Source organism: Chryseobacterium sp. 14P4.3.2 (genome assembly GCF_057799275.1).
This window is the reverse complement of the sequence record NZ_JBYOKO010000012.1, coordinates 1-57,671: the sequence shown is the minus strand read 5'-3', so window position 1 is coordinate 57,671 and position 57,671 is coordinate 1. Positions and strand designations below refer to the sequence as shown.

Genomic DNA, 57,671 nt, shown 5'->3' with positions numbered 1-57,671 from the left:
CACCTATGAAGTCACCGATTTGGGGAGCCTTTATTCAGGATCAGTGGGAGATTAATGATAAAAACACCTTATTGATCGGATACAGATATGACTATGATAAAATCCATCATTCTGTACATTCACCAAGGTTTGCATGGAAATTTTCCCCAAACCCTTATCATACAATGCGCTTCAATTTTGGAACAGGCTTTAGGGTAGTCAATTTGTTTACGGAAGATCATGCTGCACTTACGGGTTCCCGTGAAGTGGTTGTGAAATCAGATTTACAGCCGGAAAGATCAGTTAACGGTAATTTGAACTATATCTGGAAGATTCCCGTAGGAAACCGTATGCTGAGTCTTGATGCTTCTGCATTTTATACCTATTTCAGTAATAAAATCGTTGGTGATTTTGATTCTGATCCCAATAGAATCATTTATGATAATCTTCATGGATATGGAATTTCCAGGGGAGCTTCCCTGAATGCAGATTTCACTTTTCAGTTTCCTCTCAGTGTTAATCTGGGAGTCACTTACCTTGATGTATATCAGAAATTCGATAATGAAAATCAAAAGACTCAGCAGCTGCATGCCCCCAGATGGAGTGGAACTTATAGCATGAGTTACAGGTTTCCAAATAATCTGACTGTAGATTTCACCGGACAGTTTTACGGACCAATGAGACTTCCGGTTTTACCTAACGACTACCGTCCTGAATATTCGCCATTCTATTCTCTTGCTAATATTCAGGTTTCAAAAAGTTTCAAATCCGGATTCGAAGTGTATTGCGGGTTGAAAAATTTGTTCAATTTTACGCCTAAAGATCCTCTTATGAGGCCATTTGATCCCTTTGATAAACATGTTGATGATCCAGTAGGCAATCCCAATCATTATACCTTTGATACAGCTTATGGCTATGCGCCCATGCAGGGTATCCGGGGATTCCTGGGAGTGAAATACACTTTAAAATGAAAAAATTAGCTTTATTTTTAATGTTAGTGCCCTGTTTTTATCTGTCTCAGATGAAGACAGGCACTTTTTCTGAACTTGAAAATTGGCAGAAAAAAGATCTGAAACCAATTGTTATCCATATTTATACAGATTGGTGCATGATCTGTAAAATTGAATCTTTTAATCTAAATAAAGATAAAGAATTGGTTGACATGATGAATGAACATTTTTATTTTATCAACTTTGAGGCAGAGAAGACAAAAGAAAAGATCCGGTTTCAGGATCATGAGTTTAATTATTTGTCCAATGGAAGTTCAGGAATTCATGAGCTGGTATTAGCACTTTCTAAAAATAAAAACCAGCCTGTTTATCCGTTGTGGATATTTCTTGATAAGCATCAGAGTTTAGTATGTTATCATGAGGGGCAGATGACGTCTGAAAAAATGAAGCAGAAACTGTTGGAAATTTCGGCTTTGTAATTGAATGTTATTTATATATTATTTCTCACAGATTACACAGATGTTTATGTAAAATCTGCGTGAGTTTTTTTAATGTTTCTGGGGTTTGTTGGAAAATGCAAAGGCGCAAAGCTTTTCTGTTTTTAAGTCGCAAGGATTTATAATTTATAGATCATTTCTTGCGTCTTAAAAATAACATATAATTTATTCTTCTTTACGCCTTTGCGTTTTCCAACAAAATAAATTTTAATTTAAATCCCCGCATCGATCAACACCGCCAGTTGAATGCACGGTTCATCAGAACGGTTGCTCCATGCATGGTTGGTTCCCCTTTGAATAACGATGTCACCCGGTTTCAGCAGAGTCTCTCCTTCATCCATGATCAGATATAATTCTCCTGAAAGAATGATGATGTAATCCAGGGTTGGAGTTTTGTGCATCATTGGATGAGGTTCTCCACTTTTCCATTCCATTCCTAAGTCTTCATCAGGAGGAACAACAACATAACGGAGATAGGTTCCGTTTTTGGGGGTGTGCGGAAATCCGGTATTGGGAATTGTTGTTTCAAAATCTAAGCTTGCCGGCATCTTTTGGGTATTCCATACATCAGAAATGATCAACCCCGGAAAATGTTCCACAGCGTTTTCTGTTTGCTGGTCTTCCATGATAATGGATTTTCCGTCTTTAATTCCTGTTACAATACGTCTTGGTATTTTGTTCATAGATTAATGTTTCATGATAAGTTTATGACCTTGTGTCTGATTGTTTTTTAAAATAGTATGAGCCCGCAAAACCGTTTCCAGAGAAAGGCTTCCAATGATTTTATACAGAGGGGGAGTAATAACATGGGTTTCAATGAGTTTTTTTATTTCCATTAAACTGGCTTGGTAATAATCATAGTTTCTGATCATACTGTAAGCATAATTGGATATGTTCATAATCAAAGTTCCTTTATTGAAAAGGAGTTCATGAGCATATTTAGTAACCAGAGCAGTTACATCTACGTAGGTTCCATTTATTTTTAAAACTTCTGCAGTGACTTCTGCCATATAATTTCCTACCAGATCAATTCCGTAATCGAAAGGCTTGCTATTATTGGATTTTAAAATGTTTTCGGTAATATTTTCTTCTTTATAATTGATGATCTGATCATCTTGTAAACCCATATTGAGCAGAATCTGTCTGTTTTTTTCACTTCCAACAGTAGCTGTGATCTGCCGGATGTCATGAGCTAATAACAGTTTGATTAAAAATGAACCTACCCCTCCGGCAGCACCTGTTATAAGAATAGAATCCTCCGGATGCAGTTCCAGGCGGTTAAAGATCTGTAAAGAAGTCATTCCTGCTGAAGGAATGGAAGCTGCCTGTTCAAAAGAAATATTTTTTGGTTTGAGTGAAACAATAGCATCAGGAACTGCAATAAATTCTGCATAGCTTCCGTTGCTTCCCATAGAGCCGCTGCCACAATATACTTCATCTCCGATGTTGAACTGAGTAACTGCACTTCCTTTTTCTACAATAATTCCGGATAATTCCCGTCCTAATATGGGGGAACTGATTAATTTACGTTCCAATTCATTTTCCAGCATCTGATAATCGATAGGATTAAAACCGCTTGCTTTAATCTGAATTAAAACTTCATTGTTTTTGGGGTGAGGCTTCTCAGAATGACCATCTTCAAGCTGAAAATTTTTATTTAAAATGACTGTTTTCATAGGTAGATATTTATTATTTCAAAGGGTATGTGCCATCATAGTTTCTTCATCAGTATTGATGTTTGAGAAATTATGAAGATTTGATATTGCTAATTGGAAAGACAAATGTAAATACGGAATAGTTTATATTTGCTACTAGTTAACTAATGGTTACTAGTTACCTTCATGAAACTATTATGGCAAAAATTATTGAAAACGGGATCGAAAGAGAAGCAAACTGTACAGAAGAGTTGTTTGCTATGCGTGACAGTCTGGATGTGTTGGGTGGAAAGTGGAAGCTGATGATTTTAAGATATCTTACCAACAGGCCGGATCAAAAGATTCATTTTAAAAAACTGGAACGGAGTATTGAAGGAATTTCTGCTAAAATGTTGAGTAAAGAATTAAAAGAATTGGAAATCAATTTATTGGTTACAAGAACTATACAGGATACCAAACCAATCACTGTAACTTATGCAGTAACTGAATATGGAAAATCCGTATTTCCTGTTACTGAAACATTAGTAAATTGGGGACTGCTTCATAGAGAGAAGATCAAAGAGTCGATGAAGTAGTTTTGATTGTTTGAGAGTGCAAAGACACAATTTTTCCCCCTTTTATTAATTCCTTGCTATAATAAATTATTAAATTTCTTAGCGCCTTACAGATTACCAACAGATATTGTTTTATAGAGAGAAGATCAAAGAGATAATGATGTAGTTTCAATAGGTTGGAAAACGCAAAGACGGAAAGTTTCCCATTAAAGATGCTTTAAGGCAAGGATTTTATCTTCGATAAAATTGTATACTGTTGAATACGAGTTTAACCAACCTTGCTGATTATAAGATGATATTATTAAATTCACTTTTGACTTTTTTATTGTCAAAAAGTATTGTTTTAAAGTGTGTTATAAAAACGGAGAGTACTTCCGAAGTATAATTTAATCAATAAAAAAAATCCTCAGTCTAACCCGAAAAGTAGAGTTGAGGATTTTTAGTAATACGAAATTGTATCGTTATATTAATTTTTATCTAACCATGATTTTACCAGTTCAGAATGATCTTTTGCCCATTCTTTAGCAGTGGCTTCTTTATTTTTACTCTGTTCCATTTTTATTAAAAGATCAGACATATTTTCATCATCCAAATGGAATTTGGAAAAGAACTTTGCCAGTTCCGGATGATCTTTATCAAAGCTTTTTCGGGCATATGTTTTAATCTGCTCTGCTTCACCGAAGATCTTTTTTGGATCATCAAGAAACTTAAGCTTCATTTTACCAAACATCCAATGGGGCTGCCATCCTGTGACCACAATCCACTGTTTACGTTGTATGGCATTCTGAAGCTCGGTGATCATCGCAATGGTAGAGGAGTTGATCTGTTTATAATCCAGTTTATAATCAATAATCGCTTTATCTGTTCCAGATGCTAATCCCGCTCCTTTTTCAATTCCAATGATTCTATGACTGAATTGATCCTGATATTGTTTTAGTTGTTCAATTGAATGAATAGGAACATAGTCCGGAACTACCAATCCTATACGACCGTTGTCGTAGCTTGTTCCGAGATGAGTTAATTCTGGAAATTTAGCTAATTTTTTAGCATGTGTATGTGGGAGCCAGACTCCCATGAAAAGGTCTGTATCTTCATTATTCATCGAGGCCAGAATCATATCTGTAGAGGCTTTTTGAATAATGACATGATACCCCTGCTGGTCCAAGATAGCCTTTGCAAGGTGTGTCATCGCAACATCTTCTGCCCAGCCATCTACCATTCCTATGGTTATATACTTAGAGTTTTTTATATTTTCGCACGAATTTAATGTTGCAAAAATCATCATTAACACGGGAAAAAATAGATATTTTAACTTTTTCATTTTATTGTTTTTTCTTTACAAATCCCTGGGTAATCCGGTCGAGGATAATGGCTAAAATCACTACGGATAAACCACTTTCAAATCCTAATCCGATATCCAGATTATTAATTCCTTCCAGTACTTTTTCCCCTAAACCGCCTGCAGCAATCATCCCTGCAATAACCACCATGGATAAGGATAATAGTATCGTTTGGTTGATCCCTGTTAAAATAGTTTTCATAGCTAAAGGAAGCTCTACTTTAAATAGAATCTGACGGCTGGTCGCTCCAAAGGCCCTTGCCGCTTCTACAATATCTTTCGGAACCGCTTCAATACCCAATGTTGTTAGTCGCACGGCAGGCGGCATTGCAAAAATAATCGTTGCAAAAGCACCGGGTACTTTCCCGATACTGAAAAATAATACTGCAGGAATCAGGTAGACAAATGCAGGCATTGTCTGCATCAAATCCAGTAAAGGGCGTATGATTTTTGCGGCTACTTTGCTTTTTGCCGCAAAAATTCCCAGAGGAATAGAAAAAATCAGGGCTGTAAGAGTTGATACAAAAATAAGCGCCAGGGTTTCCATGGTTTCTTTCCATAATCCCATTAAAAATATTAAACTCAGTCCGGCTGCGGTTACCACAGCAACACCTTTTCCGGCTTTCCATAATGCCAGTAGTGTAAAGAAGAGAATAATAACATAAAAGGGAGTGTTTACAAGAACCCATTCGATCCCCATGATGGAGGAGTTTCCTATATGTTTTATGACATCAAATACAGGTTTTCCATTTTCTGTGAGCCAATTGATTGCAGTTTCTACATATTGACCTATATCTATAGTTTTATTCATCTTATTGATTGTTTGCGATTTCTTTTAATTCAATGATTTCTTCTTCGTTAAATTTCGTAGCCTCTATAATGAGAGATAATTGGGTAACAAGACCTAGAAATTTATTGTTTTCATCTACCACAGCGATGGCTGATTTACTTCCGGAAATTAATGGTAACATTTCTTCAACGGTAGCTTCAGGGTAGACAGAAGGCACATTGCCGTTTATAATTGATTCTACGGTTGGTTCTTTCTTTTTTGCAATTTGAACCACGTCCTTAAGCGTTACAAAACCAAGAAATTTATTTTGAAAATCTACGACAGGTAAGTTTTCTAAGCCTGTTGCTCTCATTTTTCTTAGGGCCCCTTCAGGGCCGTCTTTTCTAAAACGCACTACAGTCGCTTTATCGAACATCAAAGATCTGGCGGTGATAATTGTTTTGCGGTCCACTTTCTCTACAAATGCTTTTACATAGTCACTTGCAGGATTGGTTAAAATATCTTCAGCTGTTCCTATCTGTTCTATGACACCATCTTTCATGATGACAATACGGTCTCCGATTTTAATGGCCTCGTCCAGGTCATGCGTAATGAAGACAATGGTTTTTTGTAATGTATTTTGCAATTCAAGCAACTGATCCTGCATTTCAGATTTTATCAAAGGATCCAGTGCCGAGAAAGCCTCATCCATAAGCAATACTTCAGGATCATTAGCCAAAGCTCTTGCTAATCCTACTCTCTGTTGCATTCCTCCTGAAAGTTGGGCAGGATATTGGTTTTCGAAACCATTTAATCCCACAATATCCAGTGCTTTCTGTGCTTTTTCATCACGGGAAGCTTTATCTTCTCCTCTGATTTCCAGTCCGAACCCTGCATTATCCAGAATCGTATGATGGGGCAGCAGTCCAAACTTCTGAAATACCATACTCATCTCCGTTCTTCTTACTTCCAGAAGCTCTTTATTGTTTTTGCTGGTGATATCATCATCATTGATATATACTTTTCCTGAAGTGGGTTCGTTCAGCCTGTTAAGGCAGCGAAGTAAAGTAGATTTTCCGCTTCCTGACAACCCCATGATCACAAAGAATTCACCTTCATAGATTTCAAAACTTGCTTTGTTGATTCCTATGGTGCATCCTGTTTTTTCAAGAATTTCCTTTTTGGAAAAACCTTTGTCTAAAAGTTCCTGAGCTTTTTCTTTGTTTTTACCAAAGATAATGGTCAGATCTTCAACTTTAAGTTTTACTTTTCTAGTGTTTTCATTTTTTTCCATATTCAGATTTTTTTGATTAATAAATGATATAATAAATTGTATACCAATTTATTATATACGATAAATTTAGTTATTCTGCTGCTGGTCATGTAAAATAAATTACTGAGCTTATAATGACAAAAGCTTTTAACAAAAAAATATTACCATAAGGACCCAATGGCCTTATGTTTATTTTAAATATTTCAATAGATTATACTCTAGAAAAAGAGTGTATTATGTAAAAATAGGTTAATATCTTACATAAATTTTACAATTAAATTACTGATGAAGTAATTAAAGATATGTGTACAGAACAACTTGAATTTCTACATTTCATCAAAATGCAGGCCAATAGAAAAAACCTGTGTATCAGTTTTTTATGACGGTGCAAAGGTACAAATTTTATATTAAATGGATTTTTGAGACGTAAGGAGCTGGTTTAAAGACTGGTTATGGAAGGGTGAATTCACAACAGTTTTTCTCATGATCATTGAAGATAGGAGTATATTGAGGATCCTAATATTTAAAAAAAATTCTTTAGAAATATGACTAATTAAATTACCTCAGTAAAACAACAATAATGGCCAGAATAGCAGGTAAAGCCTGAACGAAAAATATTTTCTTCGTTGCAGAAATTGCTCCATAGATTCCAGCAACCGCTACGCATCCCAAAAAGAATAGGGCCACGTTAGTCTGCCATTGCGGATCTTTAATCAAAAACGACCATATCAGTCCGGCAGCCAGAAAACCATTATAAAGTCCCTGATTAGCCGCAAGTCCTTTGGTAGGCTTAAACATTTCGGCGGGCAGAGCAGCTTTGAAAACTTCCTTTCCTTTGGTTTCCCATGCAAACATTTCCATCCAGAGAATATAAAGATGTTCCAGAGCAACAACAGCGATAAGAATTTTGGCTACGATTTCCATGATTAAATATTTTGTCATTGTAAAACTAAAAAAATAAAGTTAAGTTTGGTTACTAAATTTTAAAATGGAAACTTTCAAAGCGCATTTAGATAAATTCATTACGATCAATGATGAGGAATTTGCTTCCATCATTTCTTTTTTTCAGGTTTTAAAAGTAAAAAAGAAAGAAAACCTGATGCTTGAGGGTGATGTTTGTAAGTTTAAATATTTTGTTTTGGAGGGATGTCTGAGAAAATTTTTTGTCAATGAAAAGGGAGTAGAGCAAACCACGGAGTTTGCCATAGAAAACTGGTGGATGTCAGATACTTTTGCTTTTGAAAAACAGATGAAGTCAAGTTTCAATATTCAGTCTGTAGAAAATTCTAAAATCTTAACCCTTGATTTTCAGTCTCAGGAACTTCTATTGGAAAAGCATCCCATTATGGAACGTTATTTCAGAATGGTATACCAAACAGCTTATGCCGCTGCCGAAAAAAGAATCCGTTATATTTATGAGATGACAAAAGAAGAATATTATGTGCATTTCAGTACATTGTACCCTTGGTTTATCCAAAGAATTCCGCAATACTTAATTGCTTCCTTTTTAGGTTTTACACCAGAATATCTTAGTGAGATCAGAGCCAAATTACGTTCTTAAACCAGTTTAAGATTTTTACGGATCAGAAACCGGAAATTTGTCATGTTATTAAAAGAGAATACAATGACAGCTACAAAAAACCAATTTCCACAGTTATTTTTAAGACTTGCTCTTTCTGTGACCATGCTGTCTGCTGTAGCAGACCGGTTCGGATGGTGGAGTAAAGAAAATTCCTCATGGGGAAACATGGACAGTTTTAAAATGTATACAAGAGAACTGACTTTTTTTCTTCCGGAAACTCTAAGTACTTTTTCAGCTTATGCAGCAACCTTTTTGGAAATTCTTTTTCCATTGATGCTGATTGCAGGGTTTAAAACCAGAATTGCAGCCTACGGAAGCAGTATATTATTGTTGATTTTTGCCCTGTCAATGACTGTTGCAATGGGACCCAAAGCACCACTTAATTATTCTGTATGGGTAGGGAGCGCTGCTGCTCTTTTATTGGCGGTCCAGCAATACTATTCTTTGAGTATCGATCAATTAACCAAAAAATAATATAATAATGAGCGCAAGATTAAATATTGCAACAGTAGATTCAGCAGCTTATAAAGCTATGTTGGGATTGGAAGGATATCTTCAGACCACTTCTTTAAGTCATATTCAGAAAGAACTGATAAAAATAAGAGCTTCCCAGATTAATGGATGTGCTTTCTGCCTTGATATGCATACGAAAGATGCCATAAAATACGGAGAAACTCCACAAAGAATTTTTATTCTGAGCGCATGGAGAGAAGCAAAAGAATTATTTACAGAAGAAGAACAGGCACTTTTAGCGATGACTGAAGAAATTACTCTGATCAGCCAAAATGGATTAACAGAAGAAACGTATCAGAAAGCCATTGCTATTTTTGACGAAGCTCAGATTGCACAGATTATCATGGCTATTATTACAATCAATGCCTGGAACAGGATTGCAGTTAGTACTCATCTTCCGATTGCAAAATAATATCTGTTTCAGACTATTTACTTATTTATTTTAAAAAAAGAGTTTTTCAATTTTGAAGAACTCTTTTATATGATAAGTTATAGGGTAATAGAATTAAAGACTTGATTTTCGTGGTTTATCGTTCTGATTGATAATGATCCAAGCCTGGAGCTATTCAGAAAATTTATTAATTCAAACGTTTTTGATTGATTGTTTTTCATTGTTTATAATTTATGAAATAAGAGGAAAAAAAACAGGTAAATCATCTCCTAGAAAAAGACAGTTTACCGGGGTTTCCATATTATATTTCATTCAGAGCAGAATTGATGGAGTTCAATTCTTCCTGAGACAGGTCAATAGACATTGCTTTTGCATTTTCAATCGCCTGCTGTGCATTTCTTGCTCCTGCTAGTACTACCGTGATTGCCGGCTGCAGGGCCGTCCATCTAAGGACCAGCTGTGAAAGGGTTGCTCCTTTGTCCTGAGCGATAGGTTCAATTTTTTCTAAGAAAGTTTTTACTTTATTTAAATCAAACTGTGAAAAATAACCATTTCTGTGATCGTTTTCCTTTAATTGAGTTTCTTTGAAATATTTACCTGTTAAAAGACCTCTTTCCATCGGGCTGTATACAATGATTCCTGAATTGTTTTCCAGAGAATAAGGAACCAGATCATTTTCAATAGCACGGTTCAGCATGCTGTAAGAAACCTGATTACTGGCTAGCGTAAGTGTTCTGGCGGCTTCTTCCATTTGTGCTATGCTGTAGTTACTTACCCCTGCTGCAAGGATTTTTCCTTGTTGGATCAATAGTTCCATCGCTTCCATTGTTTCACTGATTGCTGTTGTATTGTCTGGCCAGTGGAGTTGTAAAAGATCAATATAATCTGTACCTAGTCTTTTTAAACTTTCTTCAACTTCTTTGATGATGTTTTCCTTAGAAGCCAATTTGTAGACGGGGACTATTTTTCCTTCGTCCTGAGCATCAAAGAAAAATTCTCCTTTTCCGTTATTGCTTCCGTCCCATACCAAACCGAATTTTGTCAATAGTTGGATTTTTGAACGGTCTTTTCCTTTAATGGCCTCACCAATCATTTCTTCACTCAATCCGAAGCCATAGAATGGAGCCGTGTCAATAGAAGTTACTCCATGATCCAGTGATGCGTGAATAGAATTGATAGAATCCTGTTTTTCATTACCGCCCCACATATTTCCCCCAATGGCAAAGGCTCCGTGTGTAATTGTAGATAATTCTAAGTCTGTATTTCCTAATTTTCTGTATTCCATTTTTTTATTTTAAATAATAAGCCGCAAAAGTCACAAAAGATTATTTTTCTATACATAGAGTTTACTTTATGAAGTTTAAATGTTCTGTACATGAAAGTTCATATAAGAAGAAAATCTTTTATTCTCATGATCATTTAAATTTCAGAACTTTTGTGACTTTTGTACTTAAAAATTATATGTTATTTGTTTAACTCTTTTAATATTGCTTCTCCAACACTCTTTGCAGACTGCGGATTTTGCCCTGTGATCAGCCTTTGATCAGTCACCACATGATTTTGCCATAGTCCCGATTTTTCAAATTTGGCCCCTCTTTCTTTCAACTTGTTTTCCAGTAAGAAAGGAACTACATCTGTTAATTTTACTTCAGCTTCCTCTTCATTGGTAAAGGCATTGATCTTTTTACCATCCACGAGGTATTTTCCGGTATTCAGTTTGATATTCACCAAGCCTGCCGGGCCATGACATACACCTGCCACAATACCTCCGTCTTCATAGATTTTTGAAGCAATAGCCGCCAGTTCTGTATTATCAGCAAAATCCCACATCGCACCATGCCCTCCTGCATAGAAAATAGTTGAATACTCTTTCGGGTTGACTTCAGCTGGGGTTAAAGAATGGTCGATTTTGTCTTTGTATTCTTTGTTTTCCCAGAACTCCTTATTCACAGGATCTTTCAAATCGAACCCATCTACAGGAGGAGTTCCGCCTTTTGGACTTACAAAATCAATTTCATAGCCCGCTTTGTGAAGAACTTCCCACGGGTGAGAAACTTCGCCAAGGTAATATCCTGTGTTTTCGCCTGTATTTCCTTTTTTATCATGACTGGTTACGACGAACAAAATTTTCTTTTTCATATGATTAGATTTTTGGTGTTGCGCATTGATAAATCCTACGGTGAGAAGGATAAAACATACAAGTGACAGTTTTTTCATAGTTAAATGATATGAGTGGTATAAATCTGAGGTTTTTCCTGAAGTTTTTCATCTACCAAAGTTCCGAAAGCCTGAATATAAGGCTGCTGATTATGCTGTTCCAATCCTTCTTTACTTTTCCAGATTTCGTAGAATACAAATTGGTTTTTGTCCTCAATTCCCTGGTGAAGGCTGTAGAGTTCACACGCTTCTTCTTTTCTGGTTTCTTTCACCATATTCTGAAGAACTTCCAAAACTTCTTTCTGATGTTCTTCTTTTGCTTTTATTACTGCTGTAAGGTGGATTTTCATGATACTAATTCTTGTTTTAATTCTTTTTCAAATACGTTTTTTACATGTTCTCTGTAAAGTTTCATGTCACGTTCTATATTGGCATTTTTCTCTACATCATGGAAATGGAAGCTTTCCATCTTTTCCAGAGAAACAAAAGCATTCATTCTATGGAATCCAAATAATGGTCCATCATCTACACTTCTTTCGCTAAAAAATTCTCCGGGAAGCGTGAAAGCTGTTGCAGGAGCATTCCAGCTTGTAGTCAGCATATATTTTCTGCCGCCCAGCATTCCTCCTGTACCATAATTAATCTCGGGATTTTCAGCATTTCTTCCATCACTCATATAAATTCCTTTTGCATGACCTGCTGTGAAAACTTCATCGATATATTTTTTAAATCCGTTTGGAAGCTGAAACCACCAGATCGGGGTATGATAAATGATATAATCAGCCCATACAAATTTCTGGACTTCTTCATTTTTGTCATAGTATTCACTTACATTCGTTATCTTTACCTCTACATTTTCAAATTCTTTAAGAACTGCTAAAGTGTTCTCTGCTATAGTTTGATTATATTTTCCTCCGGAATGTCCGAAATTCTGTCCTCCGTTGATAATTAATACTTTTTTCATTTTTTGATGATTGTTTAAATTTTACTCTGCAAAGTTAGGAGGGATTATTGTATAATAAAAATAGTATAAGTTATACATATCTATTATAAAAATAATAGATTAAATTTTGCTATTTGTGTAAAATATCATATTGCTCGCTGGTCACGATTTCATTGTTCTCTTGTAAATTTGTTATAATAATAGAATGAATATGATACAGATTGCAGTTTTTAGTGATGTGCACGGAAATCTTCCCGCACTGGATTCGGTGCTTAAGGATATAGAAGAAAGAGGAATTCATCAGAAATTCTGTTTAGGTGATCTGGTAGATTTTGCACCGTGGGGTAATGAAGTCACTGAAAAAATAAAAAAAATGAATATTCCTTGTCTCCTTGGAAATCATGACGAAAGAATTGCTTTTGATATTCCTGTAGTTCCTTTATCTAAGCATTCTGAAGAGGAAACGAATGCCAGATTTGTAGCGATTGATCATTCTAAAAAACATATTACAGAAGAGAACAAAAAATTTTTATCAGAGTTACCTTTTCATTTAAAATTAAACTATAAAGTAGGGAAGAAGCACTGGAATATTCAGCTTGTTCATTCCAGTTTATCAAGTAATGATACCTATCTTTATGAATCGGAAGATGATGAGGTTTTTGAAAATATGCTGAAAGACTCACAGTCTGATATTATTGTGATGGGGCATACTCATTTATCCTTTAAAAAAAAGTTTGAAAATGGCAAATGGGCAGTCAATTGTGGTTCTGTAGGTAGATCCAAAGAAGAAAACCGCCTGGCTTCTTACCTTATTCTTACCATAGAAGAAGACAGAATTTCTCCTGAAATTGTACAGATAGCGTATCCTCTTGCAGAAACTGTCCGTGGAATTGAAGAAAGTGATATTCCTGATTATTATGCCTTTTTTTTAAAAAATCAAAAAGTGTCGGAGATCTAACGATCGTTTTGGGTCTTTCAGAGACAATTTATTCAAAATTTTCTTATCATCCATTATTTTAAAAACAGACGATTTATATTCTTTTTTAGGAGTGTAATCTTTTGATATGTAGCACTTTGTGATTATTCGAACTTTGATTTGTATGCATTCGGACTGATTTTATCATTAAAATCAGTCCGAATTTTTTTATCCGGACTTCTATGAACATTATCCATGGCATCTTTGTATCAGATTATTCAAGTCAACTTAAAATTTAGAAATCATGAAAAAAACAAGCCTTCTTCTTTTTGTGCTATTATCAGTATTTTGTTTCGCACAATTACATAAGGGAAAAATAGATACCCTGCTTACTCCGGAAATAGGAGGAATAAAACAAGCCATCGATATTAAAACAGATGATTCCCGAAAACCCATCCTTCTCTTTTTATCAGGCGGACCGGGAAGTTCAATGAGGAAAAATGCGGATTCTTTTACAAATATTTTAAAGGATAAATTTACTATTGTTCAATGGGATCAGAGAGATGCCGGAAAAACGCTGGAACTAAATCCTTCACCCGTTCAGCCTTCAGTGGAGCTTATGGGACAAGATACTTATCAGGTGATTAATTTTTTGAAAAAAGAATTAAAACAGGAAAAAATATATCTGTTAGGGAGTTCCTGGGGAAATGCTTTAGGTTTTTATATTGTTAGAAATCATCCTGAACTTTTACATGCCTATTTTGCGGTAAATCCAGTTGTCAGCCAATTAGAAAGTGAGAAAGAATTGCTTATTATTTTAAAAGATTATTTTAAGGAAGATCCGGTTGCCAGTAAAGAACTGGCAGATGTACATATTCCTTTTACAGTAGATGAAGACCTGTTTTATTTAAGAAAATGGCTTTTTTATAAAGATGGAAAACAGTATGTAAAAAGTGAAGATTTCAAGAAAGGCTTTCTGCAATGGTCAAAAACATGGTCACCAGCATGGAACGAAGTTATGAATATTGATCTTCCAGAAACTTTAAAGAAAATAAAGTGTCCTATTTATTTCTTTGTCGGAAAAAATGACATCCAAACCTCCACCAGAATTACAACTGGATATTTTGAAAAAGTAAAAGCCCCTAAGAAAGACTTGTTTTTATTTGAAAATTCCGGACATCAGATTCATAAAGATGAACCGGAAAAGTTCCAGAATACAATTATACAGGTCGTAAAATAAGAGCTGGACTGAAAATTTACAGGCAATAGATGATGTGTTAAAATTTGTATCAGTATTATAATTATTTTGTAATTTTGCATCAGAATATTAATAATATAAGTTGTGGTCAATTTAGAATGGTATCGTACTTTTAAAGCCATATATAAAACAGGAACCCTGACAGGAGCAGCCGATGCATTGTTTATTTCACAGCCAGGAGTAAGTCTGCATTTAAGTTCCCTGGAAGCTTATGTCGGCTATAAACTGTTTGACAGAACAGGGCGGAAAATGATCCCGACAGAAAGAGGAAAAGTCCTGTTTAATGCAGTTGCAGAACCTATTACCAAACTGGAAGATGTAGAGAAAAACTTTCAAAAATCTACTGAAAAACATACCCCAACAATCAGCGTAGGAATGTGTTTTGAAACTTTTCAGACGACTTTAGAACAATATGTTTCTTCGCTGTCTTTCAATCTGATTATCAGTTTCGGAGAATATCCGGAAATGCTGGATCAGCTGGATAAAGGAATCCTTGACCTCATCATCACGCCCAAAAAAGGATCTTCACCTAACATAGAACATGAAGCATTTTCTTCGGAGCAGATTATTCTTGTAGGCGGGAAAGATGTGGATACAGCTGCATTCAGTAAAGTACTTAAGACTAAAGATGCTGAGCAGATAGAAGAATGGCTGAAGAAAGAAAAATGGTATGGAACTACAGGAGATATGGAGCATCTTTTCCAATTTTGGACGTTGAATTTCGGGCATAAACCGAATTTTCGCCCCAATTATATTGTACCCAACCTGAACTCAATCATCCGTTGCCTGAAAGGAGGGACCGGGCTGGCTGTTATTCCCGACTTTTTATGTAAAAATGAAATTGAAAGCGGGGAAGTCAAGCTGGTTTGGGAAGGGAAGAAGAAGCTGGAAAATACACTGTATTTCGGATGCCGAAAAAAGACGAATTATCAAACGGAAATAGACCATATCAAAGGATTATTCCGAAAGGTGATGAGTAAGTAGAACCATATCACACATTTGTAAACCGTTTTCATAGATAGGTTCAGGATAATTTTCAATAAAGAAATTCTTCCTTACTCCCGTTTTTAGAAATCCGTTTTTCTCATAAAATCTGATCTGTTGGAACCCAGTGTCTGAAGTTCCAACGGTTAGTTTTTGATAAAGTTTTTCAAGGGCAATCCTTTTTGCTTTATTGATCAGAATTCTCCCTATCCCTTTATTTCTGTAACTTTCAATGACCGCAATATTTTTGATTTCCAATTCACTATTACTGTTTCTGTAAAGTGCCATTACAGCAATATTGTGCTCTCCATCATAAAGCAGATAAATATCACAATTGAAAATATACTGATCTATGGCTTCGGTAGTTTCATCAGCCAGCAGCAAAAGTTCATAAGGAATTTTCTCTCCAGGTTTAACGATATTGAAAGTGAAATTTTCCATTAAAGGCTCATATGAATAAGCGGATAATTTTTTCCGGAACCATCTTTCTCGGATCTTCCGGTTTTTTTGAACCCCATTTTTTCATAAAACCCGATTGCCTGCGGATTTTGTTCATTCACATCCACTTTACTAAGGTCGGTTTTTTCTTTCATAAATTTGTAAAGTGCTTTTCCATAACCTTTTCCACGGTCGTTATTATGAATGAAAAGCATTTCCAGATTTCCTTCTGCTACAGAGGCAAACCCTTTAGCATCACCGTTTTCTGTAATTAAATAGACTTCCAGATTCGGAAGATAATCTCTTGGAATGGCTTCTTTGAAATAATTAAAATCTTCTTCCGCAAGAAAGTAGTGGGTAGCCTGTACCGCTGATTCCCAGATTTCCATAATTCTTGGATAATCTTCAGCATTGGCAAGCCTTATTGAATGTGACATGATTTGAAATTTGTACAAAAATAATAAAATTGGGGGAAGTGAGGGGAAAGGGAAAAGGGGAGAATGAAAAATTGAAAATGGGAAAAAAGGGAATTAGGAATTTTGAAATTCATAGATTGATGATGAAATTCTTGTACTCGAAGCTATTATAAGACCAGCTTTATCGGAAATAAAATTAAAATCCTTGTCTTCTTACTTTTTCGATATCATTTTTATCCTTATAATTCGAAAAGACAATAAGTTAAAAAGCTTATTAAATAACAATTTTTTAACAGGAACAGTAAAATTGGTAGGTAGAAGTTCCGATTTTTTGTTGCAAATTTGTTTAATCACTTTATATTAAAATCAAAAATAAACGATTATGCAAAAGAAAACCTATACAGGGCAGCCTGTGGTAACCTTAAATAACGGAGTGGATATTCCGGCTTTAGGCTTTGGAGTATGGCAGATGGAGAACTTGAAAGAATGTGAGAATGCAGTAATCAAAGCTATTCAGACAGGATACAGAATGATAGATACTGCGGCTATTTATCAAAATGAAACAGCGGTAGGTATTGCGGTAAAAAATAATGGAGTAGACAGAGATGAACTGTTTATCACTTCAAAAGTATGGGTTCAGGACCATGGCTATGAAAAAGCAAAAGCTGCTTTCCAGAGAACATTGAACAGATTGCAGATGGATTATCTTGATATGTATCTTATTCATTGGCCTTATGGAGACTTTCTGGGAACATGGAAGGCTTTGGAGGAACTGTATAAGGAAGGAAAAATCAGAGCAATTGGGGTATGTAATTTTACCGTTGAAAAACTGGAGGAATTAAAAGCTAATGCTACTGTTTTACCGGTAATTAACCAGATTGAGCTGCACCCGGTATTCCAACAGAAGGAGCTGCAGGTGTACGACAGAGAGAACAATATTGTAACACAGCCTTGGAGCCCTCTGGGAAATGGAAACGCCAATCTTTTAAGTAATACTGATTTAAAAGCTATTGCAGATAAATATGGTAAAACTGTTGCTCAGGTAATCTTAAGATGGCATTTACAGGAAGGATTTGTTGTAATTCCAAAATCTGTTACTCCGTCAAGAATTGAAGAAAACTTTAATGTATTTGATTTTAAACTGACAGAGGATGAAATGAATACTGTTCGTTCATTAGACACAGGAAAAAGATTATTTTTTGATCCGAAAGATCCGGAATGGGAGCAGAAAATGCTGAATTCGGTAGCGGATATTTAATGGTTAGAAATTATAAATTAGTCCCGCAGATTTCATAAATTTCACAGATTTAAATTCTGCGTTATCTTTGAAATCTGTGGGATTTTCATTTAAAATAATCATTGTGAGCAATATAATCCCTTTGCGGGGTTCCAATTGCTTATTTGCAGGTAAATTTTAAAAAAAATAATTCTTATGTTTTGGCCGGATACAATCAGTAAAAAACTAGGGATACAATATCCTTTAATTCAGGCTCCGATGTTTGGAGTAAGTACAACCCAGATGGTTGCAGCAGCGGCAAAAGCAGGTTGTTTGGGATCATTAGCTCTTGCAGATCTCTCTGCAGACCAATCTGCAGAACTGATCAGAGAAACGAGAAAGCTAACTGATCAACCTTTTGCCGCGAACATTTTTGTGCATCATATTCCTGAAATTACAGATGCTTTTAGAGAGAAGTTTATTAAAGCCAGGCAGTTTTTAGAACAACTTACGAAAGAAAATAATATTGAAGTCAGTTTTCCTGATCTCGATGATCTGAATGTAAAAAGTTATCATGAACAGGTAGATGCAATTATTGAAGAAAACTGTAAAATACTAAGTTTTACATTTGGGAATCTGGATGATAAAAGTATTCAGAAGTTAAAGGAAAATAACGTCACTCTTATAGGCACCTGTACTTCGGTAAAAGAGGCTGTGATTTTAGAAAAATCGGGAATTGATATCATTTGTGTACAAGGAACAGAAGCAGGAGGGCACAGAGGTACCTTTGATCCGGATCATATTCCACAAATCGGAGGTCTGTCTTTGTTATCTCAGGTTTATGATCATGTAAAAGTTCCGTTGATTTATGCCGGAGGAATTTATAATTCAAAAACTTTACTTGCCGCTAAAGACTTAGGAGCGCAAGGCTTCCAGCTAGGCAGCCTTTTATTGGCTTCTAATGAAAGTGCGTTAATGCCTTTTGAAAAAGATAGGCTTAAGCGGGTAGAGGAAGAGGAAATAATGCTGACAAAAAGTTTCTCTGGAAGATATGCCAGAGGAATTAAAAATAAATATATAGAAGCTGTTGAAAATACAGAATATATTTTACCTTATCCTTATCAGAACAAATTGACCAATGCACTACGTAAGGTATCAAAGTCTTTGAGTAATCCGGAATTTGTTAGTCTCTGGGTTGGACAGTCGATTCATGATTATAGTGAGCTTTCTACAGAAAAAATACTGAAGATGCTTATACAGGAAGTAGAAGTTTAAATAAAATAAAGAAATCCTTTCAGAGAATGAAAGGATTTTTTTATCGATAGAGCAGCTCAAAAAGAGTTACATAGTTTTCCAATTTATCTGGTTAGATCCAGTCCGCCAAAGTTTCCTGAGCTCATCATCAAATAAACTCCATCTGTCTTGTTTAAAGTATTCCAGTAAGTATGAAGATCTTCAGCATTAGTGAAAACTCTCAGATTTTCATTCTTGAATTTTTCCTTGATAAATTCAGGAGATATAGGCTCCATTCTTTTAATCTTTAAAGCATCTTCAGAATAGAAAACCACAGCTTCATCCAAGCCATCCATGGCATGGTCGTATTGCTCCAGAAAAGCAGGATTTAAGCTGGAATAAGTATGAAGTTCCAGGAACCCATGCTTTTTTTGTCCCTTAAACTGCTCATTGAATGCTTTTACTGCCGCTTTTACCTTGCTTGGAGCGTGGGCAAAATCTTTATAAAGAGTTCCCTTATCTTCTCTGTCTACTTTTTCAAGACGTTTAGATGCCCCTTTGAAACTCATAATAGCTTCATAGAAGTCTTCATCCATAATACCCATATGGTGGCAGATGTGTCTTGCTCCTTCCAGATTTAATAGGTTGTGTGCACCAAAGACAGAAAGCGGAACATCTCCCATTTCAGTTTTTAAATATACTTTACCATTATTGATTTCATATTCAGGGGTTTTGTAAGGTATTTTTCTGAAATAGTTTTCAGCATTTTCCACCACTTTTACCACCTCCTGATCTTCTTCATTGTATACCAGAACTCCTCCCGCTGTAATGCTTGCTACAAACTTTCTGAACTGATCGATATAGTCATCAAATGTTTTAAAAACATTGATATGATCCCATGCAATACCGCTCATCAAAGCGATATTCGGCTGATACAGTAAAAACTTGGAGCGGAGATCAATTGGAGAGGAAAGATATTCATCCCCTTCCAGTACCATAAAGTCATTATCCTGAGTAAGCTTTACCATACAGTCAAAACCTTCCAATTGCGCCCCTACCATATAGTCTACATCTTTCTGGTGGAAGTTCAGGACATGAAGAATCATTGAGGTAATGGTTGTTTTACCATGTGAACCCGCAATAACCACTCTTGTTTTATTTTTGGCTTGTTCGTATAGAAATTCCGGATAAGAATATATTTTCAGACCCAGTTCTTTTGCTCTTGCCAACTCAGGATTGTCTTGGTGTGCATGCATTCCCAGAATAACAGCGTCTATATCCGGAGTTATTTTTTCCGGGAACCAACCCATTTCCTCAGGCAAAATTCCCTTTTTCTCCAGTCTCGATTTTGAAGGTTCAAAAATGGCGTCATCTGAACCTGTAACCTGATATCCTTTATCTTTTAATGCAATGGCGAGATTATGCATGGCGCTTCCGCCAATAGCAATGAAGTGGGTTTTCAATTGTATTTACTGTTTTTTAACATTAGTATTAATGATCTCCTGAAAAGCTGCAAGAATGTTCTTCCAGTTGGTCTGATAATTGGGCATGATCATGCTGGCATCTGTTTTATTGCCTTCATTGGGCCCCTTCTTGATATTGACTGAAGTAGAAACATGGTCATAAAGTTTTTTACGGTCTTCCTGTATCCTTCTGAAATTATTCTGGGAAAGAACCTGATCTAGTTTTTTTAGATCTTCATTGGAAATTTTAAAATCCTGTTTAAATTTTTTTCCTTGTCCTTCAAAAGAATAATGTACGTTGTTATCTTTTATAAGCAGGTTTTCATAAATAGGCGCAACGCCTCCGCTTTTCGAATAGCTGATGTCAAAATCCGAATATACTTTTTGGCTGTTGCATGAAACTAATACTATGATTGCAAATAAGATTCCAAGTATTTTGTTCATAATTTTTTATTTACTTTAATTATTTGAGTCCTTTTGTTCTAATTTTTTAGCTTTAAGTTCTTCATCATAACTGTGTAATATGTTGAAATCTTCAGTCTGTTCAATAGCTGTCATGATTTTCAATAAAATTTCCGGTGCTTTTTCATTATCGTAATCGATATCCAGGGGTGCTTTGAACTCCATGGTAGGTTTTACACCGGTAACCTTTACCCTAAGTCCCTTTTTATCAAAAGCCCTTCTGAATCCGTTGATCTTGATTGGGATAACAATAGGACGCTGGTTTTTTACCAATTTGGCCGTTCCTCTTCGTCCCTGTGCAAAAGCGGATGTAGTTCCCTGGGGGAATGTAGCCACCCAGCCATTGTCCAATGCTTTCATGATGTTGTCAACTTCACTCATGTCTACCATTCTGTTCACGTTTTTACCCTCTGCTCTCCAGGTTCTTTTTACGGTTACAGCTCCTGCAATTTTAAAAATTTTAGGAAGAATACCTTTATTCATGGTTTCTTCTGCTGCTACGTAGTAAAAATCGATCTTTGGATTCAACAGGTAGATCGGGTTTTTAATGGTATTTAAATATCCATTGTTTACGGCACAGAAAGCGTGGTACATGGCTGCTACATCTGCAAAATACGTCTGATGATTAGACACAAACAATACATTGGAATCCGGAAGATCCACAAGGTGCTCTGTGCCGGTAATTTTCAGTTTGTTAAAGCCATTGAACCTTCTGTAGGATACAAATCCTAAAATAAAAATAATTAACCTTTTTAAAAAATAAGGTGTTCCGAATGCATCGGTGAAAATATTTTTCTTCGCCATTTCTCAATTAAACACGGTAGTGCAAAGTTACATTTTTTTCAGCAACTGGCTGAATTCACTTAATATCATTGCTGTAGCTCCCCAGATAATATATCCATTGAAATTAATGACAGGAACTTCATGTCCGCCTGCGTTGGGAAGATTCATCATTTCAGGGATATCAGATAAATTTAGAAATGAAGTGATAGGAAATTCTATGGTTTCCACAGCTTCGCTCTGCTGAAGAATGAAAGCCGGATTTTTTTTTGTATATGAAATATAAGGATATACATAAAAATTGCTTGGCGGAACATAGATAGGAGACATTTCTCTTATGATTCTCATATAATGCTTGTCTATCCCAATTTCTTCAGAGGTTTCACGTATAGCGGTTTCTGCAAAATCCCTGTCCATTTCCTCACGTTTTCCGCCAGGTAATGAAATCTGCCCGCTATGTCTGTCATGTTCATTAATGGTTCTTTGAATCAGGGGAAAATACCACTCGTTGTCTTTCAGATACAAAACGATGTTAACAGCTGCAAATTTAGGATTCTTTGCCAATACTTCATCATAAGTAAAAACAGGACGATAGGGAGGAGAGAATACTCCATGCGCGTGTTCGCCGGGAAGTGCGACACTTTTTATTTTCCTTAATAAATCTTTTCCAAAACTTTCCATACCTCAAATTTAACAATATATCTTGAAGAAATAAGACACTTAACATTAATTAACCTATAATGAAATTACAATGTAAAGGATATCAAACCTCAATTACTGCTTTATAAAAAGAGTCTGCAGTATGAAAAATTAGCAGACGTATTGAATTAACCTTTGAAGATACCAAAGTATATGACAGGAGAATAGAAAAGACAGAACTCTTAATATATTGTCTAATTTTCGGAATGAAAGTCCAGGTGAACCTTCAAAATAGTTTTGTTCTCAGCAGAAATAGGGGGCTTTTTGGGTAAGCTTTCAGGATAGGGCAGGTAATAAAAAACCTTCAGTGCAACTGAAGGTTTAAATTTTGTCTTAATTAGAGAATTCGATCAATTCTTCTTTCTTTGAATTGTAGATTTTGTATTCCAGATATTTAAAAGAATCCCTGGGTACAATGGTTACCCATTTTTTGTATTTGATAAACCATTTCATTTGGATACTTTTTATGCCTTTTGTTAGGTAGGCTTCTACAAATGGGTGTACGTGCAGATAAATTTTTCCTTTTTCTTTTTGTAAAAGGTTTCTTAAGGTTTCACCCATTCTTTCCACGATGACAATAGGAGCTACAATTTCTCCGTCTTTGTTCGGGTTTTCTTCTTTGGTTTCGATCTGTTTTTCCGGACGGTTTCTTTGTCTGGTGATCTGGATCAATCCAAATTTACTTGGAGGAAGAATTTTATGGCGCGCTTTGTCGCGGCTCATTTCCTCTTTAAGGTGTTCATAGAGTTCTCTTCTATGATCAGAATTTGGCATGTCGATGAAATCGATCACAATAATACCTCCCATATCACGAAGACGAAGTTGTCTTGCGATTTCGGTGGCTGCCATTTTGTTCACTTTCAGCGCGTGTTCTTTATTAACGGCTGCTCCGGTTGTAATATTGTTTCCGGAATTGACGTCTACGACGTGAAGTGCTTCTGTGTGTTCAATAACAAGATAAGCGCCTTTTGAACTCGGAATGTTCACGTGTTTTCCGAAGCTCTGTTTTAGTTGTTTTTCAACATTGTAATATTCCAGAAGAGGAATATGGGAATCATAAAACTGGACAATATTTTTCCTTTCTGGAGCGATTACCTCCACATAGTTTTTCATTTCGCTTACCATCTGTTCATCATCACAGATAATATTGACGAAATCCTGATTAAAATTGTCTCTTAAAATAGCTGAAGCTTTGTCTTCTTCGCTTAAAACTTTGGATGGAACTTTGTTTCTCTGGATGTTTTTAAAAGTAGTTTCCCATTTTTGAACCAGCTGATTCATGTCATTGTGCAGGTCTGCTACTTTTTTTCCTTCGGCTACCGTTCTGATGATGACTCCGAAACCTTCAGGTTTGATACTGTCGATAAGGGTTCTCAGTCTTTCTTTTTCCTCAAAACTTCTGATTTTTTTGGAAATAGAAACTTTATTGTCGAAAGGAATTAAAACCAGGAAACGTCCTGTAAGTGAGATTTGGGTAGAAATCCTGGGACCTTTTGTAGAAATAGGCTCTTTGGTAATTTGCAGAAGAACGATATCGTCTTTAGCAATTACTTTATCTACCGTTCCGTTTTTATCAATTTCGGGTTGTATCTCGAAATTTTTTAAGCTTGAAGTGCTTTGTTTTTTAGAAATAGTATCTTTTAAAAACTTCCTGTATGTAAGATATTGAGGACCCAGATCCTGATAATGCAGGAATGCATCTTTTTCATATCCAATATTTACGAAGGCGGCATTTAGATTTGGTGCCAGTTTTTTTACTTTTCCTATAAACAGATCTCCAACTATAAAATCGCTTTTGTCTTCTTGCTCATGAAGTTCACATAGTCTTCCGTCTTCCAGCAGTGCAATCTTTGTAAGATCATCTTCATGCGAAACTATTAGTTCTTTCTTCATTTTGTTATAAGATAAAATTGTTTAGATTATTTAGGAAACGGGTGTTTTTGTAGATTAATTCATCTAATAAATATATGAATTTAGAATGAAATCCATTATATTTTTATTAAAATAATATTTGAAACCATCCGCTTTCCAAGTAATCTTATAGTTGCAAACAAAAATATAGTCGGTGAACTTTAGAAATTTAAAACCACCAACTATATTATTATATTGTAAATCTCGAGAAGAAGAGATTATTTTTTCTTATGTCTGTTCGCTCTTCTTCTTTTCTTTCTTTTGTGAGTCGCAACCTTGTGTCTTTTTCTTTTCTTTCCGCTTGGCATAATTTTAATTTTTTAGTAACTAGTTAATATTCAGTTAATGTTCTTATTTTACTGCAACTTTAGTTTTTACTTTCTCTACAAATGATTTTGAAGGTTTGAAAGCAGGAATGTTATGAGCAGGAATCTCAATTGCAGTATTTTTAGAAATATTTCTTCCTGTTTTAGCAGCTCTTGTTTTAATGATAAAAGATCCAAAACCTCTCAGATAAACGTTATCCCCATTATACATAGAAGTTCTGATCTCCTGCATAAAAGCTTCTACAACTTTCTGTGTTTCATTCTTTTCTGTTCCCAACTTATTTGAGATGGTGTTTACCAATTCTGCCTTTGTCATTTCCTTATTTTAATTTTAAATTTTAGGTGTGCAAATTTAGTTAAAAAAATTGAATACTAGCAAATTAGTGGCAAAATATTTTTGCTCAACAAGTTGGAGATTTAATATGTACGCTATATTAAGACGGGTTTAGCGAACTTAATAATAATATAATACAGACTGCAATAATGCGAAAAATATTTCAAAAAGCAATGAAAATTATTGATTACAGGTATACTTATCAAGGGTTTGTCATCCCTTTTTCTTTGCTGTTCAATGTCTATTCAACGTCAATAATTGTTTAAACATTACCTGAAATTTTTAACCTGATATTATTTTACATACTAGAATTGTAATATCCGTTTTCTACACAGAAACGGATAAGATGCAGCTTTGTTTTAAGCCCCAGTTTTTCAGTCAGACGGTTGATATAAGTATCAATAGTTCTTGTGCTCAGATTAAGTTTTTCTGCAATTTCTTTATTACTAAGTCCTTCATAGCAGAACCTCATGAGTTGTATTTCAGCAGGAGAGAGCTCTTCCTGGCCCTTTTTCTGCCGGTCCATATACTCTTGCACAGCCAGTGGCTGCTGTTCCCACTCTTTAGAATAGGCATGATAATCAAACTCTTCAGAAGCAATAGTCCCTTTGATGATATCTTTTATGATAGTGCTTTTTTTCTGACAGTAATAGGTGTTGGGGATTTTGGAAAGAATTTCTGCCATATCTTCCTGATAAGTACCGGAATAAGTGACGATAGGCGTTTCTGCATTGTTTTTTCTGATATACTTTATGGCTTCAATTCCGCTTAATACCGGCATGAAAAGTTCTATGACAAACACGTCTTCCTGCCTTCTGTAGATCCTGTTCACAAGCTCGTGGCCATTGTTACAGTCGTTCAGGAGCATATAGAATGGATTTTCCATAAGGGTTTTGATCATTATTTTCTTAAAATAAAAATCGCTGTCAGCAATGGAAAACCGTACGGTATTAGATAATATTTTACTCATTCTTAATATCGATTTGGCGAATGATATTTAAAATTCAGAGGCCTAATTTAGGAAAAACTTATTAAATCGGAAATTAATATTAAGTTAATCAGGGTTTTCACGAAATAAACTTGGGGAAATTACGTATTGTACATAAATTTTTTTTTTTATATTTTCACAGGCCAAACAAATCGCAAATTATGTCTTCGAACAGGGAAAAAAAATTGAACAAATCTGACGTCAGAATAGGCATTTGGAAGTTTATACTGTCTTTTGCCGTTTTGTCGGTAGTATCTTTCGCATGTCTATTTCTCTTTTTCAAGAGTTATGATATACAGCGGGAAGGAATTAGCCGGGAAGCTGAAGCATACAAAGAATTGATGCGCAGAAGTGACGTATTGAAAAATCATGTTGATGATATTTATGATAAAATGAACCAGCTTAGTGTGAATAAGGTGGAGAATGAGGTGTTTCTGCGAACCAGTATTATGGATAACGTGAGAGACGCCAAAAATATTATGAACAAAGACAGTAGCCAGAACTTTAAACATTATGCTGTGCTGATGAAGCAAATAGAGCCTATGATGTCTCTGAAAGCCAAAATTATAGAAGTGGAATACAATAAGAGAATTGTTCTCAGGGATCTGGAAGAATGTATGAATAAAACAAAAGTCACCAACAACGAACTTAGAAAAGATCCTACCAGGAATTTCACAGGAAGTAAAAGACGAAAATAAAAACAGAAAATATGCAAGGACAAATAACACTATCTAAAAAGGAAAGGCATTATCAGTTTTTTTATTTGATACTAATGCTTGTTACCGCAATGTTTTTTCTGGGAATTATCTTTTTAAAAGGATTTGTCTCCCCGTTTTCTGATGAAGATGTAAGAGGAATTCAGAATCTTGAAGAAAAAGCTGAATTTGAACAGCACCAAAAGGTTGTTCTTCCTATCATGGATAGTACATATGCCATGATCAGCAAACTTACAAATGAAGCGCCACAGCCTTTTGTTGAAAATAATATCCAGGTAGGAATCAACGATCTTAACAGTTATTTTAATGGTTATGATGTAACCGATATCCGAAAAGATGCATATCCTCAGATCGCTAAATTCTATAAAATGTATTTTGAAGACAAAAAAGTGATTTCCACCACTTCGGAAGACATCAAAAAGTTTGATAAACAGGTCGAAGATTGCAGAATCGGGTTCAAAAATAAGCAAAACAGACTTTATGAACGCGAAACCGCTTTGAAAGCAAGAACGCAGTAATACAATATAAATACTAGGAACTATACACATCACAATTACTTAATTATGAATTATTTTCAAAAGAACAAGAAAAACATTATTATCGGTGTTATCGCCACCCTGCTCATAGCAGCACTTGTTGCCCTGTGGCTGCAGAAAAAAGTGATACATTCTGCTGATGATATTGTTGGAGTGGTTTATCCGTCTTCACTGGCGGTAGGAGATACCCTTTTATTTGAAGATAAAACCCAATTCGCAAAGACCAAAAGATGGAATTTCGGAGATGGTACAACTTCTGATAGAAACAGTGGAATTCACTTCTACAATAAACCGGGATATTACCAGGTAAGCTTGATCGTTGACAACAAATACACGAAATCTTTCCCTGTAATGGTTGGAGCAAGAAGCCTCCAGAAGTCCAAAGATACTACAAAAATCAAGTCTACTATTGAAGCCCCTGTTCAGGCTATGCAAAATGAAAACGTGCCGTTTCGTGCCGTTTCTGAAGCGAAACAGTTTGCATGGAAATTCGGAGAAACAGGCAATACAGATTCCAAGGATAAGTTTACGATTTATTCTTACAAAAAGCCTGGAGATTATGTGGTAACTTTATACACTGAAGAAACTCAGGAACCTATTTATCACCGTATTAAAATCCTTCCTGCCTATAACTCTCTTGCCGAAGATGAAATATCCGTAGAAGACTCTTATGCAAAAGTAGATAATGATTTCAAATATCACCTGCAGCAGATTGCCAACGGAAACAGTTTCAATATGCATTACAATTACCTGTTGAAAACCTATTTGTGTAATAATGAAAATACTGTGGTAAAGGTAAATGACAGTAAAGCAAATAACTTTTATATGTACTGTGCGGGCCTTCAGTTTGACAAAAATACGGTGATCCAGACTGTAAAAGTGAATCTTGATGACACACAAAACTGTGTAACTAAAGTTGACATCAACCAAAGCAAATAATACCATCCGGTTGTACGGATGTGCCAATCATAAAAAGATAAAATAGGATGAAAAATAGATTTCCTCTAGCAGCATATTATATAGGACTTTCAGTATTACTGACGAGTTGCCAGGTAAAGCTTCCGTCAAAGAAAACTCCTGAACCGTCCCAGTATGGACAGGTGGATAACTCTCCTGTAGTCAATGGTTTTCCTAAAAAGTCAACTCCATGGATCGTGATCTCAGATCGATCAAGAAATACGGCTTACTTGGATAAAGATGATGAAAAATCATATAAAGAAGTGAAATTTTTAGAACCATTAATGGTTTTGAAACACAGAGACGGAATGGTAAAAGTAGCGGAATACGTTCCTGATGCTTTAATGAAAAAAGTTTCGTCAAAATCTATTAAAACATATGGCTGGATTCCAGAATCTGACCTTCTCCTGTGGAATAACTCTTTAAAAAGCGAAAAGACAGGTTATCCGGTAAGAGTAGCTGTAGTACCCAGTAACAGTGAGGTGATAAAAAACGCTGAAAGATACTACAAAAATGATTCTATTATGGTGTTCAACTCACCAAGTCTAATCGAAAATGCCAAGGTGAAAATTCCTAATGGCCAGATTGTATATGTTTATAAGCAGGCTGAAAACAACAAAAGATTTTTAGTAGGTAAAAAACCTTCAATAGATATAGACAGCATCAGCACAGGACTGTATGGATGGGTAAGTTCCAATGTGATTTCCAAATGGGGAGAGCGTTCCGCTGTAAAGCTGAAAAATACAACAGGGATCAATGATTCTGCTTTGGGAATTCATGAAGGATACCCGGGTGGATCAGCATCTGACGCAGAAAATAAAACAGCAGTTCTCCTTACAGAAGTTAATAAAAGAACACCACTGGAAAATATTTTCCCGGTAACACTTCCGTTAGAAGAAGCTCCAACTCCCGATTCTAAAACAAAATACTTCACCAATATTTTAGATTACAGTAAGAACTATGTTTCCAATGTATTAGGCGAGCCTATATATTTTGACCGTTACAGAGAGATTACAGAAAGGGACAAAAATATTAATATTGTTTTTGCACTGGATGTAAGTGCACCGAACGCGCCATATGCACCTATTGTAAAATCATTATTACAAGATCTCCAGCTTAGATTTGAAAAGCCTTCTTATTTCAGCAACGTAAAATACGGAGTAGTTTTATATAAAAATAACCCTTGTGGAAATAACCTTTCTGTTTCAAACCTAAGTACGGATTATAGTAAAATAACGTCGTTTATTGATCAGAAAACAAATGAGATGAACTGTGCAAGCAACAATGGATATCAGCCGGTAGGAGAAGCTCTTTCTGCAGCCGGGAACCTTCTTTCCAATGTTCCGGATGAAACTAATATTGTAATAACTGTAGGTACTTCCGCCAATCAGAGTGGAAATATGTACAGCGTAATCAGCTCTCTTACTCAGGCTCAGGCCAGACTGATTATGTTTCAGACAAGCGCAAGATCTTCAGATACATACAATGACTTTGTATTGATGGCTGAAAATGTAGTTACCAATACAGCAAAAAATATTGCTGAGCTTAAAAAGCAGAAGATCATTAACCAATATGATGTTCTTACTAAAAATAATTTCAGTCTCGTAGAAGGTGATGAAGGATTCTTCTCATTAGCTTATCCTAAGCAAAGTATGTCTCAGGGATTTGTCATCTTTCCAAAAAAAGGAGATATTACAACTCCCGGGTTCCTGAAAAAATCAGTAGACAGCCTTATTTCACAGGTTACTTTAGATAATCAGACTGTGGACAAATCTCTTAATGAGTATTTCCATTCATCAGTAGGAGCCGGAAGAACAGATGTAGATGTAAAATACAAGTATCTGTACCCAGGCCTTACGAATCCGGTTTCAGCAGGAATTGCTGCTCAGCTGATCAACTATGGAAGCCCGTTCCTGGTAAAAGGGTATATTCCAAAAGAATTGAAAGAATTTACTCCCGGTATAGAAAAAGGAATTCTTATTTCAGAATCGGAATATGATAACCTAAAAGCTTTCTATACAGAAGTGTACAGAAATACAGAAGCGGATCGTCCAGGCTTTAATCAGGGAAGAGCCATAAAAGAATATGTAAAACTACTGAAGAAGTATAATCCGACCATAAAGTTCCTGGATAAAGGAGATCTTTACGAACTTCCAATGTCTTATGCAGTTGGAATGAGTACAGGGTTTGACCTTTCAGAAGAAGAATTGATGTCTAAATATAAATTAAAAGGTTGGAGAAAATCGAAGATTGTTCCTAGTGAAACAGTAAGAAATTACTTCCACCACTATAAAGATTTAGCAGACAGAATGCTTGCCAACAGAAATAATCCGGCGGTGAAAATTCAGCAGAACGGACAGACGTTCTATTGGCTTAACGAATATTTTACGCCAACAAGAATCCCGACAGAACAACCGGAATATACTAAACATTAAGATTTAGTTTTTATAATAAAAAAGCAGGAGACCTATACTTCTGCTTTTTTTGTGCTTTGATGGAAGCCAGACGTTGTACCTTTTAAGCACAAAATATAAAACTTGGGCTTTAAGAACGGATGTGAATTTTCAATTTTTCATGTTCTATTTTATGCTTTTATCTGTTGTTATTTCTCTTTTTAGTGTAAAATTTCCTTTTTTATGATGATTTTATGATGGTTTGAAAATCTTTATTGAAGCATATTTGAATAGAGTTGTTAAATCCAATGTCGTAGAATTACTACAAGAAATCGTAGAACTACTACAAATTTTCAGATTTATATTGAAAAGTTTTTTTTAGAAAAAAAGAGCCTCTATATTTGCTGAACAATCACCGAATCACAAAATATTACTAACGATTAAAATTTACAAATCATGGCAGAAAGAAACTCGAGAGGAATCTTAAAATTCAATAACGGAGAAGGTCAGAAGCTGTTAAAAATGAACTACAGTGTATCAAGATCTACAGACGTTTCAGGACGTGTAGCATCAGATCCTTCCAATGCACTAATCAAAGTGACAGTAGAAGCCACTGAAAAGTCTGATATCCTTGAAAGCTTACTGAATGGGAAATACAAGCCTACAGTAGGAGAAATCACATTCAATAAATCTCACGAAGAAGGTACACTGATCACTTTAAACTGGAAAAACGGATACGTTATCCAGCACGAAGTAGACTTTGATGCAATAGACAGCAATAGTATGCTGATCAGCTTTGTAATCAGTGCTGAAACTATTGACTACGGTTCTTCTGAGTATGCAGGACTTTGGCCAAGCAGCTAATATTTATACACATTATCAACATTCATATGAAAAGACTGTCCCTATTAAAGGCGGTCTTTTTTTGCCTGTAATAAGATTTTATGCCAATTGCCAGAATTAAAATAACAGAGGACAGCTTTCATGAAATTTAGAAAGAAAAGGAACAAAGACAGTAATTTGTTATTGAATTTTCACAAAGAAAAGAATCTGGAAAAAGAAAAAAGGTCGTTGCTACTTCTCTAATTGAAGAATTAACTATCTTTAGCTCGTTTAGAATAAAATTTTTAATTTTAGCAAAATAAAACGAGGCTTTTGATTCTCTGGCAATCAGTTATGAAAATACAGATAAAGAGAATCATCCCCTGTGAATCACATCAAAACCAGAACGCAAATATATTAATATAAGAAAAATTATAAATGGGAGTACTAGTAACCAACGAAACAGTAAAGCAGCTATTTCATATTGCTCAGTCGATAGCGAAGGAAAATTATAATGGCACTTATGGAGGCCCGCATATTTTGCAGGCTTTAATGCATAAAGATATAGGACTCAATGAATTCCTGAAAAGCATAGATAAAGATCCTGGCTACTTCTATGAATGGGCAGATGTCCGCATTGAAGAATACCCTAAGACAGCCCATCTTCCGGAAGAGGTTGGCCAGGATGATGCCGTAGATACCCTTATAGAAGAGGCTGATGATATCCGTCTAAAATTGGGGCTGGATGAGATCACGCCCATTTGTATTCTGACGGCCATTGTAAAACCGCAGGTTGTATTCTCACTTCAGCAGCTAAAATCTCTTCCGTTGAGGGAGCACGAGATATTCAATTTATATAGAAAAGATACCCCATTTACCGTTTCTGAAGATGGTGATTTTTCATCTCTATTTTCAAATGGGTCAGACTATTCGGATACCTCTTTTCCGTCTATTAAAAGTTATTGCGTAGACAGAACAGCGCAGGCAAGAAAAGGAGACCTTGAAAATATTATTGGAAGAGACAAAGAACTCAGAATGCTGGTAGAAATTCTTTGCCGAAGAAGCAAACCAAATGTAATCATCATTGGAGAACCTGGTGTCGGAAAAACAGCATTAGTAGAAGGCTTTGCTATAGAAATTACAAAAGGAAATGTTCCGGAAATGCTTAAAAACGGGACCCTTTTAGAACTGGACACAGGAGCATTATTAGCAGGAACTTCCTATAAAGGCGAAATAGAAGACAGGCTGAAAAAAGTGATTAATGAATGTAAGAAAATTGAAAAAGCAATCCTTTTCATTGATGAAATTCATACTCTTTTAGATCCCAAAGGCAGTATCGGAAATGTGGCAAACCTTCTTAAACCGGAATTGGCAAGAGGTGAAATTACCGTAATAGGTGCTACTACCCAGGAAGAATATAGGAAAATTATAGAGCCGGAACAGGCTTTCAATCGTCGTTTTGAGGTGCTTACAGTTAATGAACCGGATGAACAGACCTGTGTGAAAATGATTGATGTACTTTTAGAAGGCTACAAAAAGCACCACGGCATTGAAGTTGAAAAAACGGCCCTTCCGGAATGTGTACGTTTAGCAAAAAGATATGCTAAAGGTAAAAAACTGCCGGATGCTGCTATCGACTTGTTAGACAGGACGATGGCTGCTATAAAAATGCTTGATGAACTTTCAGAAAAAGAACTTGGAAGCTGGAAAGAAAGCTATGACACCATTTTGAAAGAAGAATTTGCAGACAATAAAGATAAAGCGGATGAACTGATCTGGACTTATAATCTGTTAAGAGATAAAATTAGCCCTATTCTTTGGGGGTCTCTAAGCGAACAACCGGCGATAGATAACTCTATGCCTGCAGACCAGATTCAAAAGATTATTGAAGATACGTATGCAGAACTTTTACAGCATGCTGCAAAGAAAAGGGAAAAAGTAGACAGATTAGAACTGGCTGCTGTAATGGCTGCCAAAACCAATATTCCAATTGGAAAAATTCAAGCTCAGGAGAAAGAAAAACTACTCAATATGGAGTCTCTTTTACTCAATAGGGTAGTAGGACAGGACCATGCCTTGAAAATTCTTTCTGATGCCATCGTGGAGAACCGGAGTGGACTGAATAAGCCAGGACAGCCGATAGGTTCATTCTTCCTGTTGGGACCTACCGGAACAGGTAAAACAGAGCTGGCGAAATCAATGGCAGAACTGCTTTTTAACGATGAAAAGGCGATGGTTCGTTTTGATATGTCTGAATTTAAAGAAGAACATTCCGCGGCTTTATTATACGGAGCTCCTCCGGGATATGTAGGCTATGAAGAAGGAGGGATGCTGGTCAATAAAATAAGACAGCAGCCTTATACTGTTGTTTTGTTTGATGAAATTGAAAAAGCACATCATTCTGTGTTTGACGTTTTCCTACAGATCATGGATGAAGGGAAAGTACATGATAAGCTTGGGAAAGAAGGAGACTTCAGCAATGCACTTATTCTGTTCACATCCAACATTGGAAGTGAGGAAATAGTAAAGCAATTTGAAGAAGGAAAAATCCCGGAATCATCCTCACTGATGCAGATTATGTCGAATTCAGGAAGATTCAGACCAGAATTTTTAGCAAGAATCACAGAAATTATCCCTTTTGCACCAATCACAGAGTCTATTGCAGAAAGAATTTTTAATATTCAGCTAAAATCACTTCACACTTCACTTACCCGATTAGGAATTACTCTTAAAATCAGTAATGATGCTGTGAGAAGCCTTGCGTTAGGAGGATTCAGCAGTAAGTATGGAGCAAGACAAATCTCAGGAGTAATCCGTGCACAGCTTGCCAGACCCATTTCTAAAATGATTGTAAGAGAAGAAGTGAAATCCGGACAGACGGTTCATGTAGACTGGAATAAAGAAGAAGAAAAAATCAGCTGGAAAGTAGATTAGTTACGAAGAAAAAATAGCAAAAAGGTAAATTGCCTTTTTGCTTATAAATACATTTAAGATGAAAACGATTGTCAGAAATATCTTTACAGGTTTTATGATATTGGGAACTGTTATTTTTGTGAACGGACAGTTTCTTGCCGCTTCCGATACTTCGGAAAACAGTGTAAAAAGATACAAAGGAATTATTAATGCCAATAAAGATCTTGTAGAATTTATTGAACAGTTACTCCTTCAGAAAGGACTTCCCAAGCATTTGAGAAATCTGGCGCTGATAGAGTCTCATTTTGACAGAAATAGTACCTCAGGAGCAGGAGCCGTAGGAGTCTGGCAGCTGATGACCGCTCATGCCAATCAGTATGGGCTTACAGAGCAAAATCGTACAGATGTTTATAAAAGCACAAAAACGGCCGTCATCTCTTTGGGAAATCTCTATAAAAAATATAACAACTGGGTGACAGTAGTAGCCGCCTATAACTGTGGTGAAGGAAATATTGCAAAGGCAATGCAGGCTGCAGGCTCGTCTCAATATCACGAGTTTTATAAATACCTTCCCGGAGAAACCATTAATCATGTGAAAAAATACCTGAATGCGTGCTACGCTACAGGAGAGCTCCAAAGCGTGCTGAATAACTATAACTCTGCAAGAATAAATAAAATATTCTTCGAAGACGGGAACAGAAAAATAGCCAGTGAAAACCTTTCAGAAACCGAAATTAATGCTGGGTTTAATCTGAAAATTGTTGCTGATGAACTCAAAGTTGATTTCGACAAAATTCTGGTCTGGAATCCGGGAATTGTGGAAGAACTACAGAAAAAAGGTGAAAGCCCTTTTTATCTTCCGACTGATCTGATGCCAGATTTTCTGTTACGAAAAAATAAAATCCTTGTTCGATCCATAAAAGAAGGAGGAAATACTCCATAGAAGAAATACCTTAAATAGAAAATTATTAATAGCAATCAGTTTCATTGAGCTGGTTGCTATTTTATCTTTATCTTATCAATTCAATTTATGAAAAAAATGTAAAATATATCCTCTTATTGCTTGCTTTTTGGTTTGTTGCATATACCATTTATATACTAATCGATGGGCTTGATGATAAAGGTGGAAGAGCTGATCTGGCAGTGGTTTTAGGAAACAAAATTAATGAAGACGGTTCACTGTCAGAAAGGTTAAAAGCAAGGTTAGATCAAAATATTAAACTATATCATGCGGGGCGGGTAGAGAAGATCCTGGTAAGTGGTGGATTAGGAAAAGAAGGATATTGGGAGGGAAGCAAAATGGAGGAGTAAACCATATTCCACAGGAAAATATCTTTGTAGATAACTATGGGAACAATACTGAAATGACGGTTAAAAATACAATCCGGATCACGGACAGTCTGCATTTCAAAAGTATTATTTCAGTTTCACAATACGATCATCAGACAAGAATAAAAAAACTCTTTAAGGAAAATCATTTCTATGCTATAGAAAGTTCAAGTCCTGACTATTTTGAAATACGGGATTTTTACTCAATTTTCAGAGAATTTTTTGCCTACTATAAAGCTGAAAGATTAGCACTGTGATTTTGTAAGTTGGGTAAATAATTTATATCTGAATATTGAACCCCAAACTTTAAATCTTCAATATGAATTTCCCATATTTATCTCTCAGATTTCCTCTTTAAACTGTAATTATATCTCTTTATTGTGTAAAATGTTCCTTTTTCGTGAAATGATTATTATTGCTTAAGTCCTTTATTAAAAGGTGTTTTGGTGTTTTTTTTAAATCTAATGTCGTAGAATTACGACAAGAAATCGTAGAACTACTACAAATTTTCAGATTTATATTGAAAAGTTTTTTTTAGAAAAAAAGAGCCTCTATATTTGCTATACAATCACCGAATCACAAAATATTACTAACGATTAAAATTTACAAATCATGGCAGAAAGAAATTCAAGAGGAATCTTAAAATTCAACAATGGTGAAGGACAGAAGCTGTTAAAAATGAATTACAGCGTATCAAGATCTACAGACGTTTCAGGACGTGTAGCATCAGATCCTTCTAATGCATTAATCAAAGTTACCGTAGAAGCTACTGAAAAATCAGACATTCTGGAAAGCTTATTGAATGGGAAATACAAGCCTACAGTAGGAGAAATTGTATTTAACAAATCTCATGAAGAAGGAACATTGATTACCTTAAAATGGGAGAACGGATACGTTATTCAGCACGAAGTAGATTTTGATGCTATTGACAGCAACAGTATGCTGATCAGCTTTGTAATCAGTGCTGAAACCATTGACTACGGTACTTCTCAGTACGCTGGACTGTGGCCTTCATCTGGCAAATAAGCCTATTCATCATCTTAGTAAAAATAAAATTGGTACAGGACAGTGCACTCGTAAGGGTATACTGTTCTGTTTTTTCCATGAAGAATCATGATATCCCGAAAGCTATTCTCTGTAAGAGTTTCTCCGGAAGATTGATCAATATTATATTTCGATTTTGTATATACTGTACAATCGGTAGTGTATACATTTTTTAATTTAAACACAATATGCTATGTTTCAGGATGACAAGAAAATTAAAATAGAAAGCCCCGGCAATGCTACAAAAGCAGGCAAGGGGCATATTAAGAATGTTGCAGAAAAAGCTGAAGGAAAAATAAGTAATGTTGGCGAAAAAACAAAAAAAACGGTAAAAACTGGCCAGCAGGCTGTAAGTTCTGTACAAAGTGCAGATATGTTTATGAATCAGACTTTGGTTCCTAATACAGCATCTATTGTTGAAAATAAAGTATGGGCAAAACAGCCCACCTCAAAAATACATAATGTAGAAGCCATTGCTGAAAGTTTTATTACCGGAATTAACCGTGTCGTAAAACTCGAAGTGGTTATTGAAGGTCAGATTATTAAGTATTTTAAACATTTTAAATTGGTACAAAGTGCCGCAAAGCACCATGAGTTCAGTTTGACACTGGCTCACGATACATTGGGAAGCGCGGAAAATCATAATTTAGAAGAGGCACAGAATTTTTTGGGAAAAAGAATTACTATAGTTTTCAAATATAAAGATATTCCTAATGGCGCTGAGCGAAACTTTGTGGGAGTCGTTACAGAAGTCGGGTTCAGTCAGGAAAAAGGTAGTTTGGGAAATATAGTTCTTAAAGGATACAGCCCAACAGTACTTTTAGATGCAGCACCCCACATTCAGAGTTTTGGGGGAAGTCAGCCTGTGAGCTTAAACAGTATTGCAGATCATGTGATCAGAGAAGGGCTGGGGCAGAATAAATTTGACTTTAGGGTAGACGCCCAGCACGGAAATGTTTCCTACAGTTCCCAATATGAAGAAACCCATTATAATTATCTTGCCAGAATGGCGGAAGCGTATGGAGAGCAATTCTACTATGATGGGGAGGTTCTGCATTTTGGAAAACTGCCGCCTCAGGAGAAACCTGTGAAACTTACTTACGGCAGTAGTGTAAGCGATATTTCAATTAAAATGAAAGCACAGCATGTAAGCCCTAGTTTTTATGGATATAACAGCAGCAAAAATGAAAAGCTTACAGCCGGAAGTTCAAAAATCAATCATACATCAGATATTGCGCGGCGTGCGTATGAAATATCAGAAAAAACCTTTACAACCCCTTCATTAAGAGTAGCCCCAATCAAGGCATCATCTTTTATGGATATTGATGCTTCTCAGAAAGGAACTGCCGGAAGTAAAGCATCTGAAGTTTTTATTACTTCAGGAACTACTACTGTCCCTTTCTTATATCCGGGCTGTCCTGCAGATATAGAAATGCGTAAAGCTGACAGTAATGAGACTTCTTATTTTACCAAACTGATGATTATTGAAGTTACGCATGAAGTAGATGCCAGAGGATATTATGATGGGAAATTTGAAGCTATTGCTGCAGATACAGGATTTATTCCACGTCCGGAATTTGAAAATCCAAGAGCAGATGCTCAATTTGCCAAGGTGATTTCCAATACTGACCCTTTAAATCAGGGAAGAGTCCGTGTTCAGTTTGATTGGCAAAAAGGGCAGGACACAACGGAATTTATCCGGGTAATGACACCTGACGCGGGAAGCAGTAAAAAGGTGAATAAGAACAGAGGCTTTATGGCTATTCCTGAAGTAGGAGATCAGGTTATCATTAATTTTGTACATCAGCATCCTGATCGTCCCTTTGTGATGGGGGGAATGTTCCATGGTCGGGTAGGTGCAGGTGGTGGAGTCGGAAATAATATAAAAAGCCTGAGTAGCCGTAGTGGGAATAAGTTAGAGCTTAATGACGGGGAAGGTTCTGTATATCTTACAGACCAGGGAGGTGCAAATATGAAATTTGACGGTGCCGGAAATGCGACCACTAATGCCAATTCGAATCATACTGTAAATGCCGGAAGTAAAAATACCATTAATGTTGGCGGAAAAAAAGATGCGCCTCCACAATGTATTTTGGAAATGGACAGTGCCGGAAATATTACGCTAGATGGTAAAACAAGTTTAACCATTACGATTGGCGAGAGTATTTTAAAGATGTTGGCAGATGGTACCGTGACTTTAAATGGTAAAAATGTGAAAATGGAAAGTACTGAAACTTTTGATATCTCTTCAAAAGATTCTACCTTTAAAGCAACTAATAATACAGAAGTAGGAGGTGGTGTGCTTACTAAAGTGACGGGGATAACCCTTCAGCTGTTTGGTAGTTTCCTTGCAGAATTAAAAGCCGCTGTAACAAAAATAAATAGTTAAATATGGGAAAACTGGCTGCACGGGCACTTGTAGATCAGGGGGCTCATACCGGACCTATAACTGCCGGAAGTTTTAATGTGTTAATCGGAGGAAAACCGGCTGCTAGAAAAGGAGATCCCATTACTTGTTCCTCTCACGGAGTCGCGAGTATTGTAGAGGGATCGTCATCTGTATTTATCAATGGAGTAGCTGCTGCAAGAATGGGTGATAAAACAAGCTGCGGTACACCACCACAACCACCCCCGGCAGGACCTACAGGAGCTCCGGTGGATAATCATTTCTGGAGCATTATCCCTAAAGATAAACTTAATAGCGACGGAACTATTGATCATAAATTAAAAGATAATATGTCATTAAAAGTCTTTGAAGCCTATGCCAATAGAGAAGATAAGACGAAAGACGGAAGTTATGATTACGGAACTTTAGGCTTTACCGTATTTGAGATGAATGTTAAAGGAGACTATGAACCTTTAGGAAAAGGAAACGGGGGAATAGGAGGAAGCGGAGGATTTTCAAAATATAAAGGAGAGCTGAAAGGTGGAATCTATGGAAGTAATGGATTATACGGTGCTGAGGGAGAAGGAAAAGCTTCGATGATGTCCGGAAATGCAGAAGCTCACTTAGGTAAAGAAGGTGTTCTTTATCATAAAAGTGAAGTAAAAGGTGACATCGCCTATATCGAAGGAAAAGCTGAAGCTAAGGTTTTAACCGGAGGATCTGACAACAGATATGGCTTTCAGGCAGAATTATCCGGAGATATGGGAGCTGCTAAAGCAGATTATGAAGGGCAGTCTGATTTCTTTGGTGTTTTAAAAACAAAAGCTAAAGTAGGACTTTCAGGAGGCTCAGGTGCACTTGGAGGTAAAGGAGGAATGTATTATGATACCGATGACTATGAATTGGGAGTAAATGTGGGAGGTAAAGTTGCCGCTTTAGTAGGTCTTAAGTTAGACCTCGAAGTCACTTTAAGTGCTAAGCCTATCATTAATGGAATAAAAAATTTAAAAGAATGGATGTTTCCTTCCGTGATTGAAGGAAAAATTTTAACTGGTTGCGCAACCGTAATAATTGGATAATATGAAGATTTTATTGTATGTTACATTTGTAATTTTGTATGGTTTATTGCTTTTTAAATTGCCTACATTATATTCAAAAAAGAAAGTTTTATTAATAACAGGCGGTGGGATATTGGTCGGCCTTTTATTTTTAGTTATAGCATATTTTAGTTTTTTAATGTACGCTTCAAAATATGATAACAGCCTCTTGGTATACGAGAAACAGTTTCTAAATATATGTATGGGAGTTGTTGCATTATTCTTTTTCAGCTTTTTTGTTTTGTTATTTGTGGATACAATTTTAGATAGTGTGCTGGTGAGATTTCATCAGACGTATAATTCCCAAAATATAGACAGAAATCCGGTAAGGTTCTTTATTGGAAATGTTGAGAAAATCAAAGTAGGAATTAAGCTACTCTTCTTTTTGGGAGGCTTCCTTGTTTTCTATGGAATTTGTTTTGGAGCTTCAAAATAAAAAGGAGTTCTTATGAAATCAAAATTAATTATTGCAGTAGTTTTTTTTATACTTTCAATATTCGTAATAGCCTCCGTATTCATCTGGAAAGACTATCATATACTAATGAAAGTACAAATGCCGATGATTATCCTTTTTGGATATCTGTGGACAATATTTGGCGTTGCTTATATTTTTGATACAATCAGAGAAAAGTCAATAGTGAAAGGAATACAGAATGAACAGCCCTATGCTGTACTTTTCCGTTTTTCAACCCTGATCAATGTGTTTACTTTTCTTTTTTTTGGTATTTTAGCTATTGCAACAATTTTAATATTAATTGTATTTGATCTATAATGAAAAGTGAAACAACTCAAGGAAATATTTGGTATAGTTTTCCTGTAGAGCAAACCTACACCAAAGAATATCTTCAAGCCAATTTTTGGAAATGCCTGTATACTACAGGTGATGAAAATCTACATTACTGGGCCATATTACCAAATAGTGTAAAACCCAATAAATTGGAGCCTGTTAGAATTAATGAGCTTTCCATTACTAATATAGGGCAATATGTAAGAGATGATAACAGTCCATATCTGGAAGTTCAGGTAGCTTATGAACATTATGAATTTGAAATGAATGCTTCAGACTGGATCAAAAAGAAACTCGTAATGATGGGGGAAGAAATCATTGCAGAAAGAGTTATAAAGGGTAAAAGCACCGGCAATTATCTGGACGTTCTTTGTAAAAAAAATATTTCAGGAACCAATATTATTTCAAGATTTACAGTTTTAAAAGATTATAATAACCGAAAAGGGGGAGCCAACTACTTTTGTATTAAAGCCACTTGTGAAGAAGAGCACTATGAAGATTTAAGCCTTTCCATGTTGCAGATTGTAACCAACTGGGATTTAATTAATAAGTCAGATTGGCAAATGGCTGAACTATTGACTCCGTTTATGGATGAATTTACAGAACCTGTAAAATTCTTTGTCCCTCAGTCATGGGAAGCAAAGTATAACAAGAATACGAATCATAGCTTTTCCAATTATATTTTTGAGCATTCAATGGATGGGAAAAACAGAGGCGTAATTAATTCTTTTTTTTATAAAACCGAAGAATTCGGTAGCGTTGAGCTTCTTGTTAACTCTCAATTGGCCCGATTTGAAATAATTGACGACTTACAGGCATTACTGACACCCATAGAAAGGGTAGAAAGCAAAGAGATTCAAAACCCGGCGGTAGACATCCTTTATAATATCGTCGGAACATTAGACTCTGAAAATGAAAATTTTCATGCCAGCATTACAGTAGCCATTATTAAAACATTAAAAGGATGGTACTACTTTGAAAGCATCGGTCCTAAACCTAATTTGCAAAATAATTATTGGGAGGTTAATAGAAGATGTATCCAGATTATGATTAATTCCTTTAATAATTTAACATTTGAAGTCAGAGATGAGTCACACTTCAATTCTTAAAGTAAGATCTTCTAATACCGTTTTGACCTAAAAATTTAAAGACCTGTAAAGGTCTTTTATTGTTTGTAAATATCAGCTATTAGCATATTGTATTTCTCTTAATATTGTGTGGATTGATGTTTTGGTTTCGAATTTAAATTGAAGTTAAAGTATTTATTAATAGTAAGTTGTAGAATTGTTTAATTCTATTATCGTAGAATTACGACACGAAATCGTAGAACTACTACACTTTTTCAGATTTCTTCTTAAAAGCTTTTTTTTCAAAAACAGGGGCTCTATCTTTGTTATATAATTATTGAATAACAAAATATTATTAACGATTAAAATTTACACATCATGGCAGAAAGAAATTCAAGAGGAATCTTAAAATTCAACGGAGGAGAAGGGCAGAAACTGTTAAAAATGAATTACAGTGTATCAAGATCTACAGACGTTTCAGGACGTGTAGCATCAGATCCTTCCAACGCATTAATCAAAGTTACTGTAGAAGCTACTGAAAAATCAGACATTCTTGAAAGCTTATTGAACGGAAAGTATAAGCCGACAAAAGGAGAAATTACCTTCAACAAATCTCACGAAGAAGGTACTTTAGTTACTTTGAACTGGGAAAACGGATACGTTATTCAGCATGAAGTAGACTTTGATGCAATAGACAGCAACAGTATGCTGATCAGCTTTGTAATCAGTGCTGAAACTATTGACTACGGTACTTCTCAGTACGCTGGATTATGGCCTTCATCAGGTAAATAATACACTTTAATAAAAAAATAATTTTGAACAGTATACTCACAGAGTATACTGTTCTGTCTTTTATCAATAATCATTTATAAAAATTAAACAAAAAATGTTTAAACAACTTTTACTTATTCTTTTTGTTACCATATCCTCTACTTTAATTCAGGCACAGAATACTTCCGCTTTATACAGAGGAACAGTGAACGGGAAAATGCCCATTACATTATTTATACAATCTGTAGAAAACGGGTGTGGAGGAGATCCTTATTACACAGCAATGTACCGCTACGAAAAAGTAAGCAACTGGTTGCAATTAAATGTTACAGAAGGAACAAAACAGCAATTTGCACTCGTGGAAGAAGGTTTTACCGGCCTGATGATTTTAAAAAAAGAAGGCGATATGATGAATGGAACCTGGATAAGCCCGGACACTAAAAAACAAATTCCTGTACAACTAAAAAAAGTAACAATTAGTAAAAAAGAAATGGGAACCTATGAGGATAAAATGGAAAAGCTTAATTACGAAAATCATGACTGCTAGAGCATGAATTATAGCAGTATATAATCTATCCTAAAAATGAACCCGGAATCAGTTAAGTACTAAACTTTTATTAATTCCGGACTCATTTTCCACTTCTAACTTTCCATTTTCAATTCTCATTTTCCCTCCTATTTTCATATATTTGTTCATTATAGATAATATGGACGCAACACAAGATAAAAGGCTGTTTCTCATCGATGCCTATGCGATGATTTTCAGAGGATATTACGCATTGATCAGGAATCCCAGATTAACAAGTAAAGGATTGGATACCTCTGCTATTTTCGGGTTTACAAACTCCCTGATTGAATTGATCAGAAGAGAAAAACCAACTCATCTGGCTGTGGTTTTTGATGTAGGAAGGGCAAGTGTAAGAACTGATGATTTTGCGGATTACAAAGCCAATAGAAGTGAAACTCCTGAAGCCATTAAAATTGCTGTTCCATATATTCACAGAATTCTTGAAGCTATGCATATTCCAATTCTTGGAGTGGAAGGCTATGAAGCAGATGATGTAATAGGTACTATTGCTTGCAAAGCAGAGAAAGAAGATTATATTACCTACATGGTAACTCCGGATAAAGATTTTGCACAGCTGGTTACAGATAAAATTAAAATCTATAAACCAGGCTTAAAAGGTGGAGATATAGAAATTTTGGGAGTAGAAGAAGTAAAAGCAAAGTATGAAATTGAAGACCCTAAACAGGTTATTGATTATCTTGCGATGATGGGAGATGCAGTAGATAATATCCCTGGACTGGAAGGTGTAGGAGAAAAAACTGCTATGAAATTCCTTAAAGAATTCGGGAATATTGAAACGTTGTTAGCCAATACCGATAAGCTGAAAGGGAAAATGAAAGAAAAAGTAGAAGCTTCAGCAGAACGTGGTATTCTGTCTAAAAAATTAGCAACCATTATCTGTGATGCACCCGTAGAATTCCATCAGGAACAATATGATCTTGAAACTCCGGATTTTGAAAAAGTAAAAGAAGTTTTTGAAGAAATAGAATTCAGAAGACTTTATGAAAACCTTTACAGAGCTTTTGCTCCTGCAGCCACCACTGAGAAAGTAGTCATAAGTGAATCGGAAGTAAAACAGACTCCTGCAGGAACAGACGTAAAGGGGCAGGCAGTGCAGCTAGATCTATTTGCCAATTTCGAAGAACTGGATCAGGCTACTTCTACAAAATCTACCATAGAACAGAATGATCATCTTTATCAGTTTATAGACAATCCTAAGGCTCAGAAAAAACTGGTGGATAATCTGTTGAAACAAAGAGCTGTTTGTTTTGATACAGAAACCACCTCACTGAATGAGCTGGAAGCAGAACTGGTAGGAATGAGTTTTTCCTATAAAAAAGGACTTGCCTATTATATTCCTTTATCAGAAGACAGAGAGGATGTATTACAAACTCTGGAGATTTTCAGACCATTTTTTGAAAAAGAAGACCTTCTGAAAATTGCTCATAATTTAAAATTCGATTATAAAATATTAAAACAGTACGACATTACCGTAAAAGGAGCGATGTTTGATACTATGATTGCCCATTACCTGCTGAATCCTGACGGAAGACACGGGATGGACTACCTTTCAGAAGTATATCTGAATTATAAACCGGTGTCTATAGAAACCATTATCGGGAAAAAAGGAAAAAAACAAGGAACATTCAGAGATGCAGACGTTAGAACACAGACTGACTATGCTGCTGAAGATGCAGACGTAACGTTCCAGCTATATGAATTGTTTGCCCCGCAGCTGAAAAAAGAAAACCTTGAAGAGCTTTTCTTCAATATTGAAATGCCTCTGATGGAAGTACTGGCGAAAATGGAACTCACCGGAATTTCTCTGGATGAAAAATGGCTGGCGCAGGAAAGTATTGACCTTGAAAACGATCTTAGACAGCTGGAAGCTAAGATTTTTGAACTTTCTGAAGAAGAATTTAACATGAACTCACCAAAACAATTAGGTGAAATTCTGTTTGAAAAAATGCAGCTTGATCCAAAAGCAAAAAAAACAAAAACAGGACAATATGCAACCTCAGAAGACGTCCTTCAGAAGCTGTCTTCAAAACATGAGATTATCAAACATATCCTGGAATACAGAACCTATCAGAAACTGAAATCAACCTATGTAGATGCTTTGCCTTCACAGATTGACAAGCATGATAACAGGGTACATACCAATTTCTCACAAACCACAGCCGCTACAGGACGTCTGGCAAGTGTAAACCCGAATCTTCAGAATATCCCGATCAGAACATTGAGAGGGCAGCAGATCCGTGGGGCTTTTGTTTCAGGAGAAGGAAAAAAAATTATCTCTGCCGATTATTCACAAATTGAACTTCGTCTGATTGCTGAAATCTCAGGAGAAGATAATATGATCAAAGCCTTCCAGAACGGAGAAGATATTCACGCTTCTACAGCTGCAAAACTATTTAAAATTCCTTTGGAAGAAGTTTCAAAGACCCAGAGAAGCCAGGCTAAAACCGTAAACTTCGGAATCATCTACGGACAGGGTGCTTTTGCTTTGGCAGAGCAGACCGGCTTATCCCGTACAGAAGCTAAGCAGATGATCGAAGCCTATTTTGAAACTTACCCAAAACTGAAAGAATATATGGCTGGGCAGGTAAGTAAAGCTCGTGAAATAGGATACGTAGAAACCATTTTAGGTAGAAAACGTCACTTAAAAGATATTAATTCCAATAATTTTGTAGTAAGAGGTCATGCAGAAAGAAATGCTGTAAATGCTCCGGTGCAGGGAAGTGCCGCAGATATTGTGAAAATTGCTATGATCAAAATAGACAGAGAACTTGAAGAACAGCAGTTGAAAACTAAAATGCTGCTTCAGGTACATGACGAATTGGTCTTTGAATCTCCGGCAGATGAGGTAGAAGCCGCTTCAAAATTAATTAAAACCGAAATGGAAAGTGCCTTAAAAACACAAGTCCCGTTATTGGTAGAAATTGGAGTAGGAGATAACTGGCTGGAAGCCCATTAATAAAAATATTTTCAGATAGATCTTACCATCATAAAAGAGAAAAACTTCTGCTCTTGGGCGGAAGTTTTTCTTTTTCTTACATATTAGGTTGAGGTCCCTTTATCAATCTTATTATAGCCAGATCATCCGTCGGTTTCATTCCGTAATGATGCTCTAGCTTTTTTATTTTCTTGTTGAGCATTTCCTCAGTGTCTTCGTAGTTTTGGTCTTTCATTAAATATTCGATACAGTTAATCGTTTCTTCAGAAACAGTTTTTTTAACTTTTGAAAAAGTTAAAATACCATCCGTTGCAATCGATACATCCTCCAGTTGATCAAAAAATATTTTCTGATGCTGAGAATTATACCAGTCTTCAAAATTTTCATGAAGATGATAAGCCAGATAATCAGGTTTGTTGTCCCTGTCAAATTCAGTGATATTTCCATTAACACAAACAACACCATCACCAATAGATAAAATTATCCCCTTGTTTTCAGCACTGTCGTAAAGCATAATGATCAGAGTAGTAAGTAATTCTTTTTCATCAAGCATCAGACTTTTTTTTAGAAAACTCATTTCTTTGAACAGATCTTTTACAATTTCCTTAAGCTGCTCATCAGGGTTTCGCTGAATATCTTTTTCATATAATTCTTTATAGCCACATTCTGTGATAATCTTGCGCAGAAGCTTCCCCACCAAGGTAGAGGCAAAGTGACTGTCCATAGCTGTGGAGCAGCCATCCATAACAGCGCAGACTATTTTATTTGAACTTATTTTTTTGATCAGCAGATCATCTTCGCAATGGAGATCATGATAATCTCCGATTTGTAATGAGGAATAGAACTTCATGAGTTTTAGGATATGACACGAAAGCGCTTCAGTAAATTAAAGCTTTTAGTATGTAAATGACTAACCAGAAAAGAAACCACAGCTGTAATAGCAAATATTACAGCCATGTATTCTAATTTGCAATCTTTAATGATAAAGTTGATGCCATATATCGCCGGATAATTCATTAAATTATATCCCCAAATATAAACTGTTGCTACCAACAGGATAAAGATAATATTAATGTAAACTAACCTTTTATTAATTTAATAAATGATGTTAACAGTCTATGTTATAATTCGGCATCGAATTCTATCTCACCAATATAATAAAGTTTGTTTTCCTCGCCATCTACAGAAACAGGATTGGGAATCACAAATCTGCTGGCAAAAATAATTGCATTCACAGGAGTATCAAGGCTAAGCTCATTAAGCTTGCTTTCAAGCACCGGAAGCCATTGGTCAGCATAAGAATATTCAGAAAACTTCTCGTAGATCCCTAAGTTCTCATCCTCAAAACCATATTCAATAAAATCATCATCAAACCATTTTATATTTTGTGATTCTGCAAACTTTGAGATATACTGGTCTTCAGTTTCTTCGTCTATGTAATAATTTTCATCCTCTTCTACAAAATCATAAAAGTCTTCTTCATTTTTAAAATATCCTAACCAGAAGTGTGAAATTTCTTTGTCCATAAGTGAAATTTTATATAAGTATTATTTTTTCATATTTTTAAGCAAATAGTTTTTTTCACTGATGAGCAGCATGCCTGTCATCATCGCAAAACCTGGTTTGCCGCCCACATTAACATTGATTTTTTCCGAAAACTGTTGAATAAAATCTCCGTTATTTAAATCATAAAGACGGAATATTGAATTCCCAAAAGTAATTCCTACAGTCTGTTTAACATTAAAAACAACAGGCAGCATCAATAAGTCCGCATTGCTGAATTTTTCTTTGACATAATTTATTTCTTCCGTACTCAGTATTGTTTTAAGGTTAGGAAAGGTCTTTACTTCTTTAGATTTATAATCTTTTTCAGCAACTTTTTTTAAAATGTCTGTGGTTTTTGTATCCAGATTAGTACGTAAACCAGTTACATCAATAAACTTTAATTGAAGTGTATCTTTTAATATATCTTTTGTAATAGAATCATTATCTTCAAAATCATTGATAATAGGTACAAAAGCCACTGTAGAAATATCATTTTTAAAAGAATAATTTTCATTAAATGCTTTTTGAGCATGCAGAACCGTACTTCCAAATAGTACTGTAATTACACTGAATATCAGGTTTTTCATATAGAGGTTATTATTGTCTCGTTTTAGTCATTATACTTTGAAATCCTCATGTTTAAAGGATTTCCAATATTTAGAATGTAATATTACAAAAGTTTTCCGGGAAATCAGTTTGAGTAACCGGACAAATTCGGGGCATCAAAAATAGTTCCGTAATTTTTTTTATTGTAATTTTATTTTTAGTGTAAAATATAAACTATGGATTTTCTTCAGGACCACTATATCGTTAAAAACGATTTGTTTTTGATATTTATTTCTGTTATTCTGGGACTGCTGATTGGTGCTGAACGTGAATACCGCAATAAATCTGCAGGGCTGCGGACTTTTATTCTAGTCTGCTTTGGAGCCTGCCTCTTTACCGTTCTTTCCATTAAAATAGGAGTCGCTAATCCGGATCGTCTTGCTGCGAATATTATTACAGGAATTGGCTTTTTGGGAGCAGGTGTAATATTTAAAGGAGAAAATAAAATTGAAGGAATTACAACAGCAACTACAATCTGGGCAACTGCCTCTATAGGAATGGCTGTAGGTTCTGGATATGTATATCTTTCACTTCTGGGAACAGCTTTAGTGCTTATCGTTTTGAGTGCGCTTACCTATCTGCAGACTTTTATAGATAACTATCATAAAGTAAGAGAATATAGAGTAACAGTTACCAATTCAGCAGACATCAGTTACTGTGAGAACATCTTTAAAGAACATCATTTGAAGTATTTAATGCTTAAACAGCAATATACACAGGGAAGCTTAGCCGTAACCTGGACTGTTACAGGGAAAAACACCTATCATGAAGAGGTAATCAGACGATTGGTAGCTGATCCAAAAATCATAGCTTATCAATTTTAAAAAACAAAAAAATAAAGGTAAGAGCCTTTATTTTTTCTTGAAAATGTAAAAATCCTGGTTAGGTCCGTTAATTTCTTTTCCGTCCATATCCAGTTGAATGAGGATATTTTCACCCACTTTATATTGATAGTTAGCTGTTTTACCTTTTAATGTAATAATGCTTCCAGTGTTATCCCATGTAAAAGGCCCTTTATCCTGATTTTTTGAATTTCTGTCAATATATTCCTCAGTAATACTGAAGGTTCTATCGTTATTCAACGTTAATAAAGTCTTTATTCCAGGGCAGTCAGCACAAGGAACCGTTGCGTCATAAGTACCGGCCCAGTCCAGCGCATTCTCAGAAGTATCACCTGCAGCAGTGGGAGTAGCCTTTGTTATACTGTCTGATGGTGGGGGTTCAACCACTGTAGCTGAATCAGCTACAGAGACGGTGGGTTCACCTGCTTTTTCATTCTTAGTACAAGAGGCCAAAAATAAAGATACCCCAATTCCGGCAATAAGCAATTTGCTTTTCATCATAACAATTGTTTTTAATAGTAATTTTTTCCAATGAACAAAAAATAAGCCATACTTAATTGAAAGTGGAAAATGAAGAATGTGGTAAGAAATATGAAGGAGGATGCCAAGCTTAAGAGGAAATAATGAGTTTTTATTTTGTTGAACTCAATAATCTTAATGCTCTTAAAAAAGTTGACAAACGCAATGAATTGATCATTGATATATTCACTTCAAGTTTTCTATTCTCCATTTTTAATGGATCATTTTCAACTTTCAATTTTCCATTTTCAACTATTCCAGGCGTTTTATGAAGCCTGTTCGTATTTTTCTTCGTAAATTCGGGCAAAATTTTGATTATGACAAAAAAGATACTTTTATCTGTATTTCTTTTGCCGGCTGCAATGGCATTTGCACAACAATATGGAGGAATGTGGATTCCTACAGAGCTGAATGAAAAGGAAATGAAGGATTTGGGAATGAAAATTTCTGCTAAAGATATTTTCAACCCTCAGAAACCAAGCATAAAGGATGCGGTTGTACAGTTTAATGGTGGGTGTACTGCAGAAATCATCTCGCCTAAAGGATTGTTATTAACCAATCATCACTGTGGATATGGCCAGATTCAGGCTCATTCTACAGTTCAGAATGATCTTCTTTCAAATGGCTTTTGGGCAAAAAATACCCAGGGTGAACTTCCTAATCCGGGAGTGAAAGTAGATTTTATAGTCGATATAAAAGAAGTGACAGAACCGATTTTAGAAGGGACAGACAATCTTACAGAACCTGAACTGACTAAAAAGATCAACAATAATATTGAGGTTTACAAAAACTCTCAAAAAATTGAATCTTATCAGTCGATCATGGTAAAACCTATGTACTATGGAAACAAGTACTACGCTTATACCATCGAGACTTATAAAGATATTCGTCTTGTAGGGGCACCACCTCAAAGCATAGGGAAATTCGGTAGCGATACTGATAACTGGGTTTGGCCTAGACATACCGGAGATTTCTCAATGTTCAGAATTTATGCAGACAAAAACAACAAGCCTGCAGAATATTCAAAAGACAATGTTCCTTACGTTCCGAAACATTACCTTCCGGTTTCCATCAAAGATAAAAATGAAAACGACTTTACATTTGTATTCGGATTCCCGGGAAAAACTACAGAATATCTTCCTGCAGTAGCGGTGGAGAAAATCATGAAGGAAATTGATCCTGCAAGAATTGCTGTACGTGATGTTGCTTTAAAAACATTGGACGAGAAAATGCGTGCTGACAGCGAAACCCGTATCAAGTATGCTTCAAAATATGCTTCAGTAGCCAACTACTGGAAAAAATGGATAGGAGAGGTAGAAGGATTGAAAAAATCCAATGCCGTTGAGAAAAAAGTAATGTATGAAGGATCTTTGGTTTCTAAAAACCCTGAGATCAAGACTACTTTAGATCAGTTGAACAAACTGTACAATGATCAGGCTCCTTTTGCATTAAACAATGCTTATTACACAGAAGTGGTAAGAAATGCAGAAACATTGAAGCTGGCAGGTGATTATTACGACTTTATTGCTTCCGTAGAAGCGGGAAGAATGGATGAGAAAGAACTTACCAAACTAAAATCAAAACTAGCCTCTTTCTACAAAGATTACAGTGCAGAACTGGATGCTAAGGTGACTGCAAAACTATTGGCTTTATACGTTAATAAAACTGCTCCTCAGTTTTTACCGGCTGGTTTCAACAAATATAAAGATGAAACTCCAAACATTGCTGTAGTGGAAGATATGTCTAAAAACTCTATCATTACAGGAAGAACTGCTGTAAATGGAGCAGCATTAAATGCAGACATTGAAAAAGCATTCTCTAATCAGGACAAGCTGATTAAAACACTGAAAAAAGATCCTATTTATCAATTGTATGTTTCTATAAAAGAAACTTACATGAAAACTGCAGATCCTCAGTTTACTTCAATGCAGACTAAAATTGATGCATTGCAGAAAAAATTCATGGCACAGCAGATGCAGACTGATAAAGACAGAAAATTCTTCCCGGATGCCAATTCTACACTTCGTGTAGCTTACGGTAAAGTGAAAGGATCTACTCCTAGAGATGCTGTTTCTTATGGTTATCAGACTCACTTAGCCGGTGTAATGGAAAAATATGTTCCTGGAGATTACGAGTTTGATGTTCCTAAAAAACTAATCGATCTTTACAATAAAAAAGATTTTGGAAATTACAAAGATAAGTCAGGTGATGTCCCGGTAGGATTCACAGCTACTAACCACACTACCGGAGGGAACTCGGGAAGTCCGGCTCTTGATGCCAACGGAAATCTTGTAGGCCTTAACTTTGACAGACAATGGGAAGGAACAATGAGTGATATCAATTATGACCCTCGTTTCAGTAGAAACATTATGGTAGATACAAAATATATCCTTTTCATCATTGAGAAATTTGCAGATTCCAAGTGGCTTGTTGATGAAATGAAGATTATAAAATAATTTTTAAAAGTTATACCTTTAAGAATCTATTTGAATTCACTTTCGAATAGATTCTTTTTATTTTGATTAGGATGAAAGAAAGGATCATCAATCTACTGGCGGCATTACAAACAGATCATCTCGGGAAATCTTTTCCGCTGGATTACTGTTTGCCACTTTATCATACTGTTTCTGATAATGAGCTTCCCCATATCCGGAATGTAATCCAGTATAAAAATACAAAACAGTTTGAAGAAGATCTCGATTACATATCCAGATACTTTCAGTTTGTAGACTGGCAGGAATTTAGGGACTTTACTTCCGGGAACTTTAAAACAAGGAAAAAGATTGCTTTGCTTACTTTTGATGATGGTTTCAGAGAATTTTATGATACGATAGCTCCTATCCTGGAACGTAAAGGAATCTACGCCTGCAATTTTGTAAACCCGGCTTTCATTGATAACAAAGATATGATGTTCAGGTGCAAAGCCAGTCTTCTTATAGATGCTGTGAAAAAAAAGAAGGTGATTGATCCTGAAATATACCATATGCTGTCACTTCAAAATAATTCAACAAGAGAGGCATTACAGCAAAAGATACTAAAGATAAGTTATCAGCAAAAGAATATACTGGAGCTTCTTGCGGAAAAACTTGAAATAGACTTCAAAGTCTATTCAAAAGAATTTAGCCCCTATCTGAATACCGAAGAATTAAAAATACTAACGAGTAAGGGATTCGGTATTTCTTCGCATAGCTGGGATCATCCTAAATATGGTGATCTGTCTTTGAAAGATCAGATGGAAACCACCAACCGTACTTTTGCTTATTTAAAAGATAATGGTTTCCTGTATGAAAGCTTTGCATTTCCTTTTACCGATTTCGGGGTAAAGAAGGATTTTTTCGATGAACTTTTTAAAAATGAAGAAATCTATTGCAGTTTTGGATGTGCAGGAATAAAATTGGACAGTGTACAAATGAATTTCCAGAGAATACCAATGGAAATGGGAGAGAGCGGACAAAAAGTGCTGAAAAAGCAAACAGCATACTTCAGACTGAAAAGTCTGCTTAACAAAAATACTATTCTAAGAAAATGATACAGCTGAAAACATTCAACAGGAAAGAACTGGAAGATTTTGTCTTATCCGGTGCTTATCAGCAGTACGATTTTCTCCCGATTACAAAACATCGTGCCTTGTCACAAATTAAAAATCCAAAGGCATTAGATAAAGACACCCTTCTTATTCTTGCTTTTTTTGAAGACCGCTTAGTGGCATACGTAGGATGTTTTCCGGACCAATTGATTATCGATGGAAACATAATTCATTATGCCTGGCTGAGTACATTATATGTAAATCCGGAATTCAGAAAAAAAAGACCAGCAAAAATACTGCTGAAAAAAGTATTTGAAGAATACAAAGGAAAGATTGCTATCACAGAATTTACCAAAGAAGCAGAAGCGCTGTATACCATTATGGGAGTTTTTGATGATGTTTTCCCAAAAGAAGGAAAGAGGTATTATTTCAGGACAGATGCAGCAGTTATTATTCCTGAAAAAAAGCCAGATACCAAAGTATTGAAACCTCTTTTTCATATTCTTGATACCGCCGCCAATTCTTTGATCTCTGTAAAAAATTTAAAAACACAAAAACCGGATTTTCACTACGAAATCCTGGATCGAATTGATGTGGAAAGTGCTGATTTTATTAAAAAAAATCCCGGAATGCGCGATGCAGAAACAATAAATACATTCATAGATAACCCCTGGGTATTGGAAGGAAAGGCAGAGGCGAGATATTTGTTTTCGAGCTTTGCTGAGGTTTTCTCTTATTTCTGGGTGAAGATATATGATGAAAAGGATACTCTGATAGCTTGTTTATTATTACAGCTTCGTGATGGCTACCTTAAAATTCCTTATCTTTTTTCCAGTTCTGATTTGGACAAGGTTGTACGGTTTCTAAGTTATTTTATTGTTAAAAATAAAGTGAAAGGTTTTACCAGTTACCAAACCCAACTCAATGATGCTATAAGTCAGTCAAAATCATTTCCAAAGATCTACGAGCGTAATTTCAAACGAGAATACCTTTTTCATAAAGACCTGCTGCGAGAACTTCCAAAAAATTTCAACCCTCATTATCAGGATGGAGATGGAGATTGTATGATGACATAATCAATGATAAAAAGAAGGTATTCAACCTTTCAATATTCAATAATAAAAAATCCGCTCAACAAAAATGTAGAGCGGATTGTCTTTTTAGTGACCAAAAATATCTTTCAGGCTTACTTCTTTAAATGTTCCCATTTTACTGACAGCTTCCATATTCAGGTTTTCCTTTTTACCGATAATGGCCGTATTAAAATGGACTGGTTTTATTTCCGCTTGATAAAATTGTTTAATATCTTCAAATTTCAGCCCTTGAATCTGTTCATAGATATCCTTCCTGAAATCGTGGTGGATATTTAGTTTCTTTAATCTTAAAGTATTGAAAAATATATTATTTCTGGTAACCCTCGTAGAAGCAATTTGCTTCAGTGCGGCATTTCTTGCATTTTCAAACTGAGTAGGTACTTCAGGAAGATCGTCCATCAGTTCATTCAGGGTATCCACTGCTATCATCAGCTTATCGGGTTGCGTACCAATATAAGTTGTGATATAGTCAGGATGTTTCAATTCAGAATTAGCAGAATAAGAAACATAGGCAGAGTAGGCAAGACTCTTACTTTCACGGATCTCCTGGAAAACAATAGAAGATAATCCTCGTCCAAAATACTCATTGAATACATTGACCTTTCCAAAGTGAAGCGGGTTGACTTCATGTCCTTTTCCAACCTGAGTCATTTCCATCTGGACCATATCATAGTTGATGAAATGTACATTTCCTCCCGTAGCAGGTTCAGGATACTGTTTGGCTTCAGGCATCTCAAGACTTTCGTGCTCTATATACTGTCCGATATATTCTTTGAAATTTTCAAAACTTTTTCCGTAGAAGAAGATCTGATAAGGATATTTGTAAAGCTTTTTCATTCGGTCTGTGAAGACTACAGAATTGGTGTTTTCAAGTTCCTCTTTGGAAATGATATCCGTGAAACGGGAAATGCTTCCCAACTTTGTATAATTGGTCAGCGCGGTCATTATTCTGGTTTTATCTTTCTTTACGGCCTCACGGTTTTCCAGTACAGTCCCTACAAACTGATTGTAGATTTCCTGATCTGGTTTTACATCCTGCATCCAGTGCTGAAGAAGATTAATACCCTTTTCAATATTTTCTTCAAGTCCGCTTAAGGAGATGATCAGCTGATGATTAGTTGTTTTAAAATCATTACTGATCCCGATTTTGAAGAATTCCTTTTTTAAATCTTCAGGAGAAAGCCTGTCTGTTCCAAGATATTGGAGAAGCTGAGTTGAAATACCCAGATCCCTGTCATTGTCACTTCCAAAAGGAAAAATAAAATGCAGCTGAGCAATGTCGTTGTATTTATTGTTGACGAAACTCAATTTCTTACCTTTAAGGCTGTCTGTTGCAATTTCTTTCTGATAATCTATGAATTCAGGTTTTATATCCTCCGTTGTATCAGATAGAATCTCCTTTAAAAATTCAGACTGTGCATCACGGTTGATTTTAATAGGAGTAATACCAGGATTTTCAACTCTGATTAATCTGTCATTCACTCCTTTCTCTTTATCTACTATCACATAGTTGTCTTTGAAAAAGCTATTGGCAAAGTCCATTACATCCTCTTTCGTAAAAGAAGCATATTCATCCATTTCATTCAGCTCCTGTTCCCATGTTATCCCTTTTATATAAGTATCATAAAGAGTAGTAGCAAGTCCTTCTGCTGTTTCAAGTCCTTTCATCCTCTGAAGCTTGAAATCATTGATGATCGCCGGAAGCATCCAATCCGGGAAATCTCCTTTTTTGATCAGTTCAATTTCCTGCAGTACCATATCTTTCGCTTCCTCCAGAGTTTGGTTTTCTTTAGGTACAGCAACAATAGAAAAATATCCATACTGCTTTAAACCTACAGAAAAAGCCTGAGCCCAGAGCATTTTCTGAGTCTGATTGATATGAAGATCCAACAATCCAGCTTCACCTCTGTTGCTGAGTATATTAGCAACAATATCTGCCAGCATTGCCTCTCTTGTTCCATAGCTGTCAGTTCTCCATGCCAGCTGAGTACGTGGAGTAGTAGGACTTTTTACTGTCCTTTTTACAATAGCAGTAATGGGCTGTTCAACTACAGCGTTTTTTTTAGGAAGTTCTTTATACGGTAAAGCTCCAAAATATTGATCAATCAGCTGGATAGTTTCTTCAAAATTAAGATCTCCAACCAATACCATTGCATAATTATTAGGAACATAATATTCATCAAAATACTTATGAATAGCCTTCATAGAAGGGTTTTTCAAATGCTCAGGCTTTCCTAATGTTGTTTGCTGACCGTTAGGGTGTGTAGGAAACAAAGCATCCATCAATTCATAATTGACGAGTCTTGTGTCATTATCCTGTGCTCTGTTGAATTCTTCATATACAGACTCAAGTTCTGTATGGAAAAGTCGCAGTACAATTTCAGAGAATCTTTCTTTTTCTATTTTCAGCCATTTTTCAAGCTCATTGTTTGGAATATTGTTTTTATAAACCGTTTCATCAAACCAGGTATGGGCATTGGTTCCACTGGCTCCTAACGAAGAAATTGCTTTATCATATTCATTGGCAATAGCATATTGGCTGGCTTCCTGAGAAACTTCATCAATCTTTTTATATATTTCTCTTTTCTTTTCAGAATCCTGTTCAGCTTTATGCTCCTCATATAATGACGCAATCTGATCAATAAGCACTTTTTCCTTTTCCCAGTTTTGAGTGCCTAACCTTGAAGTTCCTTTAAACATCATATGTTCAAGATAATGAGCGAGGCCGGTATTATCCGCCGGATCATTATTACTTCCTGTTCTTACCGGGATAAAGGTCTGAATTCTTGGAGCATCAAAATTCTGGGCAAGAAAAACCTTAAGTCCGTTTTTCAGGGTATAAATTCTGACTTTATTTTCATCATGGGTAATTGTAGAATATTCGTAGTGATTGGTATCAGTATAAACTGTTTCCTTATATTTTTCGTCAATCATATATAAACGCATTTCATTCCTTAAAATTCAGAATGTAATACAAATGTAAGCAATAGAAAAAAAAGGATTCGGGTTTTTATCATTATTACATCTATTATTATAGTTGAAAAGTTGAATAAAAGGAATAAATAGATACAATATAAATAGGAGAGAAGAGATAATAGGCGTTTCCCTCTACGCTATATAATATAGATGTCTATTTATATATATAGGTAAATCATATCATTTTCCCCTCAT

At 35.6% G+C, this 57,671-nt stretch carries 57 protein-coding genes (1 of these 57 running past the window's edge); 33 read left to right on the top strand and 24 right to left on the bottom strand.

Going from position 1 to position 57,671, the window contains the following annotated elements:
* On the top strand, positions 1–950 hold the end of the coding sequence (locus tag AC27VX_RS16820; RefSeq protein WP_300690226.1) for a TonB-dependent receptor plug domain-containing protein. It extends 1,120 nt beyond the left edge of the window; only the last 950 of its 2,070 coding nucleotides appear in the window; its start codon lies off the left edge, out of view; the stop codon is at positions 948–950.
* Positions 947–1,408 carry a thioredoxin family protein gene (locus AC27VX_RS16815; RefSeq protein ID WP_488696781.1) on the top strand — a complete coding sequence of 154 codons (462 nt, stop codon included), beginning with the start codon at positions 947–949 and terminating at the stop codon, positions 1,406–1,408. The genes AC27VX_RS16820 and AC27VX_RS16815 overlap by 4 nt, the downstream gene beginning before the upstream one ends.
* 230 nt (positions 1,409–1,638) lie before the next feature.
* Here AC27VX_RS16815 and AC27VX_RS16810 read toward each other — a convergent pair whose 3' ends face one another.
* Together AC27VX_RS16810 and AC27VX_RS16805 are read right to left on the bottom strand one after the other, a co-directional pair.
* A complete protein-coding gene (locus AC27VX_RS16810; protein WP_300690230.1) occupies positions 1,639–2,109 on the bottom strand; it encodes a cupin domain-containing protein in 471 nt (156 codons plus the stop codon).
* 3 nt (positions 2,110–2,112) lie between these two features.
* Complete coding sequence (locus AC27VX_RS16805) at positions 2,113–3,102, bottom strand: NADP-dependent oxidoreductase (RefSeq protein WP_488696779.1); 990 nt, start codon at positions 3,100–3,102, stop codon at positions 2,113–2,115.
* 176 nt (positions 3,103–3,278) lie between these two features.
* Here AC27VX_RS16805 and AC27VX_RS16800 point away from each other — a divergent pair, with 176 nt between their 5' ends.
* Positions 3,279–3,656 (top strand): winged helix-turn-helix transcriptional regulator, encoded by a 378-nt coding sequence (locus AC27VX_RS16800; protein WP_236859471.1) that lies wholly within the window; start codon positions 3,279–3,281, stop codon positions 3,654–3,656.
* A 445-nt stretch (positions 3,657–4,101) separates the two neighbouring features.
* On the opposite strand, the gene AC27VX_RS16795 is transcribed toward AC27VX_RS16800, so the two are convergent.
* From AC27VX_RS16795 to AC27VX_RS16780, 4 genes are all read right to left on the bottom strand, one after another.
* Positions 4,102–4,956, bottom strand: a complete 855-nt coding sequence (locus AC27VX_RS16795) for a glycine betaine ABC transporter substrate-binding protein (RefSeq protein WP_300690233.1) — start codon at positions 4,954–4,956, stop codon at positions 4,102–4,104.
* Position 4,957: 1 nt separating this feature from the next.
* Entirely contained in the window at positions 4,958–5,785 is an 828-nt protein-coding gene (locus AC27VX_RS16790; RefSeq protein WP_236857676.1) for an ABC transporter permease, read from the bottom strand.
* Between the two features lies 1 nt (position 5,786).
* Complete coding sequence (locus AC27VX_RS16785; protein ID WP_300690236.1) at positions 5,787–7,037, bottom strand: quaternary amine ABC transporter ATP-binding protein; 1,251 nt, start codon at positions 7,035–7,037, stop codon at positions 5,787–5,789.
* 537 nt (positions 7,038–7,574) lie between these two features.
* A complete protein-coding gene (locus tag AC27VX_RS16780; protein WP_236857678.1) occupies positions 7,575–7,940 on the bottom strand; it encodes a DUF1304 domain-containing protein in 366 nt (121 codons plus the stop codon).
* A gap of 64 nt (positions 7,941–8,004) precedes the next feature.
* Between AC27VX_RS16780 and AC27VX_RS16775 the strand changes: the two genes are divergently transcribed.
* From AC27VX_RS16775 to AC27VX_RS16765, 3 genes are all read left to right on the top strand, one after another.
* Entirely contained in the window at positions 8,005–8,577 is a 573-nt protein-coding gene (locus AC27VX_RS16775; protein WP_488696775.1) for a Crp/Fnr family transcriptional regulator, read from the top strand.
* A gap of 63 nt (positions 8,578–8,640) precedes the next feature.
* Complete coding sequence (locus AC27VX_RS16770; protein ID WP_488696773.1) at positions 8,641–9,072, top strand: DoxX family protein; 432 nt, start codon at positions 8,641–8,643, stop codon at positions 9,070–9,072.
* 7 nt (positions 9,073–9,079) lie between these two features.
* Positions 9,080–9,523, top strand: a complete 444-nt coding sequence (locus AC27VX_RS16765) for a carboxymuconolactone decarboxylase family protein (protein WP_236857681.1) — start codon at positions 9,080–9,082, stop codon at positions 9,521–9,523.
* Between the two features lie 280 nt (positions 9,524–9,803).
* Here the strand turns inward: AC27VX_RS16765 and AC27VX_RS16760 are convergent, their stop codons facing one another.
* The 4 genes from AC27VX_RS16760 to AC27VX_RS16745 all read right to left on the bottom strand — a co-directional run bounded on the left by AC27VX_RS16760 (position 9,804) and on the right by AC27VX_RS16745 (position 12,623).
* Complete coding sequence (locus AC27VX_RS16760) at positions 9,804–10,787, bottom strand: aldo/keto reductase (RefSeq protein WP_300690241.1); 984 nt, start codon at positions 10,785–10,787, stop codon at positions 9,804–9,806.
* 179 nt (positions 10,788–10,966) lie between these two features.
* The gene (locus AC27VX_RS16755; RefSeq protein WP_236857683.1) at positions 10,967–11,641 is read right to left on the bottom strand and encodes a type 1 glutamine amidotransferase domain-containing protein; all 675 of its coding nucleotides are present in this window, start codon (positions 11,639–11,641) and stop codon (positions 10,967–10,969) included.
* A gap of 80 nt (positions 11,642–11,721) precedes the next feature.
* Positions 11,722–12,009 (bottom strand): putative quinol monooxygenase, encoded by a 288-nt coding sequence (locus AC27VX_RS16750; RefSeq protein WP_488696770.1) that lies wholly within the window; start codon positions 12,007–12,009, stop codon positions 11,722–11,724.
* Entirely contained in the window at positions 12,006–12,623 is a 618-nt protein-coding gene (locus AC27VX_RS16745; RefSeq protein WP_236857685.1) for an NAD(P)H-dependent oxidoreductase, read from the bottom strand. The genes AC27VX_RS16750 and AC27VX_RS16745 overlap by 4 nt, the downstream gene beginning before the upstream one ends.
* A gap of 190 nt (positions 12,624–12,813) precedes the next feature.
* Between AC27VX_RS16745 and AC27VX_RS16740 the strand changes: the two genes are divergently transcribed.
* From AC27VX_RS16740 to AC27VX_RS16730, 3 genes are all read left to right on the top strand, one after another.
* Positions 12,814–13,560 carry a metallophosphoesterase family protein gene (locus tag AC27VX_RS16740; protein WP_488696767.1) on the top strand — a complete coding sequence of 249 codons (747 nt, stop codon included), beginning with the start codon at positions 12,814–12,816 and terminating at the stop codon, positions 13,558–13,560.
* Between the two features lie 262 nt (positions 13,561–13,822).
* Positions 13,823–14,758 carry an alpha/beta fold hydrolase gene (locus tag AC27VX_RS16735; RefSeq protein ID WP_488696765.1) on the top strand — a complete coding sequence of 312 codons (936 nt, stop codon included), beginning with the start codon at positions 13,823–13,825 and terminating at the stop codon, positions 14,756–14,758.
* Positions 14,759–14,860: 102 nt separating this feature from the next.
* A complete protein-coding gene (locus AC27VX_RS16730; protein ID WP_300690248.1) occupies positions 14,861–15,760 on the top strand; it encodes a LysR family transcriptional regulator in 900 nt (299 codons plus the stop codon).
* On the opposite strand, the gene AC27VX_RS16725 is transcribed toward AC27VX_RS16730, so the two are convergent.
* Positions 15,734–16,201, bottom strand: coding sequence for a GNAT family N-acetyltransferase (locus AC27VX_RS16725; RefSeq protein WP_236857689.1), 468 nt, complete (start codon positions 16,199–16,201; stop codon positions 15,734–15,736). The genes AC27VX_RS16730 and AC27VX_RS16725 overlap by 27 nt on opposite strands.
* Complete coding sequence (locus tag AC27VX_RS16720; protein WP_300690250.1) at positions 16,201–16,635, bottom strand: GNAT family N-acetyltransferase; 435 nt, start codon at positions 16,633–16,635, stop codon at positions 16,201–16,203. The genes AC27VX_RS16725 and AC27VX_RS16720 overlap by 1 nt, the downstream gene beginning before the upstream one ends.
* Before the next feature lie 361 nt (positions 16,636–16,996).
* Between AC27VX_RS16720 and AC27VX_RS16715 the strand changes: the two genes are divergently transcribed.
* Complete coding sequence (locus tag AC27VX_RS16715; RefSeq protein ID WP_488696762.1) at positions 16,997–17,872, top strand: aldo/keto reductase; 876 nt, start codon at positions 16,997–16,999, stop codon at positions 17,870–17,872.
* A 174-nt stretch (positions 17,873–18,046) separates the two neighbouring features.
* Positions 18,047–19,105 carry an NAD(P)H-dependent flavin oxidoreductase gene (locus AC27VX_RS16710; protein WP_236857692.1) on the top strand — a complete coding sequence of 353 codons (1,059 nt, stop codon included), beginning with the start codon at positions 18,047–18,049 and terminating at the stop codon, positions 19,103–19,105.
* A gap of 83 nt (positions 19,106–19,188) precedes the next feature.
* Here AC27VX_RS16710 and AC27VX_RS16705 read toward each other — a convergent pair whose 3' ends face one another.
* From AC27VX_RS16705 to AC27VX_RS16675, 7 genes are all read right to left on the bottom strand, one after another.
* Positions 19,189–20,526: a UDP-N-acetylmuramate--L-alanine ligase gene (locus AC27VX_RS16705; RefSeq protein ID WP_236857693.1), complete on the bottom strand. Its 1,338-nt coding sequence runs from the start codon at positions 20,524–20,526 to the stop codon at positions 19,189–19,191.
* 6 nt (positions 20,527–20,532) lie between these two features.
* Complete coding sequence (locus AC27VX_RS16700) at positions 20,533–20,970, bottom strand: hypothetical protein (RefSeq protein ID WP_236857694.1); 438 nt, start codon at positions 20,968–20,970, stop codon at positions 20,533–20,535.
* A 15-nt stretch (positions 20,971–20,985) separates the two neighbouring features.
* Complete coding sequence (locus AC27VX_RS16695; RefSeq protein WP_236857695.1) at positions 20,986–21,792, bottom strand: lysophospholipid acyltransferase family protein; 807 nt, start codon at positions 21,790–21,792, stop codon at positions 20,986–20,988.
* A gap of 27 nt (positions 21,793–21,819) precedes the next feature.
* On the bottom strand, positions 21,820–22,449 hold the full coding sequence (locus AC27VX_RS16690; RefSeq protein WP_236857696.1) for an NUDIX hydrolase: 630 nt from the start codon (positions 22,447–22,449) through the stop codon (positions 21,820–21,822).
* Between the two features lie 351 nt (positions 22,450–22,800).
* Entirely contained in the window at positions 22,801–24,360 is a 1,560-nt protein-coding gene (locus tag AC27VX_RS16685; RefSeq protein WP_236857697.1) for an Rne/Rng family ribonuclease, read from the bottom strand.
* Positions 24,361–24,729: 369 nt separating this feature from the next.
* Positions 24,730–25,020: an HU family DNA-binding protein gene (locus AC27VX_RS16680; protein WP_002984212.1), complete on the bottom strand. Its 291-nt coding sequence runs from the start codon at positions 25,018–25,020 to the stop codon at positions 24,730–24,732.
* A 316-nt stretch (positions 25,021–25,336) separates the two neighbouring features.
* Positions 25,337–26,008, bottom strand: coding sequence for a response regulator transcription factor (locus tag AC27VX_RS16675; protein ID WP_236857698.1), 672 nt, complete (start codon positions 26,006–26,008; stop codon positions 25,337–25,339).
* A 179-nt stretch (positions 26,009–26,187) separates the two neighbouring features.
* On the opposite strand from AC27VX_RS16675, the gene tssO reads away from it, so the two are divergent.
* The 18 genes from tssO (at position 26,188) to polA (ending at position 46,389) form a co-directional block, all read left to right on the top strand.
* Entirely contained in the window at positions 26,188–26,724 is a 537-nt protein-coding gene (tssO, locus tag AC27VX_RS16670; RefSeq protein ID WP_236857699.1) for a type VI secretion system TssO, read from the top strand.
* A gap of 11 nt (positions 26,725–26,735) precedes the next feature.
* A complete protein-coding gene (locus tag AC27VX_RS16665; RefSeq protein ID WP_236857700.1) occupies positions 26,736–27,260 on the top strand; it encodes a type VI secretion system transmembrane protein TssO in 525 nt (174 codons plus the stop codon).
* A gap of 45 nt (positions 27,261–27,305) precedes the next feature.
* Positions 27,306–28,217: a PKD domain-containing protein gene (locus AC27VX_RS16660; RefSeq protein WP_236857701.1), complete on the top strand. Its 912-nt coding sequence runs from the start codon at positions 27,306–27,308 to the stop codon at positions 28,215–28,217.
* A gap of 47 nt (positions 28,218–28,264) precedes the next feature.
* Entirely contained in the window at positions 28,265–30,670 is a 2,406-nt protein-coding gene (gene tssR / locus AC27VX_RS16655) for a type VI secretion system protein TssR domain-containing protein (protein WP_488696753.1), read from the top strand.
* 414 nt (positions 30,671–31,084) lie between these two features.
* Positions 31,085–31,492: a type VI secretion system tube protein TssD gene (tssD, locus tag AC27VX_RS16650; RefSeq protein WP_236857703.1), complete on the top strand. Its 408-nt coding sequence runs from the start codon at positions 31,085–31,087 to the stop codon at positions 31,490–31,492.
* Positions 31,493–31,888: 396 nt separating this feature from the next.
* Entirely contained in the window at positions 31,889–34,384 is a 2,496-nt protein-coding gene (locus tag AC27VX_RS16645) for an ATP-dependent Clp protease ATP-binding subunit (RefSeq protein ID WP_488696750.1), read from the top strand.
* Between the two features lie 58 nt (positions 34,385–34,442).
* Positions 34,443–35,306 (top strand): lytic transglycosylase domain-containing protein, encoded by an 864-nt coding sequence (locus AC27VX_RS16640; protein ID WP_488696748.1) that lies wholly within the window; start codon positions 34,443–34,445, stop codon positions 35,304–35,306.
* A gap of 116 nt (positions 35,307–35,422) precedes the next feature.
* Complete coding sequence (locus tag AC27VX_RS16635) at positions 35,423–35,674, top strand: hypothetical protein (RefSeq protein ID WP_488696746.1); 252 nt, start codon at positions 35,423–35,425, stop codon at positions 35,672–35,674.
* Positions 35,647–35,949 carry a YdcF family protein gene (locus AC27VX_RS16630; RefSeq protein WP_488696744.1) on the top strand — a complete coding sequence of 101 codons (303 nt, stop codon included), beginning with the start codon at positions 35,647–35,649 and terminating at the stop codon, positions 35,947–35,949. The genes AC27VX_RS16635 and AC27VX_RS16630 overlap by 28 nt, the downstream gene beginning before the upstream one ends.
* A gap of 355 nt (positions 35,950–36,304) precedes the next feature.
* On the top strand, positions 36,305–36,718 hold the full coding sequence (tssD, locus tag AC27VX_RS16625) for a type VI secretion system tube protein TssD (protein ID WP_236857707.1): 414 nt from the start codon (positions 36,305–36,307) through the stop codon (positions 36,716–36,718).
* Between the two features lie 211 nt (positions 36,719–36,929).
* Positions 36,930–39,125: a type VI secretion system Vgr family protein gene (locus AC27VX_RS16620; protein WP_488696742.1), complete on the top strand. Its 2,196-nt coding sequence runs from the start codon at positions 36,930–36,932 to the stop codon at positions 39,123–39,125.
* 2 nt (positions 39,126–39,127) lie between these two features.
* Positions 39,128–40,201 carry a PAAR domain-containing protein gene (locus AC27VX_RS16615; protein ID WP_300690012.1) on the top strand — a complete coding sequence of 358 codons (1,074 nt, stop codon included), beginning with the start codon at positions 39,128–39,130 and terminating at the stop codon, positions 40,199–40,201.
* 220 nt (positions 40,202–40,421) lie between these two features.
* A complete protein-coding gene (locus AC27VX_RS16610) occupies positions 40,422–40,655 on the top strand; it encodes a hypothetical protein (RefSeq protein ID WP_236857710.1) in 234 nt (77 codons plus the stop codon).
* A 12-nt stretch (positions 40,656–40,667) separates the two neighbouring features.
* Positions 40,668–40,991: a hypothetical protein gene (locus AC27VX_RS16605; protein WP_488696739.1), complete on the top strand. Its 324-nt coding sequence runs from the start codon at positions 40,668–40,670 to the stop codon at positions 40,989–40,991.
* On the top strand, positions 40,991–42,115 hold the full coding sequence (locus AC27VX_RS16600) for a hypothetical protein (protein WP_236857712.1): 1,125 nt from the start codon (positions 40,991–40,993) through the stop codon (positions 42,113–42,115). The genes AC27VX_RS16605 and AC27VX_RS16600 overlap by 1 nt, the downstream gene beginning before the upstream one ends.
* Before the next feature lie 336 nt (positions 42,116–42,451).
* Positions 42,452–42,865 (top strand): type VI secretion system tube protein TssD, encoded by a 414-nt coding sequence (gene tssD / locus AC27VX_RS16595; RefSeq protein ID WP_488696737.1) that lies wholly within the window; start codon positions 42,452–42,454, stop codon positions 42,863–42,865.
* Between the two features lie 94 nt (positions 42,866–42,959).
* Positions 42,960–43,391, top strand: a complete 432-nt coding sequence (locus tag AC27VX_RS16590; protein WP_488696735.1) for a hypothetical protein — start codon at positions 42,960–42,962, stop codon at positions 43,389–43,391.
* 160 nt (positions 43,392–43,551) lie between these two features.
* Positions 43,552–46,389 (top strand): DNA polymerase I, encoded by a 2,838-nt coding sequence (gene polA / locus AC27VX_RS16585; protein ID WP_488696733.1) that lies wholly within the window; start codon positions 43,552–43,554, stop codon positions 46,387–46,389.
* A 76-nt stretch (positions 46,390–46,465) separates the two neighbouring features.
* On the opposite strand, the gene AC27VX_RS16580 is transcribed toward polA, so the two are convergent.
* From AC27VX_RS16580 to AC27VX_RS16570, 3 genes are all read right to left on the bottom strand, one after another.
* On the bottom strand, positions 46,466–47,218 hold the full coding sequence (locus AC27VX_RS16580; RefSeq protein WP_488696731.1) for a protein phosphatase 2C domain-containing protein: 753 nt from the start codon (positions 47,216–47,218) through the stop codon (positions 46,466–46,468).
* A 271-nt stretch (positions 47,219–47,489) separates the two neighbouring features.
* Positions 47,490–47,894 (bottom strand): immunity 22 family protein, encoded by a 405-nt coding sequence (locus AC27VX_RS16575; protein WP_236857716.1) that lies wholly within the window; start codon positions 47,892–47,894, stop codon positions 47,490–47,492.
* Positions 47,895–47,915: 21 nt separating this feature from the next.
* Positions 47,916–48,500 carry a hypothetical protein gene (locus tag AC27VX_RS16570; RefSeq protein ID WP_236857717.1) on the bottom strand — a complete coding sequence of 195 codons (585 nt, stop codon included), beginning with the start codon at positions 48,498–48,500 and terminating at the stop codon, positions 47,916–47,918.
* A gap of 195 nt (positions 48,501–48,695) precedes the next feature.
* On the opposite strand from AC27VX_RS16570, the gene AC27VX_RS16565 reads away from it, so the two are divergent.
* The gene (locus AC27VX_RS16565) at positions 48,696–49,343 is read left to right on the top strand and encodes an MgtC/SapB family protein (protein WP_236857718.1); all 648 of its coding nucleotides are present in this window, start codon (positions 48,696–48,698) and stop codon (positions 49,341–49,343) included.
* Between the two features lie 27 nt (positions 49,344–49,370).
* Here AC27VX_RS16565 and AC27VX_RS16560 read toward each other — a convergent pair whose 3' ends face one another.
* On the bottom strand, positions 49,371–49,862 hold the full coding sequence (locus AC27VX_RS16560) for a copper resistance protein NlpE (protein ID WP_488696728.1): 492 nt from the start codon (positions 49,860–49,862) through the stop codon (positions 49,371–49,373).
* A 335-nt stretch (positions 49,863–50,197) separates the two neighbouring features.
* Here AC27VX_RS16560 and AC27VX_RS16555 point away from each other — a divergent pair, with 335 nt between their 5' ends.
* From AC27VX_RS16555 to AC27VX_RS16545, 3 genes are all read left to right on the top strand, one after another.
* Positions 50,198–52,336 carry a S46 family peptidase gene (locus AC27VX_RS16555; RefSeq protein WP_488696726.1) on the top strand — a complete coding sequence of 713 codons (2,139 nt, stop codon included), beginning with the start codon at positions 50,198–50,200 and terminating at the stop codon, positions 52,334–52,336.
* Between the two features lie 71 nt (positions 52,337–52,407).
* On the top strand, positions 52,408–53,409 hold the full coding sequence (locus AC27VX_RS16550; protein WP_488696724.1) for a polysaccharide deacetylase family protein: 1,002 nt from the start codon (positions 52,408–52,410) through the stop codon (positions 53,407–53,409).
* Positions 53,406–54,482, top strand: a complete 1,077-nt coding sequence (locus AC27VX_RS16545) for a GNAT family N-acetyltransferase (protein WP_488696722.1) — start codon at positions 53,406–53,408, stop codon at positions 54,480–54,482. The genes AC27VX_RS16550 and AC27VX_RS16545 overlap by 4 nt, the downstream gene beginning before the upstream one ends.
* A gap of 84 nt (positions 54,483–54,566) precedes the next feature.
* Here AC27VX_RS16545 and AC27VX_RS16540 read toward each other — a convergent pair whose 3' ends face one another.
* Positions 54,567–57,434, bottom strand: a complete 2,868-nt coding sequence (locus tag AC27VX_RS16540) for a M16 family metallopeptidase (RefSeq protein ID WP_300689992.1) — start codon at positions 57,432–57,434, stop codon at positions 54,567–54,569.
* Positions 57,435–57,671 lie beyond the last annotated feature (237 nt).

Bases quoted from the DNA above. Each gene is read 5' to 3' on its own strand.
- AC27VX_RS16570 (WP_236857717.1), bottom strand. From the start codon at position 48,500: ATGAAAAACCTGATATTCAGTGTAATTACAGTACTATTTGGAAGTACG.
- tssR (WP_488696753.1), top strand. From the start codon at position 28,265: ATGAAAAATAGATTTCCTCTAGCAGCATATTATATAGGACTTTCAGTA.
- AC27VX_RS16660 (WP_236857701.1), top strand. From the start codon at position 27,306: ATGAATTATTTTCAAAAGAACAAGAAAAACATTATTATCGGTGTTATC.
- AC27VX_RS16700 (WP_236857694.1), bottom strand. From the start codon at position 20,970: ATGAACAAAATACTTGGAATCTTATTTGCAATCATAGTATTAGTTTCA.
- AC27VX_RS16725 (WP_236857689.1), bottom strand. From the start codon at position 16,201: ATGGAAAATTTCACTTTCAATATCGTTAAACCTGGAGAGAAAATTCCT.
- AC27VX_RS16690 (WP_236857696.1), bottom strand. From the start codon at position 22,449: ATGGAAAGTTTTGGAAAAGATTTATTAAGGAAAATAAAAAGTGTCGCA.
- AC27VX_RS16785 (WP_300690236.1), bottom strand. From the start codon at position 7,037: ATGGAAAAAAATGAAAACACTAGAAAAGTAAAACTTAAAGTTGAAGAT.
- AC27VX_RS16620 (WP_488696742.1), top strand. From the start codon at position 36,930: ATGTTTCAGGATGACAAGAAAATTAAAATAGAAAGCCCCGGCAATGCT.
- AC27VX_RS16815 (WP_488696781.1), top strand. From the start codon at position 947: ATGAAAAAATTAGCTTTATTTTTAATGTTAGTGCCCTGTTTTTATCTG.
- AC27VX_RS16640 (WP_488696748.1), top strand. From the start codon at position 34,443: ATGAAAACGATTGTCAGAAATATCTTTACAGGTTTTATGATATTGGGA.
- AC27VX_RS16550 (WP_488696724.1), top strand. From the start codon at position 52,408: ATGAAAGAAAGGATCATCAATCTACTGGCGGCATTACAAACAGATCAT.
- AC27VX_RS16545 (WP_488696722.1), top strand. From the start codon at position 53,406: ATGATACAGCTGAAAACATTCAACAGGAAAGAACTGGAAGATTTTGTC.
- AC27VX_RS16695 (WP_236857695.1), bottom strand. From the start codon at position 21,792: ATGGCGAAGAAAAATATTTTCACCGATGCATTCGGAACACCTTATTTT.
- AC27VX_RS16735 (WP_488696765.1), top strand. From the start codon at position 13,823: ATGAAAAAAACAAGCCTTCTTCTTTTTGTGCTATTATCAGTATTTTGT.
- AC27VX_RS16770 (WP_488696773.1), top strand. From the start codon at position 8,641: ATGACAGCTACAAAAAACCAATTTCCACAGTTATTTTTAAGACTTGCT.
- AC27VX_RS16605 (WP_488696739.1), top strand. From the start codon at position 40,668: ATGAAATCAAAATTAATTATTGCAGTAGTTTTTTTTATACTTTCAATA.
- AC27VX_RS16675 (WP_236857698.1), bottom strand. From the start codon at position 26,008: ATGAGTAAAATATTATCTAATACCGTACGGTTTTCCATTGCTGACAGC.
- AC27VX_RS16765 (WP_236857681.1), top strand. From the start codon at position 9,080: ATGAGCGCAAGATTAAATATTGCAACAGTAGATTCAGCAGCTTATAAA.
- AC27VX_RS16555 (WP_488696726.1), top strand. From the start codon at position 50,198: ATGACAAAAAAGATACTTTTATCTGTATTTCTTTTGCCGGCTGCAATG.
- AC27VX_RS16565 (WP_236857718.1), top strand. From the start codon at position 48,696: ATGGATTTTCTTCAGGACCACTATATCGTTAAAAACGATTTGTTTTTG.
- AC27VX_RS16615 (WP_300690012.1), top strand. From the start codon at position 39,128: ATGGGAAAACTGGCTGCACGGGCACTTGTAGATCAGGGGGCTCATACC.
- AC27VX_RS16685 (WP_236857697.1), bottom strand. From the start codon at position 24,360: ATGAAGAAAGAACTAATAGTTTCGCATGAAGATGATCTTACAAAGATT.
- AC27VX_RS16755 (WP_236857683.1), bottom strand. From the start codon at position 11,641: ATGAAAAAGAAAATTTTGTTCGTCGTAACCAGTCATGATAAAAAAGGA.
- AC27VX_RS16795 (WP_300690233.1), bottom strand. From the start codon at position 4,956: ATGAAAAAGTTAAAATATCTATTTTTTCCCGTGTTAATGATGATTTTT.
- AC27VX_RS16560 (WP_488696728.1), bottom strand. From the start codon at position 49,862: ATGATGAAAAGCAAATTGCTTATTGCCGGAATTGGGGTATCTTTATTT.
- AC27VX_RS16760 (WP_300690241.1), bottom strand. From the start codon at position 10,787: ATGGAATACAGAAAATTAGGAAATACAGACTTAGAATTATCTACAATT.
- AC27VX_RS16680 (WP_002984212.1), bottom strand. From the start codon at position 25,020: ATGACAAAGGCAGAATTGGTAAACACCATCTCAAATAAGTTGGGAACA.
- AC27VX_RS16810 (WP_300690230.1), bottom strand. From the start codon at position 2,109: ATGAACAAAATACCAAGACGTATTGTAACAGGAATTAAAGACGGAAAA.
- AC27VX_RS16710 (WP_236857692.1), top strand. From the start codon at position 18,047: ATGTTTTGGCCGGATACAATCAGTAAAAAACTAGGGATACAATATCCT.
- AC27VX_RS16780 (WP_236857678.1), bottom strand. From the start codon at position 7,940: ATGGAAATCGTAGCCAAAATTCTTATCGCTGTTGTTGCTCTGGAACAT.
- AC27VX_RS16610 (WP_236857710.1), top strand. From the start codon at position 40,422: ATGGGAGTTGTTGCATTATTCTTTTTCAGCTTTTTTGTTTTGTTATTT.
- tssD (WP_488696737.1), top strand. From the start codon at position 42,452: ATGGCAGAAAGAAATTCAAGAGGAATCTTAAAATTCAACGGAGGAGAA.
- tssO (WP_236857699.1), top strand. From the start codon at position 26,188: ATGTCTTCGAACAGGGAAAAAAAATTGAACAAATCTGACGTCAGAATA.
- tssD (WP_236857703.1), top strand. From the start codon at position 31,085: ATGGCAGAAAGAAACTCGAGAGGAATCTTAAAATTCAATAACGGAGAA.
- AC27VX_RS16600 (WP_236857712.1), top strand. From the start codon at position 40,991: ATGAAAAGTGAAACAACTCAAGGAAATATTTGGTATAGTTTTCCTGTA.
- AC27VX_RS16720 (WP_300690250.1), bottom strand. From the start codon at position 16,635: ATGTCACATTCAATAAGGCTTGCCAATGCTGAAGATTATCCAAGAATT.
- AC27VX_RS16805 (WP_488696779.1), bottom strand. From the start codon at position 3,102: ATGAAAACAGTCATTTTAAATAAAAATTTTCAGCTTGAAGATGGTCAT.
- AC27VX_RS16790 (WP_236857676.1), bottom strand. From the start codon at position 5,785: ATGAATAAAACTATAGATATAGGTCAATATGTAGAAACTGCAATCAAT.
- AC27VX_RS16540 (WP_300689992.1), bottom strand. From the start codon at position 57,434: ATGATTGACGAAAAATATAAGGAAACAGTTTATACTGATACCAATCAC.
- polA (WP_488696733.1), top strand. From the start codon at position 43,552: ATGGACGCAACACAAGATAAAAGGCTGTTTCTCATCGATGCCTATGCG.
- AC27VX_RS16575 (WP_236857716.1), bottom strand. From the start codon at position 47,894: ATGGACAAAGAAATTTCACACTTCTGGTTAGGATATTTTAAAAATGAA.
- AC27VX_RS16580 (WP_488696731.1), bottom strand. From the start codon at position 47,218: ATGAAGTTCTATTCCTCATTACAAATCGGAGATTATCATGATCTCCAT.
- AC27VX_RS16750 (WP_488696770.1), bottom strand. From the start codon at position 12,009: ATGAAAATCCACCTTACAGCAGTAATAAAAGCAAAAGAAGAACATCAG.
- AC27VX_RS16740 (WP_488696767.1), top strand. From the start codon at position 12,814: ATGATACAGATTGCAGTTTTTAGTGATGTGCACGGAAATCTTCCCGCA.
- AC27VX_RS16715 (WP_488696762.1), top strand. From the start codon at position 16,997: ATGCAAAAGAAAACCTATACAGGGCAGCCTGTGGTAACCTTAAATAAC.
- AC27VX_RS16800 (WP_236859471.1), top strand. From the start codon at position 3,279: ATGGCAAAAATTATTGAAAACGGGATCGAAAGAGAAGCAAACTGTACA.
- AC27VX_RS16590 (WP_488696735.1), top strand. From the start codon at position 42,960: ATGTTTAAACAACTTTTACTTATTCTTTTTGTTACCATATCCTCTACT.
- AC27VX_RS16775 (WP_488696775.1), top strand. From the start codon at position 8,005: ATGGAAACTTTCAAAGCGCATTTAGATAAATTCATTACGATCAATGAT.
- AC27VX_RS16645 (WP_488696750.1), top strand. From the start codon at position 31,889: ATGGGAGTACTAGTAACCAACGAAACAGTAAAGCAGCTATTTCATATT.
- AC27VX_RS16665 (WP_236857700.1), top strand. From the start codon at position 26,736: ATGCAAGGACAAATAACACTATCTAAAAAGGAAAGGCATTATCAGTTT.
- tssD (WP_236857707.1), top strand. From the start codon at position 36,305: ATGGCAGAAAGAAATTCAAGAGGAATCTTAAAATTCAACAATGGTGAA.
- AC27VX_RS16745 (WP_236857685.1), bottom strand. From the start codon at position 12,623: ATGAAAAAAGTATTAATTATCAACGGAGGACAGAATTTCGGACATTCC.